Source organism: Elusimicrobiota bacterium (assembly GCA_041660925.1).
Lineage (GTDB): Bacteria > Elusimicrobiota > Elusimicrobia > UBA1565 > UBA1565 > JBAZUV01.
Map to the genome: position 1 here is coordinate 226,147 of JBAZVI010000003.1, position 55,600 is coordinate 281,746.

53 protein-coding genes (2 of these 53 running past the window's edge) are annotated in these 55,600 nt (G+C 70.8%); 19 read left to right on the plus strand and 34 right to left on the minus strand.

Translation table 11 applies throughout. The annotated features are described in order from the left end of the window. From WC969_06120 to WC969_06150, 7 genes are all read right to left on the minus strand, one after another. A protein-coding gene (locus WC969_06120; GenBank protein MFA6029407.1) for an LOG family protein crosses the window boundary here: on the minus strand, positions 1-3,914 show its 5' portion. It extends 916 nt beyond the left edge of the window; the window shows 3,914 of its 4,830 coding nt (coding positions 1-3,914); its start codon is at positions 3,912-3,914; its stop codon lies beyond the left edge, outside the window. Between the two features lie 141 nt (positions 3,915-4,055). Beyond that, entirely contained in the window at positions 4,056-4,466 is a 411-nt protein-coding gene (locus WC969_06125; protein MFA6029408.1) for a response regulator, read from the minus strand. After that, positions 4,466-6,403, minus strand: a complete 1,938-nt coding sequence (locus tag WC969_06130) for an oligopeptide transporter, OPT family (GenBank protein ID MFA6029409.1) — start codon at positions 6,401-6,403, stop codon at positions 4,466-4,468. The genes WC969_06125 and WC969_06130 overlap by 1 nt, the downstream gene beginning before the upstream one ends. 121 nt (positions 6,404-6,524) lie before the next feature. Beyond that, positions 6,525-6,929, minus strand: coding sequence for a response regulator (locus tag WC969_06135; protein ID MFA6029410.1), 405 nt, complete (start codon positions 6,927-6,929; stop codon positions 6,525-6,527). Continuing rightward, positions 6,926-8,713 (minus strand): radical SAM protein, encoded by a 1,788-nt coding sequence (locus tag WC969_06140; protein MFA6029411.1) that lies wholly within the window; start codon positions 8,711-8,713, stop codon positions 6,926-6,928. The genes WC969_06135 and WC969_06140 overlap by 4 nt, the downstream gene beginning before the upstream one ends. A 1,254-nt stretch (positions 8,714-9,967) precedes the next feature. Further along, the gene (locus tag WC969_06145) at positions 9,968-12,085 is read right to left on the minus strand and encodes a glutamine synthetase III (GenBank protein MFA6029412.1); all 2,118 of its coding nucleotides are present in this window, start codon (positions 12,083-12,085) and stop codon (positions 9,968-9,970) included. Between the two features lie 236 nt (positions 12,086-12,321). Continuing rightward, positions 12,322-13,137, minus strand: a complete 816-nt coding sequence (locus WC969_06150; protein ID MFA6029413.1) for a hypothetical protein — start codon at positions 13,135-13,137, stop codon at positions 12,322-12,324. A gap of 209 nt (positions 13,138-13,346) precedes the next feature. Here WC969_06150 and WC969_06155 point away from each other — a divergent pair, with 209 nt between their 5' ends. The 3 genes from WC969_06155 to WC969_06165 are packed head-to-tail and all read left to right on the plus strand — an operon-like array spanning position 13,347 to position 18,374. Next, entirely contained in the window at positions 13,347-14,729 is a 1,383-nt protein-coding gene (locus tag WC969_06155; protein ID MFA6029414.1) for a methyltransferase domain-containing protein, read from the plus strand. Then, positions 14,726-17,434, plus strand: coding sequence for an apolipoprotein N-acyltransferase (lnt, locus tag WC969_06160; protein ID MFA6029415.1), 2,709 nt, complete (start codon positions 14,726-14,728; stop codon positions 17,432-17,434). The genes WC969_06155 and lnt overlap by 4 nt, the downstream gene beginning before the upstream one ends. Before the next feature lie 34 nt (positions 17,435-17,468). Next, entirely contained in the window at positions 17,469-18,374 is a 906-nt protein-coding gene (locus tag WC969_06165) for a hypothetical protein (protein ID MFA6029416.1), read from the plus strand. A gap of 22 nt (positions 18,375-18,396) precedes the next feature. Here the strand turns inward: WC969_06165 and WC969_06170 are convergent, their stop codons facing one another. The 3 genes from WC969_06170 to WC969_06180 form a co-directional block, all read right to left on the minus strand. After that, positions 18,397-18,690 carry a hypothetical protein gene (locus tag WC969_06170; GenBank protein ID MFA6029417.1) on the minus strand — a complete coding sequence of 98 codons (294 nt, stop codon included), beginning with the start codon at positions 18,688-18,690 and terminating at the stop codon, positions 18,397-18,399. A gap of 115 nt (positions 18,691-18,805) precedes the next feature. After that, positions 18,806-19,624, minus strand: a complete 819-nt coding sequence (locus WC969_06175; protein ID MFA6029418.1) for a hypothetical protein — start codon at positions 19,622-19,624, stop codon at positions 18,806-18,808. After that, a complete protein-coding gene (locus WC969_06180; protein MFA6029419.1) occupies positions 19,621-20,403 on the minus strand; it encodes a prolipoprotein diacylglyceryl transferase family protein in 783 nt (260 codons plus the stop codon). Before WC969_06180 ends, WC969_06175 begins: the two co-directional genes overlap by 4 nt. Before the next feature lie 112 nt (positions 20,404-20,515). Here WC969_06180 and WC969_06185 point away from each other — a divergent pair, with 112 nt between their 5' ends. The 12 genes from WC969_06185 (at position 20,516) to WC969_06240 (ending at position 30,391) form a co-directional block, all read left to right on the plus strand. Continuing rightward, complete coding sequence (locus tag WC969_06185) at positions 20,516-21,067, plus strand: RNA polymerase sigma factor (GenBank protein MFA6029420.1); 552 nt, start codon at positions 20,516-20,518, stop codon at positions 21,065-21,067. Then, positions 21,064-21,531, plus strand: a complete 468-nt coding sequence (locus WC969_06190; protein ID MFA6029421.1) for a zf-HC2 domain-containing protein — start codon at positions 21,064-21,066, stop codon at positions 21,529-21,531. Before WC969_06185 ends, WC969_06190 begins: the two co-directional genes overlap by 4 nt. Beyond that, positions 21,524-22,585: a sigma-E factor regulatory protein RseB domain-containing protein gene (locus WC969_06195; protein ID MFA6029422.1), complete on the plus strand. Its 1,062-nt coding sequence runs from the start codon at positions 21,524-21,526 to the stop codon at positions 22,583-22,585. Before WC969_06190 ends, WC969_06195 begins: the two co-directional genes overlap by 8 nt. After that, entirely contained in the window at positions 22,582-22,953 is a 372-nt protein-coding gene (locus tag WC969_06200; GenBank protein MFA6029423.1) for a hypothetical protein, read from the plus strand. Before WC969_06195 ends, WC969_06200 begins: the two co-directional genes overlap by 4 nt. After that, a complete protein-coding gene (gene radC, locus WC969_06205) occupies positions 22,950-23,636 on the plus strand; it encodes a DNA repair protein RadC (protein ID MFA6029424.1) in 687 nt (228 codons plus the stop codon). The genes WC969_06200 and radC overlap by 4 nt, the downstream gene beginning before the upstream one ends. Positions 23,637-23,773: 137 nt before the next feature. After that, positions 23,774-24,538 (plus strand): hypothetical protein, encoded by a 765-nt coding sequence (locus WC969_06210; GenBank protein ID MFA6029425.1) that lies wholly within the window; start codon positions 23,774-23,776, stop codon positions 24,536-24,538. A gap of 58 nt (positions 24,539-24,596) precedes the next feature. Further along, complete coding sequence (locus WC969_06215; protein ID MFA6029426.1) at positions 24,597-25,871, plus strand: PD-(D/E)XK nuclease family protein; 1,275 nt, start codon at positions 24,597-24,599, stop codon at positions 25,869-25,871. 3 nt (positions 25,872-25,874) lie between these two features. Beyond that, on the plus strand, positions 25,875-26,453 hold the full coding sequence (locus WC969_06220; protein ID MFA6029427.1) for a GNAT family N-acetyltransferase: 579 nt from the start codon (positions 25,875-25,877) through the stop codon (positions 26,451-26,453). Positions 26,454-26,463: 10 nt separating this feature from the next. Then, a complete protein-coding gene (locus WC969_06225) occupies positions 26,464-26,874 on the plus strand; it encodes a secondary thiamine-phosphate synthase enzyme YjbQ (GenBank protein MFA6029428.1) in 411 nt (136 codons plus the stop codon). After that, positions 26,864-28,003 carry a lysophospholipid acyltransferase family protein gene (locus WC969_06230; protein ID MFA6029429.1) on the plus strand — a complete coding sequence of 380 codons (1,140 nt, stop codon included), beginning with the start codon at positions 26,864-26,866 and terminating at the stop codon, positions 28,001-28,003. Before WC969_06225 ends, WC969_06230 begins: the two co-directional genes overlap by 11 nt. Positions 28,004-28,005: 2 nt before the next feature. After that, a complete protein-coding gene (locus WC969_06235; protein MFA6029430.1) occupies positions 28,006-29,490 on the plus strand; it encodes an FGGY family carbohydrate kinase in 1,485 nt (494 codons plus the stop codon). Between the two features lie 121 nt (positions 29,491-29,611). Beyond that, positions 29,612-30,391 (plus strand): phytochelatin synthase family protein, encoded by a 780-nt coding sequence (locus WC969_06240; protein MFA6029431.1) that lies wholly within the window; start codon positions 29,612-29,614, stop codon positions 30,389-30,391. An 85-nt stretch (positions 30,392-30,476) separates the two neighbouring features. Here the strand turns inward: WC969_06240 and WC969_06245 are convergent, their stop codons facing one another. Together WC969_06245 and trxB are read right to left on the minus strand one after the other, a co-directional pair. Further along, positions 30,477-31,298 (minus strand): hypothetical protein, encoded by an 822-nt coding sequence (locus WC969_06245; protein MFA6029432.1) that lies wholly within the window; start codon positions 31,296-31,298, stop codon positions 30,477-30,479. A gap of 35 nt (positions 31,299-31,333) precedes the next feature. Continuing rightward, entirely contained in the window at positions 31,334-32,269 is a 936-nt protein-coding gene (gene trxB, locus WC969_06250; protein MFA6029433.1) for a thioredoxin-disulfide reductase, read from the minus strand. A 76-nt stretch (positions 32,270-32,345) separates the two neighbouring features. On the opposite strand from trxB, the gene WC969_06255 reads away from it, so the two are divergent. Further along, a complete protein-coding gene (locus WC969_06255; protein MFA6029434.1) occupies positions 32,346-33,608 on the plus strand; it encodes a family 1 glycosylhydrolase in 1,263 nt (420 codons plus the stop codon). A gap of 57 nt (positions 33,609-33,665) precedes the next feature. Here the strand turns inward: WC969_06255 and WC969_06260 are convergent, their stop codons facing one another. The 10 genes from WC969_06260 to cutA are packed head-to-tail and all read right to left on the minus strand — an operon-like array spanning position 33,666 to position 42,679. Continuing rightward, entirely contained in the window at positions 33,666-34,067 is a 402-nt protein-coding gene (locus tag WC969_06260; GenBank protein ID MFA6029435.1) for a 6-carboxytetrahydropterin synthase, read from the minus strand. 17 nt (positions 34,068-34,084) lie between these two features. Then, positions 34,085-35,656, minus strand: a complete 1,572-nt coding sequence (locus WC969_06265) for a glycoside hydrolase family 15 protein (GenBank protein ID MFA6029436.1) — start codon at positions 35,654-35,656, stop codon at positions 34,085-34,087. Next, positions 35,653-36,384: an SDR family oxidoreductase gene (locus tag WC969_06270; protein ID MFA6029437.1), complete on the minus strand. Its 732-nt coding sequence runs from the start codon at positions 36,382-36,384 to the stop codon at positions 35,653-35,655. Before WC969_06270 ends, WC969_06265 begins: the two co-directional genes overlap by 4 nt. Then, entirely contained in the window at positions 36,375-37,025 is a 651-nt protein-coding gene (gene lipB, locus WC969_06275) for a lipoyl(octanoyl) transferase LipB (GenBank protein MFA6029438.1), read from the minus strand. The genes WC969_06270 and lipB overlap by 10 nt, the downstream gene beginning before the upstream one ends. Then, positions 37,022-38,422, minus strand: coding sequence for a dihydrolipoyl dehydrogenase (gene lpdA / locus WC969_06280; GenBank protein ID MFA6029439.1), 1,401 nt, complete (start codon positions 38,420-38,422; stop codon positions 37,022-37,024). Before lpdA ends, lipB begins: the two co-directional genes overlap by 4 nt. Next, positions 38,419-39,342 (minus strand): lipoyl synthase, encoded by a 924-nt coding sequence (gene lipA, locus WC969_06285; GenBank protein MFA6029440.1) that lies wholly within the window; start codon positions 39,340-39,342, stop codon positions 38,419-38,421. The genes lpdA and lipA overlap by 4 nt, the downstream gene beginning before the upstream one ends. Further along, the gene (locus WC969_06290; GenBank protein MFA6029441.1) at positions 39,339-40,523 is read right to left on the minus strand and encodes a Yip1 family protein; all 1,185 of its coding nucleotides are present in this window, start codon (positions 40,521-40,523) and stop codon (positions 39,339-39,341) included. The genes lipA and WC969_06290 overlap by 4 nt, the downstream gene beginning before the upstream one ends. A 1-nt stretch (position 40,524) precedes the next feature. Beyond that, positions 40,525-41,763, minus strand: a complete 1,239-nt coding sequence (locus tag WC969_06295; protein MFA6029442.1) for a HAMP domain-containing sensor histidine kinase — start codon at positions 41,761-41,763, stop codon at positions 40,525-40,527. Then, the gene (locus WC969_06300) at positions 41,760-42,353 is read right to left on the minus strand and encodes a nucleoside triphosphate pyrophosphatase (protein ID MFA6029443.1); all 594 of its coding nucleotides are present in this window, start codon (positions 42,351-42,353) and stop codon (positions 41,760-41,762) included. The genes WC969_06295 and WC969_06300 overlap by 4 nt, the downstream gene beginning before the upstream one ends. Then, positions 42,350-42,679, minus strand: a complete 330-nt coding sequence (gene cutA / locus WC969_06305) for a divalent-cation tolerance protein CutA (protein MFA6029444.1) — start codon at positions 42,677-42,679, stop codon at positions 42,350-42,352. Before cutA ends, WC969_06300 begins: the two co-directional genes overlap by 4 nt. Before the next feature lie 79 nt (positions 42,680-42,758). On the opposite strand from cutA, the gene WC969_06310 reads away from it, so the two are divergent. Continuing rightward, positions 42,759-43,355 (plus strand): hypothetical protein, encoded by a 597-nt coding sequence (locus tag WC969_06310; protein MFA6029445.1) that lies wholly within the window; start codon positions 42,759-42,761, stop codon positions 43,353-43,355. Between the two features lie 184 nt (positions 43,356-43,539). Here WC969_06310 and mtnA read toward each other — a convergent pair whose 3' ends face one another. The 7 genes from mtnA to WC969_06345 all read right to left on the minus strand — a co-directional run bounded on the left by mtnA (position 43,540) and on the right by WC969_06345 (position 49,927). Continuing rightward, entirely contained in the window at positions 43,540-44,559 is a 1,020-nt protein-coding gene (gene mtnA, locus WC969_06315; GenBank protein MFA6029446.1) for an S-methyl-5-thioribose-1-phosphate isomerase, read from the minus strand. Positions 44,560-44,623: 64 nt separating this feature from the next. Further along, entirely contained in the window at positions 44,624-44,887 is a 264-nt protein-coding gene (locus WC969_06320; protein MFA6029447.1) for a DUF167 domain-containing protein, read from the minus strand. Between the two features lie 50 nt (positions 44,888-44,937). Then, positions 44,938-45,621 (minus strand): YggS family pyridoxal phosphate-dependent enzyme, encoded by a 684-nt coding sequence (locus tag WC969_06325; GenBank protein ID MFA6029448.1) that lies wholly within the window; start codon positions 45,619-45,621, stop codon positions 44,938-44,940. 124 nt (positions 45,622-45,745) lie between these two features. Continuing rightward, positions 45,746-46,762 carry a hypothetical protein gene (locus WC969_06330; protein ID MFA6029449.1) on the minus strand — a complete coding sequence of 339 codons (1,017 nt, stop codon included), beginning with the start codon at positions 46,760-46,762 and terminating at the stop codon, positions 45,746-45,748. Continuing rightward, positions 46,759-47,775, minus strand: a complete 1,017-nt coding sequence (locus WC969_06335; protein ID MFA6029450.1) for a hypothetical protein — start codon at positions 47,773-47,775, stop codon at positions 46,759-46,761. Before WC969_06335 ends, WC969_06330 begins: the two co-directional genes overlap by 4 nt. Before the next feature lie 32 nt (positions 47,776-47,807). Next, a complete protein-coding gene (locus WC969_06340; protein MFA6029451.1) occupies positions 47,808-48,524 on the minus strand; it encodes a tetratricopeptide repeat protein in 717 nt (238 codons plus the stop codon). After that, positions 48,521-49,927 (minus strand): hypothetical protein, encoded by a 1,407-nt coding sequence (locus tag WC969_06345; GenBank protein ID MFA6029452.1) that lies wholly within the window; start codon positions 49,925-49,927, stop codon positions 48,521-48,523. Before WC969_06345 ends, WC969_06340 begins: the two co-directional genes overlap by 4 nt. Positions 49,928-50,080: 153 nt before the next feature. Between WC969_06345 and WC969_06350 the strand changes: the two genes are divergently transcribed. Continuing rightward, positions 50,081-51,370 (plus strand): clostripain-related cysteine peptidase, encoded by a 1,290-nt coding sequence (locus WC969_06350; protein MFA6029453.1) that lies wholly within the window; start codon positions 50,081-50,083, stop codon positions 51,368-51,370. A gap of 58 nt (positions 51,371-51,428) precedes the next feature. On the opposite strand, the gene WC969_06355 is transcribed toward WC969_06350, so the two are convergent. The 4 genes from WC969_06355 to WC969_06370 all read right to left on the minus strand — a co-directional run bounded on the left by WC969_06355 (position 51,429) and on the right by WC969_06370 (position 52,614). After that, positions 51,429-51,650, minus strand: coding sequence for a hypothetical protein (locus WC969_06355; GenBank protein MFA6029454.1), 222 nt, complete (start codon positions 51,648-51,650; stop codon positions 51,429-51,431). Further along, positions 51,637-51,807, minus strand: coding sequence for a hypothetical protein (locus WC969_06360; protein MFA6029455.1), 171 nt, complete (start codon positions 51,805-51,807; stop codon positions 51,637-51,639). The genes WC969_06355 and WC969_06360 overlap by 14 nt, the downstream gene beginning before the upstream one ends. Next, positions 51,804-51,977, minus strand: coding sequence for a hypothetical protein (locus WC969_06365; GenBank protein ID MFA6029456.1), 174 nt, complete (start codon positions 51,975-51,977; stop codon positions 51,804-51,806). The genes WC969_06360 and WC969_06365 overlap by 4 nt, the downstream gene beginning before the upstream one ends. A 100-nt stretch (positions 51,978-52,077) precedes the next feature. Next, entirely contained in the window at positions 52,078-52,614 is a 537-nt protein-coding gene (locus WC969_06370; GenBank protein MFA6029457.1) for a hypothetical protein, read from the minus strand. Between the two features lie 338 nt (positions 52,615-52,952). Between WC969_06370 and WC969_06375 the strand changes: the two genes are divergently transcribed. Next, positions 52,953-55,394, plus strand: a complete 2,442-nt coding sequence (locus WC969_06375) for a S8 family serine peptidase (GenBank protein MFA6029458.1) — start codon at positions 52,953-52,955, stop codon at positions 55,392-55,394. A gap of 84 nt (positions 55,395-55,478) precedes the next feature. On the opposite strand, the gene WC969_06380 is transcribed toward WC969_06375, so the two are convergent. Continuing rightward, positions 55,479-55,600, minus strand: partial view of a hypothetical protein gene (locus WC969_06380; protein MFA6029459.1) — the end only. It continues 250 nt past the right edge of the window; the window shows 122 of its 372 coding nt (coding positions 251-372); the start codon falls outside the window, past its right edge; the stop codon is at positions 55,479-55,481.

The window sequence follows — 55,600 nt, forward strand, 5'->3', positions numbered from 1 at the left end:
CTCCAGGCGCCGGTCTTCCAGGCGGCCTTCACGCGGTCGGCGGCGGCCCACCACGCGTCGAGCGATTCCCAGCGGCCGGTCTTCGCGTCTTTCTCGACGGGGACCGAGAGGGTCTCCACGGCGAAGCGCGGGTCTGCGAGCGAGCCGCCCAGCTCGGCCAGGTCCCAGACGAGCTCCTTCTCTCGGATGCGGTCCCAAGCCCGCCAGCCGGTCCAGATGTAGGCGCGGTTCTCCATCACGCGCAGGTATTCGTCCGTGTCCGCCGGGCGGCCGAGGATGTCCTTCGGGCGCTTCGCGATGAGCGCTTTGTTCAGCGGCAGGCGCATCTTCACGAGGGTCAGCGTGCGCGGGGTGGCCCAGGAGATCTGGCGGGTGAGGTAGCTGAGGGCCGTCTTGGGGTCGAGCGTCGTGAAGATATGGGAGCCGAAGCGGCCCGCTTCGTCGGGCTCGGCGTAGTCGTCGTAGTGCATGTCGCCCATCGTGCCCGAGGCCTTGGCCGAGTTCAGGCCGCCGCGCAGGCCGCGATAGACCGTCACGTAGGGTTCGCCGTCGACGTATTCGATGCGGGTCGGGGAGAAGGGGAGGAGGAAGCGGAGGGAGGGGCCGGCGGGCGTCTTGAGAGCGGCCTGTTCGGGCGGCGCGGGTCCGGATCTCGACGCGCCCTTGCGCATCAGAAGGCCGATCGTGAGCGCGGCGAGCGCGCTGACCGCGACGTTGACGCCGAAGAGGATGGCCGGCATCGTGAGCACGGCGCCCACGGCAGGGAAGAGGCGCGAGGCGCTCACGGCCATGAAGATGGGCAGCATCGCGGCGATGCTCGCCGTCATCATCCACTTCGAGAGGTTGCGGTACTTGTCCTGGGGGAGCTTCTCGGAGTAGTAGGTCATCCACTTGTTCGAGTTGATGGTGATGAGCCCGCCCAGGAGCCCCGCCAGCGCGAAGGTGAGCATCGGCAGTTGGAGGAAGGTGGACCAGACGAAGGCGGTCGCCGCGAGCGCGCCGAGCACGGTCCAGCCCTTGCGGCCCAGCGCCTTCTCGGGCAGGAAGGCGAGGGTGGCGAGCAGGCCCGCGAGCCAGCTCCCCCCGTCGTAGAGTCCGATCATCGTCCCGGCGGCCGAGGGCGCCGAGAACACGCTCAGCGCCAGCACCGTCGCGAGCACGCCGTAGACCATGAAGTGCATGAAGCGGAAGAAGGCGTAGGGCAGGTACTCCCCCCAGGAGAGCCGGGAGCCTTCCTGCGCCGAAGGCTTCGACTCGGCCCCCTCCTTGGGCGCGGGAGCGGGCTTCGTCCAGGGCTCCTTGAACTTGAGGGAGGCGTAAAGAGCCGTCGAGAGGCCGATGCCGATGCTCGAGACCACCATCATCGCCGGTCCGCCCAGGAGGTTGAGCAGCGGCACCGCGGCGAAGAGGGCCATGACGATGCAGGCGACCTCGACCCACTGGTAGGCGTAGTTGAGGCCGAGCTCGAGCTTCGCGGGGTTCTGGTTGCCGATGATCATGCGCGGAAGGAGGTTCTCGGCGACGCCGCGGTTGACGCCGTAGACGAGGCCGCCGACGATGGAGTTGGCGAGGAAGAGCCCGAACATCACGGCGTTCGTCGCTCCGAGCGCCGCGGCGATGGGGATGGGGAGGCCGGAGACGGCGAGCGCGAGGATGGCGGCGACGTTGACCCACTTCGGGTTGAAGCGGGCCATGAAGGCCGAGCCCATCCAGGCGCCGGCGACGCGCATGACGTAGCCGATGCCCGCGATCATGAGCGCGGCGGGCAGGCCGAAGAGCGATGCGGTGAACAGCGGCAGGGCCACCGCCTGCACCTCCTGCGCCATCGCGTTGACGGTCCAGGCCGGGACGAACCCGAGGTGGAAGGAGCGCGGCAGCATGCGCAGGCGGCCGAGGGCGCCCGCGCGCTGGAAGTCGATGCGGTCGACCCAGTCCTCGGCGAGGGTGCGGCCCTCGCTCGAATCGTGGCCGTAGAGTCCGTCCTGGACGACGATCCGGCCGTTCTCCGTATCGATCTCGAAGCGCACGCCCTTGAGGAGCTCGTAGAGGCGGTCGCGCGCGGAGGCCTCGTCCTTGCCGCGGACGGTGATGTTGCCGAGGAGGTCGCCCTCGCCGACCTTGGCGCCCGGCTGGAGGAAGAGCTCGGAGAGGAAGACGGCTCCCCCCTCCTTCGGGAGGCCCTGCACGCTCTTGAGCGTGCCGGCGGCCTTCGCGATGAAGAAGCGGTGCTGGAGGAGGACCGGCTCGCCGCGCGGCTCGGGGCGGCTCTCGAGCGAGAAGGCCGCGAGCAGGCCCTCGCGCATGACGTCCACCCCGTAGGATTCCTTGAGGCTCGCCCAGATGTCGGCGCCGCCCATGCGGGCGTTGATCTCGACGATGGGCGCGGCGAGCTTCCCGCCCACCAGCGTGAGGATGGCCTCGACGTGCGCGTTGCCGGTCTTGAGGCCGACGGCGTCGAGGGACTTGAGGGCCTGGGCGCGGGCGAGCTCTTCCATCTCCTTCGGCAGCCGCAGGCCGTAGGTCGTGCCGCGCTCCTGGTTCCCGAGGGCGGGCGGGTTGTAGCTCACGGAGGTGAAGACGGCCTTGCCTTCGCGCACGACGACCTCGACATCGGTCATGAGCCCGTCGGGGATCTGCGCCTCGAAGAGCACCGGGGGCTTCTCGTCGACCTGCTTGCTGCGGGCCTTGCGCGGGTCCGTGCGGGCGAGCTCGTCGATCTTCCCCTCGATGTCGCGGAAGGCGGCCTCGGCGGCCTCCGGGCTGTCGATGTCCAGCGTCACGCCCCAGCCGCCGCCGCCCGAGTCGGGCTTGGCCACGGCCTTCTCGAAGCCGGCGGCCTTGATCTTCTTGAAGGCCTCGCGGGCCTCGGCCGCGCTGTGCGCCTGGAAGGCGGGCAGGTGGAGGCTCGGGTCGCCGTAGGCGTTCATGAGTTCGCGGGCCCGGATCTTCGAATGCGCGGCGCTCACGGCCTCCGGCGAGAAGCCGGGGACCCCGAGCCCCTCGGCCAGTTCGGCCTCGAGCTGGGCGTAGGCGTTGAGGTAGGTCTTCACCGCGTCGATGCGGCGGGTCTTCGCGATGCCCTTCGCCTGCTCCACGATCGCGCGCAGGTTGTCGGCGGAGTGGCCGCCGACGTCGGCGGAGTAGTAGTTGCCGGGGAGGATCCCCTTCGAGACGGCGAAGTCCTTCTGGTCCGGGTAGCCGAGGACGAGGAGCTCGAAGCCGAGCTCTTTCGAGAGCGCCGCCATGTGCTCGTAGAGGTAGTCGCGGCCGCCGACCTTGGAGACGACGTAGAGCAAGGATTTCCCCGCGAGCGGCTTGTCCGCGGGCAAGGCCGGGGACAGCGAGGAGCGCTTCCGCCCGTTCGTGCCCGAGACATCGAGGACAGGCTCTTCGGTGGAGCCTGTCCTTCCGCGGCCTTCGAAGAGAAGTCCGGTCGCCGCGCGGGTCTTCTCCGTCCCCGCGCCGGGCTCGGCGAGGGTCTCGGAGACCTCGGTCTGGCCGGTCTTCGTCGTTTCAAGGACGGAGACCGGAGCCTTCTTGTCGGAGGAGGCCTTGGCGGGAAGGATCGCGTCCTTCGCCGGGAGCGGGAGGGACTTCGATGCTTCGGCTGCCGGGATGATCGCGGCGTTCGCGGCCGGGGTCTTGAGGGTCGCAGCGGCCGCGGCGCTCTGGACCGTCGGCTGGACGGAGGGCGGGGTCGGGAGGGCGAGCCCGTTGGTGAGCGGCGCGATGTTCGGAGCCGCGAGCGGTGCGAGCTGGACCGACGGCGCGACCGCGGTCGGTACGACGGGGGTCCCCGCGGTCGTCGCCGATTGGGCGGAGCTGGCCGCGGCCTGACAGAACGCCTCCCCTGATAAGGAAAGGACCAGGCAGGCCGAGAGGAGCGCGGCGAAGCCCTTCTTCAGTTCACGCACGATATGAAGGATAGCCCCCCGCCCGGATTCCAGCAAGGGGTCGAAGGGGCAGGGAGCATGGGCCATAGGGTCTATGCATAAACGTTCCCATTGTGCCTGTTCCCCGCAGCGAAACGTGAAAGGTGTGGGGCAGCCCCCTCTTCAGGGGGTCGCGGGCGGCGGCGGCAGGACCTTCGCGATCTTGGCGAGCACGGCCTTCATCTCGAAGGGCTTCACGATGTAGTCGCGCGCGCCGAGCGAGAGGCACTGCTCGACGGTGTCGAAGCGGTCCTGGGCGGAGCACATGATGATGGGGACGTCCTTGAGGCGCGGATCCTTGCGGATGTTCGCGATGCACTCGGGCCCGGTGAGCTGCGGCATGTTGACGTCGAGGAGGATGAGGTCGGGGACCTCGGAGGCCGCGATGCGGACCGCCTGCGCGCCGTCGGCCGCCTCGACGACCCGCCAGCCCTGGGACTCGAGCAGGTTCCCGAGCAGGCCGCGGATGACCACGTCGTCGTCGGCGACGAGGACGGTCCGCTGCCCCTTCTTCTTCCCGAAGAACCAGCCCATCAGCGATGGAGCGGCTTCGCGGCGGCGCGGTAGAGCAGGGCGCCCATGAACAGGAAGCAGGCCACCGAGATGAGGTCGGCGCGCGCTCCGAAGCGCGCGATGGTGTCGAACTTCGTCCCGAGGTCGAGGATCCTCGCGAAGCGGCCGTCCTGCACCCCGGCCACGACCGCGATGGCGATGCCGGCCAGCGAGCCGCCGGCCACCAGGCCCGTCGAGTAGAGCATGCCCGAGCTGAGCTCGCTCTCGGTCTCGGTCTTCTTCCTGGTCGCCCAGCCGACGAAGGCGTGGATGACGCCTCCGGCGAAGATCGGCGCGGTCGTCGAGAGCGGCAGGTACACGCCGACGGCCACCGGCAGCGAGCGCACGCCGAGCAGCTCGACGAAGGTCGAGATGAACATGCCCACGAAGACGAGGCCCCAGGGCAGCTCGCGCGCGAGCAGGCCCTTGATGAGGGTCGCCATGAGCGTCGCCTGCGGCGCCGAGAGCTTCTCGGAGCCGATGGGTCCGTAGGGCGACTTGTGCAGGAGGAAGAGCGTCATGCCGATGACCAGCACCGAAGCGAGCACGCCGATGAGGAGGCCGAGCTGCTGCTTCCAGGGCGTCGCGCCGATGAGGTAGCCGGTCTTGAGGTCCTGGCTCGTGGCGCCGGCGTTGGCCGCGGCGATGCAGACGACCGCGCCGACGAAGAGGGCGATGGCCTGGTAGGCCTCGCCGGTCCAGCCCAGGGCGACGAAGATGAGGCAGGTCGCCATGAGCGTGCCGATGGTCATCCCCGAGATGGGGTTCGAGGAGGAGCCGATGATGCCCACGATGCGGCTCGAGACGGTGACGAAGAAGAAGCCGAAGACGAGCACGAGCAGGGACATGATGAGCGTCGACGGGAAGGTCCCGGGGAACTGCGGCAGCACCGACATGGCGAGCGCCAGGCCGACGGAGCCGTAGAGCACGTAGCTCATCGGGATGTCGCGCTCCGTGCGCTTGAGCGCCGGGCCGCCCTTCGTGCCGCGCAGGTCCTTGAAGCTCCCCGCCGCCGAGGAGACGATGGTGGGGATGGTGCGGACCAGCGTGAAGAGGCCGCCCGCCGCGACCGCGCCGGCGCCGATGTAGCGCACGTAGCCGCGGTAGACCTCCATCGGGGACATCTGCGAGATGAGCATGCCCTTCCAGCCGGGCAGGAGCACGGACTGCAGGCCGTCGCCGAAGAGGGTGATGAGCGGGATGAGCACCATCCAGGAGAGCACGCCGCCGGCGACGATCTGGGCCGAGCCCAGCGGGCCGATGATGTAGCCCACGCCGAGATACTCGGGGGTGATCTCCGAGGAGACCATCATGTTGGGGAGCTGGCTCGTGCGCGCGCTGATCCAGGTCGGAGTGTCCTTCCAGAGGCCGAAGACGCTCATGAGGAGCTTGTAGGCGATGGAGGTCCACAGGCCGGAGAAGACGCGGCTGGCGAGGTTCCCTCCCTTCTCGCCGGCGATGAGCACCTCGGCGCAGGCCGTCCCTTCGGGGTAGGGCAGGGCGCCGTGCTCCTTGACGATGAGGGCGCGGCGCAGCGGGATCATGAAGAGGACTCCGAGGATGCCGCCGACGAGCGCGAGGGTCAGGATCTGGAAGTACTGGAAGTACTGCTCGCCGTTGCTCAGGAAGATGAGGGCCGGCACGGTGAAGACCACTCCGGCGGCGATGGATTCGCCGGCCGAGCCGATGGTCTGCACGATGTTGTTCTCGAGGATGGTGGACTTGCCCGCCTTCTTGAAGACCGCGATGGCGAGCACGGCGATCGGGATGGAGGCCGAGACGGTCAGTCCCGCGCGCAGGGCGAGGTAGACGGTGGACGCTCCGAAGACGACCCCGAAGAAGGCCCCGAGCAGCACGGCCTTCAGCGAGAATTCGGCGATCTCGGAGGCGTCGTCGATGTAGGGCTTGAAGTCCGCCATGTCGGTCTCCCCGTCGGGAATCCTTGACGGGGATTCCCGACCTGTCTACAAAAGTTGTTTCCGGCGCCTGGAATGACTTGCTGAAACCGTCCTGCGAAACGCCGCTGCGTTTCGCAGGCTATTATACACCGTCTCCCTTCCTCTCCGGCGGCGCCGTGAGCAGCTCGCGGATGCGGCCGAGGAGCTGCTCGGGCGTGAAGGGCTTGGAGATCCACGCGTCCCCGCCCGCGCTGACGCTCTCCTTGAAGGACTCCTCGGGGTTCATGGCGGTCATGAAGAGCACCGGGGTCGTCCGCGTCTCCGCGCGCTCGCGCAGTTGCCGGCAGACCTCGAAGCCGCTGATGCCGGGCAGGAGGATGTCGAGGAGGATGAGGGCCGGGCGCAGCGCGACGGCGCGCTCGAGGGTGTCCTCCCCGTAGGCGAGGGGCTGGACGCGGTAGTCGTTCTTCAGGGTCCCCGCGAGGGCCTCGCGGATCCCCAGGTCGTCGTCGATGACGAGGATGAGGGGGCGGATGTCGTCGTTCATGCGGCCTCCTTCCCCGCGCGGACGCGGGGTCTGAGCACGCGCCGGTAGCGCGTTTTGACGGCGTTGGACGGCGAGAGGAACTGGTCGGAGCCGAAGGGCTTGAAGCGGCGGGTCGCCAGGCGCACGAGGCGCGAGATGACGCCCTTGCGCGCGTGGCCGAAGACGGAGTAGAGGAACATCAGGAGCTCGATGTGGACGCTGTCCACCTCGAGGGTCGGCTGGATGCGCTCGAGCGTCTCGGTGACCGCGCGCGTCGAGTCCATGATCTGGCGGTCCTTCGCCTCCCAGGAGAGCCCCCCCACCTCGTCGAAGCGCTCGGAGTAGGCGCTGACGAACTCGTCGGCGGAGAACGGGTCGAGGGCGCCGGCCGGCGCCGGACGCAGGGACACGCCGAAGCGCCCCGGGGTGCGGTAGAGCGGCGAGCCGGGGTAGAGGTAGAAAGGGTTGAGAGAGTGCACGTCGATGCAGTCGCGGTGCTCCTCGAGGAAGCGCACGGTGTCCGCGACGTCCGCGGGGGTCTCCGTGGGCAGGCCGCCGATGATCTCGATGTGGTTCCAGATCCCCAGCGCGTGGGAGCGGCGCAGGAAGCGCGAGGCGCGCTCGGGGGTCGTCCCCTTGCGGATGTAGCGCAGCAGGCGCGCGCTGCCCGTCTCGAGCCCGAAGGTCAGCTTCACCGCGCCCGATTCCCGCATCTTCTCGAGGAGGCGTTCGTCGAGCTGGCGGAAGTTCACGCAGTCGCACCACTGCAGGCCGAGCCGCGCGCGGACCATGCGCCCGCAGAGCTCGAGGGCGAAGTCGTAGTGGTTGTTGAAGTTCGCGTTGATGAAGTAGACGCCGGTGGCGCCCTGGTCCTTGAGCGCGCGCAGGTGCTCGACGACCTCGGCCGGGGTGCGGCGGTCGCTGCGGGTCTGGCTCGAGCAGAAGATGCACTGCCCCGCGCAGTGGGACTCGAAGCGGCTCATGAGCACGAGCTGCTCCCTGCCCCCGTGCTCGGCGAGGAGGCGGCGGAAGGCGGGGCCGGAGGCGTTGTAGCTCGCCAGGATGCGCCGCCCCGTGCGCCGGTAGAGCTCGAGCGGGTAGCCGCGGTAGTCGGGGAAGGTCAGCGGCGGATAGTGGCCCTGCATGACGCCCTTGAGGACGCGGCCCGAGGACGTACGGCGGTAGACGTTGAAGGGCAGGCGGCGCTCGCGCTCGACGACGGCGTGCGCGAGCTGCTCGAGCTCGCGCTCTCCCTGGATGACGACGGCGTAGTCGAAGCAGGGATAGTCGCGCAGGATCTCGTAGTAGAGCTGCTTGGAGACGTCCTTGTGCCCGATGACGACCGGCTTGCCCGTGCGCCGGCGGATCTCGTCGGCGAGGAGCGCGGCCGCGTTGAGCAGGAACGGCGTCTTGAGGTCGGCCAGGGTGAGGCCGTAGAGGTCGGCCTCGGGAAGGGCGTCGCAGAGCGGCGCGAGGGCCGCGGCGGCCGCCTCGAGGGAACGGGCGCCCTTTCCCTTGAGCTTCCCGGAGAGCCACCGGGCGACCGCGTGCGGGTCGCGCAGCAGCGAGAAGTCGGTCCAGGGGTGCGCCGGCTTCACCTTGAGATGGAAGGGCACGTCGAAGTCGTGGAGCGTCGTGTCGATGCGCTTGCGGCGCAGGTGGGCCGCCAGCGTCGGGATCGAGATGTTCGGGACGGGGAAGCACTCGTTGTTGCGCGTCTCGGCCGGCGGGACGATGAGCGCGACTCTCGCCCTGCGCGGGCGGTCCGCGGACGCTTTCTCCCGCGCCGGGCGACCGTGTGCCATGGGCCAGATGATAGCAAACGCCCCGCCCCGCCCGAGGGCCCGCCCGATTCTCCCTCCCTCTTCGAGAGTTCGCGCTATCGGTTCCCTTACGGCGCGATCGCGGCACTATCAGCGTCTGGGTGTCGCCGAGGGTTAGGGGTGGGTAGAACGGATGGCTGTTTCGGCTGGGGTCAGCCGCCGCTGCGCGTTGCGGTGGGCGGGTGGGCGGTGGAGCCTCAAGGGTTCATGCAAGGCTAATGAGTATAGAAATGAGATTCGGATCCCTCTCCTAACACACAGCCGACGCCCACATACCTCTTGCGTGCCAATTCAATTGGAGAAGTTTGCAGAGCAACATTATCTCGAGAGATGCCTCCCAGGAGCAGTGTCGCCTCATTAATCATGTTGGCGGGAATCGTGAATGTCAGGTCAAACCGAGTCCAGGGCTCGACGACAGTTGACGACACATTGAGGATGTATGTCCCATCGTTCGATGGGGAGCAATCGGCGTTCACCCCGACAGAAGAGCCATCACCGAAGCAGGAAGCTTTGACGGATGCAGGCGCTAGAAGTCGTTCCCTGTTGATCCGTAGACGTATCTCCTGTGGCCGCACTTTGAATTGGACGAGCGGTTTGTTTTTCCAGTAAGGCCAGTTGGTCTGCCGGAAGTCTAATGATACTTGCAGGTGTTCGTCAGAAATATCCCAATTCTTTCGATTCTTGATTGCCGAGTAGATTCCCAGGGGGTTTGGTATCAGGGCAAGCGGAAGCATGATGCATGGCCCGACGGATAGGATACTCTCGGTCACGCGTGGGTTCGCATAGACATAGAGCGGCGGATCTGTGAGCCTGACAAGAGGGCCCCATTCCTTCGGCTGGCCCTCCTTGTTTATGTGGGAGGGGTCTGCAACCACCAAACCCTTTGAATAAGTCACATAGGCGCACGAGTTGAGGCACAAGCATGCGGCCGCGACGAGCACTGCTGACGATTTCTTGTGGATTAGCATGTAAGGTAGCAGCAATTTTGACAAATTTTGCCTGCGAAGCTATGTGCATGGTCGTATCATAAGTTCTAAAGGTTTGGGGGCAGGTTCGCATGCTGCGAACCTGCCCCCAGCGTCCCCGCCCCCCACCCGCCGCACCGCTTCCCGGCAGTTATAGCGGTCCCAGAAATGTCCGAGGGCGGGCTCGCATCATCGCGAGCCCGCCCTCGTATTAAGAACTCCTCTGCCGGGAACAGCTTATCTTCCCGAGCAGAATCCCGAAGGGATTCTGCTACAGGAGGTTGAGCATGTCCCGGTACTTGGGCAGCGGCCAGTAGCGGTGCTCGACGGCCTGCTCGGTGCGGTCGCAGGCCGAGCGCATCTCCGAGAGGGTCTCGACGCCCGCGCCGGCGAAGACCTTCGCGCGCTGGACCATGTCGGTCTCGGCGCCGGCCTTCTCGAGGACCTTCTCCGCGCCGTCGGCGCCCGCGTAGAGCTCGGCGAGCAGCCCGCCGAACTCCGCGAGCTTCGCCTTGAGCTCCTTGCCGCCCTTCGCGGACTCCAGGCGCCCGGCCGCCGAGCCGTAGAGGTCGATCTGGCGCACGAGCGCGGGCGCGATGTCGGTGACGATGAGCTCGCGGAGCTGGCGCAGCTCGATCTCCTTGAGCTTCACGTAGGCCTCGAGCTTGATCTCGTGCTTAGCCTCGAGCTCGTGCTTCGAGAGGACCTTGTAGCGCTCGTAGAGCTCGACGACGGCCTTCTCGACGAAGGTCTCGAGCGCGTCCGGGGTGTTCTTGGCGTTGGGCAGGCCGCGGCGCGCCGCCTCCCTGTGCCACTCCTCGGAGTAGCCGTTGCCCTCGAAGCGGATGCGCTTGGTCTCCTTGACCAGCTCGCGCACGACGTCGAGCGCGCGCTTCGTGAAGTCCTCGTCGCCGGCGTGCTTCTCGAGCTTCTCCAGCACGCGGTCGAGACCGTCGGCGACCGCCAGGCAGAGGGCCGTGGCCGGCTCCGCGATGCTCTGCGAGGAGCCGACGGCGCGGAACTCGAACTTGTTGCCGGTGAAGGCCAGCGGCGAGGTGCGGTTGCGGTCGGAGTTGTCGAGCACGATGCTCGGCAGGCTCTTGAGGCCGTGCCCGATGGCCTCGCGCGAGGCGTCCTTGGACAGAGAGCCCTTCTCGATGTCGGTGAGGAGGCGGTCGAGGTACTCTCCGAGGTAGACGGACATGATGGCCGGCGGAGCCTCGTTGGCCCCGAGCCGGTGGTCGTTGCCCGCGTCGGCGACGGCCGCGCGCAGGAGCCCCCCGTACTTGTTCACGCCGGCGAGGAAGGCGGCCAGGTAGACGAGGAACTGGATGTTCTTCTTGGGGGCCGCGCCGGGCTCGAGGAGGTTCTGCCCCTCGCTATCCGCCATCGACCAGTTCAGGTGCTTGCCGCTGCCGTTGATGCCCGAGAAGGGCTTCTCGTGTAGGAGCAGGGCGAAGCCGTGGTCGTCGGCCGTCTTGCGCATGATCTCCATGAGCTGGAGGTTGTGGTCGATGGCCAGGTTCGCGGTCTCGAAGATCGGCGCGAGCTCGAACTGGTTGGGCGCGACCTCGTTGTGGCGCGTCTTGGCCGGGATGCCGCGCTCGAAGAGCGCGCGGTCGAGGTCCGTCATGAACTCGAGGACCTTGGGCTGGATGGAGCCGAAGTAGTGGTCCTCGAGCTGCTGCTGCTTGGCGGAGGCGGCGCCGAAGAGCGTGCGGCCCGCGTAGACGAGGTCCGGGCGCCGGCGGTAGAACTCCTTGCGCACGAGGAAGTACTCCTGCTCGGGTCCGATGGTCACGCGCACGTTGCGCGCGGTGCGGTTGCCGAAGAGCTTGAGGAGCTTGAAGGCGCGCTCCTCGACGACGCGCACGGCGCGCAGGAGCGGGGTCTTCATGTCGAGCGTCTCTCCGGTCCAGGAGAGATAGACCGAGGGGATGACGAGGGTCGCGCCCTTCCCGTCGCTGTTCTTAAGGAGGAAGGCCGGGGAGGTCGGGTCCCACGCGGTGTAGCCGCGGGCCTCGAAGGTCGAGCGCATGCCGCCCGAGGGGAAGGAGGAGGCGTCGGGCTCGCTCTGGATGAGCTGGCGGCCGGAGAAGCGGTCGATGGGCTGGCCGGTCTCGTCGAAGCTCAGGAAGGAGTCGTGCTTCTCGGCGGTGACGCCCCGCTGCGGCTGGAACCAGTGGCAGAAATGGGTCGCGCCCTGTGAGATGGCCCACTCCTTCATGGCGTGGGCGACCTCGTCGGCGATCTCGACCTCGAGCTTCTCGTCGTTCTCGATGACGTCGAGGATCTGCTGATAGGTGGCCTTGCTCAGGTTCCGGGCCATCGCCTTCTTGTCGAAGGTCAGGGCGCCGTAGTCCGCGAAGAGGCCTTTCGATTCTTTCACCAGGTTGACTCCGTTTTGCGAGATTTGCGCGCTCGGCATTGTAAAAATAGCAGAAAATGCCGAATTTCGCAATACCTAAGTCTTGTTTAGCGGAAAAATCACATGAAGAAGCTACAAATATCGATTTAAAGCCATAAAAAATCGGGCCCCCCTTGCGGGAGGCCCGGTTTTCCCTTCCCCCCTCTCCCGCCCCGCCGGGAGAGGGGTTGGGGGTGAGGGGACTGAGCGCGGAGCGCTCAGTCCCAGCGGATGTCGCTCTGCAGCGCCGCCATCGGCTTCTTGAGGTCCTCGCGGAAGCTGATCTTCGACTGCTGGAGTTCCTTGAAGAGCCCGTCGCCCTGGACGAAGTAGCGGCTCGTGCCCTCGGTGTACTTCACCGCGGTCTCGATCTTCCAGGAGAGCTTCACGGTCATGCCGGCGATGGGGTCCTCGGGCTGCGCGACGTTGATGATGCTCGTCGGCGGCACCTCGGCCTTCATGGAGAACTTGTACGCCCACAGGACGTTCACCTGGAGCGGCTCGATGGTGACGTTGGTGAGGTACTTGCCCTTCCCCTTGTAGTTCCCGCCGTAGCAGCGCGTCACCTCGAAGCGCACGTCGATGGTGTTGGCGCCGTACATGTTCTTGGCGGTGAGCTGGTAGACCCGCCCTTCCGGCGGGCGCCAGCCGCCGAGCTGCGCCCAGTGGGTGATCCCGTCGGGGACGGCCGCCGCGTAGGTCGTCTGCACGTCGACGACCGGCTTGTTGTTCTCGATGATCTGCCAGATCTGCTGTCCGATGTTGATGATCTGGCCGATGTCGATGTCGCCGCCGATGGGCGGGACGCCGCCGCCCACGGGGGGCAGGTCGCCGGGCCCGTCGGGCATCCCGCCGTGGGGATGGATGCTCGGGCCCTCATCCTTGAGGACGATGGAATTGGGGTCGATGGTATACGCCAAGGGGTCCAGTTTCGCGGCCTGGACTTCCAGGGGAGAGAACGACGGCTTCTGTGGGGTCTGCTGCGCCTGGGCGTTGACGCCGACGGCGAGCACGAATGCGAGCAGTGCCTGCATACCACCTCCGTTCGGACCTCCGTCCCTTCTCGGGGTGCGAAGCGATCGGGCATCGGGCCGAAGGTCCTTATCATGTTAGCACAAGGACCTATGTTCAGGAAGGGTAAGGCGGCCCATCCATTTCTGAGCCCTAGGGCCTAGGTTGTTGAGTCCTCCCACTGCGGGGTGCTTGACCCGGGGCGACAGGAACCCTATCCTTGGGTGCGCGCATGATCCGGGAAGCGGACCTCCTTCAGCTCGTCCTCGCGGCCTCCGCCCTCCGGGCAGGGCTGCTGGCGTTCGCCCGGCCGCGCTTCGCCCCCAGCGCCTCTCCCCACGGCGCGCTGGCGGCCTGCGAGGAGGAACTCTTCACGCTCCGCCGGGCCTCCTCGGCGCTGTGGGCCTTCGTCCTCCTCGACTCCCTGCTGCGCACCTACGTCGCATACTGGGCGCTGCGCCCTCCGGTCTCCTGGGGGCTGCTGGCGTGGACGGCGGGCAGCGACGTCGTCCTCGCCTTCGCGGCCGCCGGGCTCCGTCGACCCGGGCGCTGCCTCGCGGCGCCGCTCCTGCATCCTCTGAGGCTCCTGGCTGCCGCGCTCTCCGGCGGGTCGGCCTTCCACGACGACGGCCGGAGCCTGCTCCTCCCTCGCGGAGGGCCTCTGCCGAGCGTCCTCCCCGCGCCGCTCGCCGACAACGGGACCTGCGCGGCGTGGCTCTCCGAGCTGACGGGCGCGGCTCCGAGCGACGTCCTCCGCGGCCTGCGCGACGAGGAGCTCTGGCCGGGCTCGCGCGTGCGCGAAGCCCTCGCGCGGCTCGGCGTCCGGCCGCACGAGCGGAGCGCGGAGCTCGAGCGCTATTGCGCGGAGACCGGAGACTTCCTTTATGAGCTCGTGCTTTGGAACCGCTGCCGCTTCAAGCTCGGGATGCGGGCGCGGATCATGGCGGCCCTCGGGACCGCGGGCCCGAAGCCGCTGCGGGTCCTCTGCTTCGGCGACGGTCTGGGAGCCGACGCCGCATGCCTGAGCGCGCTCGGGCACGCGGTGGAGCACTGGGAGCCTGCGCCGGCGTGCCGCGCCTTCGCCCGGAGGCTCTTCGCGGCCGAGGGCCGCGCGGTCCGCGTGCTGGAGCGCGAGCCCGCAGAGACGGGCGCCTACGACGCCGTCGTCTGTCTCGACGTCCTCGAGCACGTCCCCGACCCTCCGGCGCTCGCCGCGCGCTTGAGCGCGCTGTTGAGGCCCGGCGGCCGGCTCTTCGTCCACGCGCCCTTCGGCATCCTCACTCCGGAGGCGGGCACGCACCTGCGCTCCAACCGCGTCTACTTCGGGCGTCCCGAGCGCGTGTTCCCCCCGGAGCTGCGCCTCGCGGGCGGGGAGCCGCTCTTCTGGGCGCCGGTCGTCTTCGAGAAGAGTCCCGGGGCGGCCGCCCTCCCTCCCGCCTTCCGCGCGAGCGCGCTTCTCATGCGCTGCGGCGTCTACGCTTTCGCGTGGAGGATGCTCGTCGAGGTCCCCGTCCGCTGGGCCAACCTCATCTCCCTGAGCGCGTTGCGCCGTACCTTCTTCGAGGCCTCGCGGCTGGCGCCGTTTTGCTCCTCGGACGGGGAGGTCCGTCCGTGAGCGCGTTCGGCTCCCCGCAGACGCTCGCGGCCGCGCTCGCGCTCGCCGCGGCTCAGCTCACGGCGCTCGGGCTCTTCCTGCGGCGGCTGCGCACACGCGCCGCGCCGGGTGCGGGGGCGCCGCCGTCGGCGGCCGTCATCGTCCCCTGCGCCGGACCGGTCGCGGACCTCGAGGGAGCCGTGCGCTCCTACCTCGCGCAGGACTATCCCGGTCGCGTGGAGTTCCTCTTCGTGACCCCGTCGGCCTCCGACCCGTCCCACGCGGCGCTCGAGCGCCTCCTCGCGGGGGAGCCGCGGGCGCGGCTCCTCGCCTCCGAGGTCTTCCCGACGCGCTGCAGCGGCAAGTGCGCCGACCTCGCGTTCGCGGTGCGCTCGGCGGGCTCCTGCGAGCTCCTCGTCTTCGCGGACGCCGACCAGCGGGTCCCGCGCGGCTGGTTGCGCGCGCTGACGGCCCCGCTCGCCGACGCGTCGGTCGCCGCGGCCACGAGCGCCGCGCTCCCCGTGCCGCGCGCCGCGGCCCCGGCCTCCTGGCTCCACGCGGCGTGGCAGGGCTTCGGGCTCCCGTACCTCGCGCTCTCGGGGAGCGTCTGCGGGCAGTCGCTCGCGCTGCGGCGCGCGGACTTCGAGTCCTGGGGCGTCGCGGAGCTCTGGGAGCGCAGCTTCTCCGACGACCTGTCTCTGAGCGTCCTTCTCGCGCGCAGGGGCGCGCGTGTCCGCTTCGTCGGCGAGGCCATGCCCGAGGGCGGCTCGCCGTCGTCGCTCGCGGGGGTCTTCGCGCTGACCTCGCGCTGGTTCTTCACCTTCCGCGTCTATCGTCCGGGCGTCTGGGGAATGGGGCTCGCGCTCGTCTTCGCGAAGCTCTGGCTGCTCGCCTGGGCGCTCGGCGCCCCGGTCTCCTGGGGCCTGCTGTCGCTGCTCTGCGCCTCCGACGCGGTCGCGGCGCTGTTCCTGGCCGCACCGGTCGGGAAGGGCTCCGCCGCTCGGGCCGCGCTCGCGCTCCTGTCCGCGGCGGCGGCGGTCCCCCTCATCCTGCTCCAGGCGGCGGGGCTCGCGTCCTCCGCGCTGCGCGTCGAGGTCCGCTGGGGGACGCGCCGCTATCGCGTACTGGGTCCCGCCGACGTCTGCGTGCTCGAGGGGCCTCCCTTCGTCTCCCCGGAGCTCCGTGCCGTCCTCGGGGGCGCCGCCGCCGCGGCGTCCTATCTCTTCCCCGCCCTCGGCGTTCTGGGCTTCTTCTGCTACGTCCCGCTGCTCGCCTTCGCGCGCGAGGGTCCGCCGCGGCGGGCGTTCCTCCTCGGCTGGCTCTACGGGCTCTCCATGTGGGGGTTCGGGCTGCTCTGGTTCGTCGAGACGCTCCGGCGCTTCCTCTCGATGGGCGCGTTCGAAGCCGCGCTCCTTCTGCTCCCCTGCGCCCTCTATCACGGCCTCCTGCCCGCCCTCGTCTGCGCACTGCTCGCGTCCCAGCCGCTCCGGCTTCGCGCGCGCGCGGCCCTCTTCGTCCCCGCCGCTGCGGCGCTCTGGGCCTGCGCGGAGGCGCTCTTCCCGACCCTCTTCCCTTATTCCGTGGGCGCGAGCGCGGCCTCGCACCTCCCGTTCGCGCAGGCGCTGGAGTTCGTCGGCCTCGGGGGCCTCTGCGCGGCCGTGCTCCTCGTCAACGGGCTCGTCCTGTCGGGGCTCGAGGCCTTCGGCCGGCGCGAACGGCGAGCCGCCGCCGCGGCCCTTTGCGTCGCGCTGACGCTCGCCGCCGCGCTCGAGGCGTCGGGCCGCGCCCGGATGGCGCGCATCGACGCGCGCGTCTTTGCCGCGCTCGCGCGCGGCGAGGGCTTGCGGGTCGTCGCCGTCCAGGGCGCGTTCCCGGGCGGGTGGCGGCTGCGCGACGGGCGCCGCTCCCCCGAGCGATTCGAGGCCTATCGGGACTCGACCGCGGGGCTGCGCGGACGCGGCGGCGCCGACCTCGTCGTCTGGCCGGAGTATTCCTACCCGGGCGTCGTCTCCTACGCGTCGCCGGCGGACCCTTCGGGCGCGAGGCTCGACGGCCCGGAGGCGGCCGCGCTGATGAGCCTCCTGCCGCGGGGCGCCGACCTTCTGCTCAGCAGCGAGGCGCGCCGCGCAGGGAGCCGCGGCGTCGCCGCGTTCCTCCTCGGACCTTCCGGGAGCGTGCTCGGCGTCTCCGAGAAGTCCCGGCTCGTCCCCTTCGGAGAGTATCTCCCGGTCCCGGGTCTCGACGCCCTGATGGCGCGCCTGAGCCCCCGCACCGAGCGCATGTCGGTCGGGCGGCCCGGGCTGCTGCGCACGCGCGCCGGAGTCCGCGTAGGCACGCTCATCTGCTACGAGGACCTCTCCCCGCCGGCGGCGCGGGAGCTCGCCGCGGCCGGGGCCGAGCTCTTCGCCAGCGTCGGCAGCGACGCGTGGTTCGTCCCCGCGGCGGCGCGCCTGCATCTGCGGCAGTCCGTCCTGCGCGCGGTGGAGAACCGGCGCTTCCTCGTGCGTGCGCTCGACGACGGCTGCAGCGCCGTCGTGGATCCCGTCGGGCGGGTCCTGGTCGGGTTCTCTCCGGAGGAGGCCGGCGCGCTCGGGCGGGAGGTCGCGCGTTCGAGCGGGGCGACGTGGTACGCCCGCGCCGCCGGCGCGTTCGGCCGGCGGCCGGCCGTCCTGGTCGTGCTCCTCTTCGTCCTGGCCGTTCTGGCTCCGCGCCGCCCGGAGCATTGACACCGATGGACGGCGCTGGTAAACTTCAACTGCGATGAACGAGGATCCGACGCGCGAGCCGCCGCCGGAGGAGCGCCGGCAGAGCAGCTTCCTCATGTGGCTGATGCTGCTCCCGCTCGTCGGGACGCTCGGCGTCGGCGTGTGGCTCGTCAGCCGGCCCGGGCCCGAAGGACAGGGCGACAGCTTCAACGCCTTCAACCTCTCCGAAGTCCCGAAGGACTCCCAGCCGAAGGTCCCGACCGGCGGCCCTTTCTCCGCACCGATGCCTTCGCCGAAAGACGCCGCCCCCGCCGCTCCCGGCGGACCGGGACTCTCCGGCTTCGTGCCCGAGTCCGATCCGCTCTTCACGGCCAAGGGCGGGGCGAAGGGCCCGCAGACGACCTCGCAGCGCGAGCAGGATTTCCTGAAGAAGAACGACGCAGCCCTGCGCGACTACCAGAACCGCGTCCTCGGCCCCCTCGCCGCCAGATACTTCAAAAAGTCCGCCGTCGTGCGCGAGGTGGACGCGGCGTTCGGCAAGCTCGGCCGCTACATGGACGCCTGCGCCCAGTATCAGAAGGACCGGGATCCCTACAAGTGGGCGCGCAGCGTCGCGGGGATGCCCGAGGTGCGTCAGACCGTGGTCAAATATGCCCTGCGTCCGGACGTGTGGAAGGTCGCGGTCGGCATGAGCATGGAGGCCATGAAGAGCCCTCCGCCGAAGGCCATCAACGACGAGTTCACGCGCTTCCTGAGCTCGGATAAGGCGGTCGGCAGCGCCCTCTCGGAGGTCACCCAGCAGATCATGCCGAACATGACGGCCCTCATGAAGCAGGGCATCCCGCCCGGCCTCGACATCAGCCCCCTGACGAAGCTCACGGGCGCCATCGTCCCCGGTGGAGCTCCTCCCCAAACGCAGACGAGCCCCGCCCCTCCTCGCGGAGGGACGGGGCGTCGTTGAGCGGCGCTTCCGGCTCGAGCGCCTAGTTGCTGCTGCCGCTGCCGCCGCAGCACCCGCTCGACTTGCTGGCGTTGTCGGCTTCGTTCTGCAGCTGCTGCTTCTCGGACGAGAAGTTGTTCTGGGCCTGCTTGTAGCCGGCCTGATAGCCGCTGTCGTAGCTGTTCTGCGACGTCGCGCTGTTCGACGCGGTGGCGGCGGTCGCCTTGCTCGCCGTCGGCGTGTCCTGCGCGCCGGTGCGCGAGACGGCCAGCGCTCCGAGGGTCGCCAGGGTGAGGGCGGCCACGGCGATCTTGATCTTCAGGATTCTCGCGTTCATATCATCCTCTCTCGTGGGCGGCTACTTGCCGCGCCGATACCCGATTATAGCCGAAAACGTCTCGCTCATGCATAGGGTAAGGACTTAGGACCCCCTTCCACAAGGGACTAAAGTCCTATTTTTTCTGGGCCCCCCCTTCGGGGAGGGCTCCGGCGGGGACGCTCGGGAGTCCCGTCATGGACGGCAGGCGCACGCCCTTCAGGCAGAGGGTCACGACGGCGGCGTCGAAGAACATCCCGAAGAGGATCCCGGTGGCCAGGCCGTCGGGGGAGGAGCGCTGGGTGTAGTAGCTCCAGCAGCCGTTGGTCGTCCCCCAGAGGTCGGCGAAGAACACCAGGACGAGACCGGTCGCGAGCGTCCAGAAGTCCTCCGCGGAGCTCCGCGCCAGGAGCGCCCAGGCCAGCAGGGCGAGCAACAGCGCGTCGGCGGGGTCGGCCGAGACCGAGAAGACGAAGATCCCGAAGACGAGGAGGAAGAGTCCCGAGAGGATGCGGTAGCCGCGGTGCTGGGCCTCCTCGGAGAGGAACCTTCCCAGGCGCCCGCGCGCGGCCCGCGCGAGCCGGTCGATCACCAGCGTCCCCGCCGTCCAGGCGGGCACGATCCAGAGCGGCGGGGTCTCGCGCGTGTAGTAGACCCAGAGCCCGCCGCGCGTCCCCCAGGTCTCGGCCAGATAGCCGGCCAGCGTGGCGGCCAGCGCGGCCGGGAGGTCGCGCCGCGGCTCGAAGTCCGCGGCGAGCGCGCGCAGCACGAGGGCGAAGATCCCTGCGAGCAGGGCGATCTCGGCGAGGACTTTGGTCCGCGCGGCTCCGCCCTTTCCAAGCTGGACGAGCGTCACGCGGGCGGCCTCGGCGACGAGGTCGTGGCGCCAGAGGGCGATGAGGAGGATGAGCGCGGCGAAGGCGGCTGCGAGGGCCCGCTCGCGCGTGAGCTTCACCGTGCGGACTTCCAGCGGCGCGCGAGGAGCGCGGCGGCCGCGAGCGTCGCCAGCGAGGACCACTGCGAGGTGGTCAGGCCGGATGCGTCGAGGATCCCTCCCTCCCCCCCGCGCGTGAAGTCGAGCACGAAGCGCAGGACCGCGTAGAGCGCGGCGCTCGCGCAGAAGAGGGCGCCCGGGAAGAGGGTTCCGCGACGGAGCGCCGGCGTCAGGCGCAGGTGCAGGAAGAGGAATATCCCCAGCGCGCCCGCCGCCTCGTAGAGCTGGCTCGGGTGCAGCGGGACGCCGAGCAGGCGGTCGGGCACCGCGCAGCGCGGGTCGTGGAAGACGAGGGCCCAGGGCAGGTCCGTCGGTCGGCCGTGGCAGCAGCCGTTGAGGGTGCAGCCCAGGCGCATCAGCGCGAGCCCGAGCGGGGCGGCGGTCCCGAACATGTCGGCGACGCCGCGGAAGTCGACGCGTCGGCGCAGGCAGTAGAGCCCGGCGAGCGCGAAGGCGCCCCAGAAGCTGCCGTAGAAGGCCCCGCCCGGGAAGGCCCGGCGGCGGGTCATGAAGCGGAGGTTGTGCTCGAGGCCCCCGCCATAGAGGAAGAGGTAGGCGAGCGCCGCGCCGAGCATCGTGCCCAGCGCCAGGCGGAGGATGAGCCCCCAGAAATCCTCCTCGGAGAGGGCCGCGGGGCGGTTGCGCGCGCAGTAGAAGTAGGCGAGCAGGCCGCTCAAGCCCGCGAAGACGGGGGCGGAGAGGACCTGCCAGCCGCCGAAGGCGAGGAGGATCGGTCGCATGCGGGCCTATTCTACAACAAGGCGCCTCTCCCGACGCCTCAAAACATGCGACAATCCCCCCGTGGATGGAACTTTTTCGCCCCCTCGCCCGTAACCGGGGGGCGGAGGGCGAGTGGATCAGGCTGGGTGCGAGCGCTACGAGCAGTTCGTCCGGAGCCACGGCGAGAGGGCGTTCCGCTTCGCCTACCGGCTCGCGGGCGACGCGGAGGAGGCGAAGGAGGTCGTGCAGGACGCCTTCTTCCGTCTGTTCCGCACCTGGGAGTGCTACGACCCCTCCCAGCCGCTCGAGGCCTGGTTCACGGTCATCCTGCGCAACGTTTTTCTCGACGGCCGCCGGCGCTACGAGCGGCGGCACACCGTCCCGCTCGACGAGGGACCGCGGGACGGGGAGGAGGAGGGCCGGACGCGGGCCCTCGGGGACGGGGAGCCGCCGCTGCTCGAGGTCCTCGAGCGCGAGGAGGTCTCCGCCCGGGTGCGAGCGGCGCTCGAGCGGCTGGAGTACGACCACCGAACGGTGCTCACGCTCTGCGACATGGAAGGGTGCAGCTATGAGGAGATCTCGCGGGTCGTGGACGTCCCGGTGGGCACGGTGCGCTCGCGGCTCAGCCGCGCCCGCGAAGCCCTGCGCCGCGAGCTGCTCTCGGAGGAGGGAGTGACGGCATGAACTGCATCGAGCGTGAAGTCCTCTCGGCGTACGCGGACGGGGAGTGCGTCTCCTCCGAGCGCGAGACCGTCGAGAAGCACCTCCCCGCCTGCGCGGACTGCCGCGCCCGGCTCGCCGAGCTGCGCGCGCTGAAGGGCGCCGTGGCCTCCGCGTTCCCCTCGCCCTCCCTCTCTCCCGCGCTCGCCCGCGCGCTCCTCGAGCCGGGAGCGCGCCGCCGCGGCTGGGGCGAGGCCCTCCGCGCGCTGCGCGAGAGCCTCCTGCGGCCCGCGGCCGGCTTCGCCTTCGCGGCGGCGGCGCTCGCGCTCGGCGTATGGTTCACCCGCGTCGACGAGCCTCTCGGGGCGCCCGAGCTCCCCGTGGAGCTGCTGCTCTGCGCGCATGAGGATTACGCCCGCACCCTCCCCCTCGCCGCGCGCGAGGCCGCTCCGCTCTCCGCGGACGACGACGAGGCGGCCGATGATTAGGACCCGCGTCCTTCTTTCCGCGCTCCTCGCCGCCGCTCCGACGGCGGCGCTCGCCGGGCCGCGCGCCGCGGCCGCGGCGAAGCCCGAGGCCGCCGCCGAGACGCTTCTGCGCGCGACCCTCGCACCGCCGCGGCGGGCCTGGGACGGCGAGCTCGTCGTCGAGAACCGCGCCGGAGGCGTCGTGGAGCGTCGGACGGTGAAGGCCCTCTTCTCCCCTCCGGACCTGCGGCGGCGCGAGGCGCTCTACCCGGACGGCCGCGTGCGCCTGCTCATCGTCTCCGACGGCCGGGTGGAGTGGGTCTACGACGCCGCGCGCGGGCTCGCGCTCAAGGGCGAGCCCGCCGACCCTGACGTCAAGCTCCTCGACCCCGACGAGGAGCTCGAGCTCCTGCTGCGCAGCCACGAGCTCCGGGAAGGGGACGGAGAGCGCGTCGCCGGACGCGAAGCGCGCGTCCTCGAGCTCTTCCGCCGCGCCGACGGGAAGCTCTCCCTGCGCCTGTGGGTGGACGCGCGCGAGGGTCTCGTGCTCAAGCGCGAGGCCTACGGCGCGGACGGCGAGCCGCCGCTCGTCTCCGAGTTCCGCGCGGTCGTCTTCTCCAGCGCCATCGCCCCGGCGGCCTTCTCCTTCGTCCCCCCCCGGGGGGTGCGCGCGCGCGAACGCCGCTGGCGCGGCGATTTCCTCGACCTCGAGGAGGCTGAGGCTCAGGCCGGGATGCCGCTCATGCTTCCGCGGCGTCTGCCGGAAGGTTTCGTCCTGGAGAGCGTGAACGTCCTCCCCTACAAGGGAGCTTCGATCCTCCATGCCCGCTTCACCGACGGGGTCGGCCTGCTCTCTCTCTTCCAATACCCGCGCACGGCGCGCCTGCGCCTCGGCTGGGGGAAGCTCGGCCGTCCGAAGAGCGTGCGCGTAGGGGTCTCCCCCGGGCGCATGGCGGCGACCGGGGACGGGAAGATCCTCGACTGGAAGGGGGCGCGCTTCCGCTTCGTGCTCATCGGCCCGGGCTCGGCCGAGGCCCTGCGCCGGGTCGCCGAGTCGATCGAGGAGGTCCCATGAAGGCCGCGCTCGCGCTCATCCTCCTTCTTGTCCCGGTCATGAGCCGCGCCGAGAGCTTCGTCGGGGTCTCCGCGTCGACCGTCCCCGCCGCCGCTCGGCCATCCGCTCTCGACTCCGCATCGGATCCGCGGATCGCGAAGGTGAAGGCCGAGATCCGGGAGACCTTGCTCGAGGTGCGCCGCGCGCGCTATGCTCTGCGCAAGGCGGAGGGCGCGCGCGACCCCGCGGCGGTCGAGGCGGCACGCGCGCGGCTCGACGAGGCGAAAGCGGGGCTCAAAGCGCTCCGCACGAAGCTGCGCGAGCTGCTCGCGCCCGGCGGCGCGGGGAAGGCGAAGAAGAGTCGGAAGGCGGGAGGCGCCTCGCGATGACCCGCATCGCGGACCTGCATCCCTGCGAGCGGCCCCGCGAGCGCCTGGCGGCGCGGGGCGCGGCGGCCCTCGGCGACGACGAGCTTCTGGCCCTGGCCCTGCGCACGGGCAACGCCGGCCGCGGCGTCCTGGACCTCGCTCGGGACCTGCTGGCCGCGCATCCGGACGGCGCGCTCGGACGACTGGGCTACGAGCGGCTCGCGGAGCTCGAGGGCCTCGGCACAGGGAGGGCGGCCGCGCTCGCCGCCTCCTTCGAGCTGGCCCGGCGCTGGCGGACCCCGGAGGAGCGCGCGCTCCCCCGCGTGGATTCCCCGGCGCGGGTGTGGGAGCGCCTGGAGCCGCTGCGCGCGCAGCGCAAGGAGCATTTCGTGGGACTCTATCTCGACGCCTGCAACGGCCTCCTCTACCAGGAGACCGTCTCCATCGGCACGCTCACGGCGAGTCTCGTGCATCCGCGCGAGGTCTTCGTGCCGGCCGTGGAGCGCTCGGCGGCCGGGGTCATCGTCGCGCACAACCACCCTTCCGGCGACCTGCGGCCCTCCCATGAGGACCGGGAGACGACGCGGCGCCTCTCTTCCGCCGGGCGCATCCTCGGCATCCCTCTCCTCGATCACGTCCTGGTCACCGCGGGCGGCTGGCTGAGCTTCCGGGAGCAGGGTCTCCTCGGGGGGAGCCCGGCATGAAGGTCTTCCGGGCTCCCCCCCCTCACCTCTCTCCCCCGTCCCCTCTCCCCTCTCCCGCGTGGCGGGCGAGAGGAGAGGGGTGTTCTGCGTTCTGGATCCTGCTGATCTCTCTGTTCGGTCTTTGCGGTTGTGGGAAGTTGGACCTTCGGCAGGCGCGCCACCTCGAGAAGGCCGGAGACTATTCGCGCGCGCTGAAGGTCTACGAGCGCTGCGCGGAGCGCCTCTCCGGAGAGCGGCAGGCCGAGGCCCTCGAGCGCGCAGGCGCGATCTACGCCGGCGTCTTCGGCCGCTGCGACCGCGCGGTCCCCCTCTTCGAGCGCGCCGCGCGTCTGGGTCCCTTCCCGGACGCGAAGAACGACTGGCCCGCCGAGGCGCGCGCCGCTCTGCTCGAGTGTCCCGACCTCTTCCCGCTGCGCCCCGGCTCGCGTTGGACCTACGTCGACAGCGCCAGCGGCGGCGCGAACATGCGCCTCGAAGTCTCGGTTTCCACCGAGGGGTCGCGCGTGAGCGGCGCCTACTTCGCCGGCAAGCAGCGCTTCCGCGGCTACGACCGCTCCTACGACAAGGCCGACTGGGCGCTCTGGGAGACCGAGGGCCGCGAGCGGCGGCCCATCCTGCGCTATCCCTTCCGCGCCGGGCGGAGCTGGAGCGGCGCCTCCTCCGGCCGCAAGCTCGAGTACACGATCGAAGCCGACGGCGTTCTCGTGCGCGTGAAGGCCGGCGCCTTCAAGGACTGCATCAAGGTCCGTGCGCGTCCCGTCGGGGAGCCGGCCTGGGTCTACGAGTACTTCTGTCCCGGCGTCGGCCGTGCGAAGACCACGATCGGCACCTCCGAGGGCGAGAACCCCAACACGGAGCTCTCCTTCTGGGAGCCCGCCGCCCGGCCCTCCGCGCCGCGCTGAGCGGCCGCTTCCGTCGCCGCGTCCCCGTACGCGCGCGCAAAACTGTATAATCCCGGCGATGCGACCCCTCTCGCACTCCGCGGTGACGACCTATCTGGACTGTCCGCAGAGATGGAAGCTCAAGTACGTCGACAAGCTTCCCGAGAAGCCGCGCCACTTCTTCTCCTTCGGCAAGACCCTCCACTCGGCCCTCGAGTTCCTCTACGGCGTGCCCACCCCGCCGCCCCCCTCCCTCGCGGACCTGCTCGAGTACTACCGCAAGAACTGGCTCACCGAGGGCTACACGAGCCCCGACCAGGAGGCCAAGTACCGCGCCGAGGGGCGGAGCATCCTCGAGGCGTACTACGCGAAGAACGTGCCGGGCTTCCGCGTCCCCTTCTTCGTCGAGTACAAGTTCGAGACCCAGGTCGAGATCCCGGGGCAGAAGACCTTCGTCCTCCCGATCGGCGGGCGGCCGCAGGAAATCTCCCTGGAGCCCGAGTTCCTGACCCCGGTCCCCCTGCTCGGCTACGTGGACCGCATCGACAAGACCGAGGATGGACGCCTCGAGATCGTCGACTACAAGACCGGCAAGGCCTTCGACCTCGACCGCGTGCGCGAGGATCCGCAGCTCTCCCTCTATCAGATGGTCTGCGAGGAGAAGCTGGGGATGAAGGTCGCGGGCCTCACGCTCTACCACCTCCCCTCCCAGACCCCCTTCACCGTCGACCGCCGCGGCGAGGCGCTGGTCCGCGCCGTGCGCGAGCGCGTCGTCGGCGTCGGCGGTCTCGTGCGCCGCGGCCTCCAGAAGCTCGACGAGGCGTCGGACGTCCTTCCCGCCGAGTTCGAGCCCAAGCCCGAGGAGCGCAAGTGCTCCTGGTGCGACTTCAAGCCCTTCTGCCCCGCGTGGCGGCAGGCCTACGCGAAGCCCGTCCCGGCCGCCGACGAGGCGCCCGTGCTCAAGAGCGACCGGCAGATCGAGAAGCTCGTCGACCGCTACGGCCAGCTCCACGATCGGATGGCGGCCCTCGAAGAGGAGTCCGAGGCCCTCAAGAAGGACATCGTCGCCCAGCTCAAGAGCCACGGCTACGTCCGCGCCTTCGGGGTCGGCTACGAGGTCGCGATGCACAGCGAGGAGAAGTGGGAGATCCAGGACAAGGACAAGCAGAAGATCCGCGACGCGATCCAGCGCGCCGGCTTCTGGGACCGCATCATCGCCCCCTCCGCCCCGCTCGTCCAGAAGCTCATGAACGACCCTGCGCTCCCGCTCGACCTGCAGGAGCGGCTGCGCAAGCTCGCGAAGAAGGTCGAGCACCATACCCTGCGTCTCAAGAAGATCGCAGAAACGGAGTGACCCATGGATGAATTGAAGCTCGTGCGTCTCGACCGCCGTCACCTCGGGGAGTTCGAACGCCTGCTCTCCGGCCGCGAGTTCGGCGGCTGCTTCTGCTCGCACTGGCTCGTCCCCTTCACCGAATGGGACGCCCGCTATCGCGAGCGCAAGGCGGAGAGTTTCGAGGACGTCCGCCGGCGCGTCCAGGAGGGCGGCCACGTGGGCTACCTCGTGCTGCGCGAGAACGACGGGGCCGTCGTGGGCTGGACGGGCGCGGGCCCCAAGACCGCGTTCCCCGCGATGAAGGAGCGCCCCGGCAGCCGCCTGGGCCCCTGCGAGGACTCCATCTGGGCCGTGGGCTGCATGGCGATCGCCTTCGCCTACCGGGGACTGGGCTACGCGCCCGAGATCGTCCGCCTCGTCGTCGTAGAGGCGCGCAAGGCCGGCGCGAAGGCCGTCGAGGCCACCCCGCTCGAGGCCAACGAGGACGGCGGCGCGTTCCGCCTCGGCAAGGCGCTCTACGAGCGCCATGGCTTCGCGCAGACCGGGCGCGAGGAAGTCGACGGGCGCGCGGTGCTGCGCATGGAGAAGGTCCTTTCCTGAGAGGGACGCGATGAAGTCCCAGACCGAGTACCTCTGGTTCGAGACGAAGACGCGGCGCGAGCTCGTGAACATCACGGACACCATCGCCGGCATCGTCGCGAAGAGCGGCGTACGCGAGGGCTTCTGCCTCGTGAGCGCCATGCACATCACGGCCGGCGTGTGGGTCAACGACGAGGAGCCGGGCCTGAAGATGGACCTCATGGAGTGGCTCGACAAGCTCGCCCCTCACGCCGACTACGAGCACCACCGCACGGGCGAGGACAACGGCGACGCCCACCTCAAGCGCACGCTCCTCAACCACCAGACTCTCATCCCCGTCACCGCCGGCAAGCTCGACCTCGGCCCCTGGGAGCAGGTCTTCTACGCGGAGTTCGACGGCCGGCGCCGCAAGCGCGTGGTCGTCAAGGTCCTTGGCGAGTAAGCGGGAACCCCTCGCGGGATTCCCGGCTGTCGGCGGAACCCTTCGAACAGACCTCCGCGCTTGCGGCGACGGAAGCGCCCCGGCCTTCCACGCGCCGCTGCGCTTCGCGGCGCGCTGGCTCTTCACCGCCTACCACGACATCCGGGTCAAGGGCGCCGAGAACGTCCCCGCCGAGGGGCCGGTCATCATCGCCTCCAACCATCCCACCTACCTCGACGCGGCGTTCCTCATGGTCGGGCTCCGCCGTTCCGTGCGCTTCATGGCGTGGGAGAAGCACTACCGCGTGCCGCTGCTCGGGGCGCTCATGCGCGCCTACGGCGTCATCCCCGTCGACATCCGCAAGCCCGGCCGCGCCTCCTTCGAGGCGGCGGTCCGCGTCCTGCGCGGCGGCGAGGCCTTCGGCATCTTCCCCGAGGGCGGGCGCACGAAGAGTCTGGCGCCCATGAACCCCTTCAAGTCCGGCGTCGCGCGCCTGGCCCTCATCACCGGCGCGCCCATCGTCCCCGCCACGATCACCGGCGGCCTGCGCGTCTGGCGCCGCGGCGACTGGCTGCCCAAGCCCGGCCGCATCGAGGTCGTCTTCCATCCTCCTCTGCGCGTCCCCCCCGAGAGCCGCACGCTCTGGCGGCGCGATAAGACCCTCGAGCACGCGCTCATCGAGCGCATCATCGACACGATCCATCGAAGCCTCCTGCCCTACCTGCGCAAGGAGCGGCGCCTGCGCCGGCTCCTCGAGGGGCCGCCCCAGCCCCCCCACCTCTTCGTCGAGGGGCTCCCCTTCTTCTTCCTGGCCCTCGGCTTCTTCGAGCTGCCGCCCGCGCTGCGCGCCGAGCGCGCCGCCTCCGTGGCGTCCTGGCTCTCGGCCTACGGACTCGCGCTCGTCGCCGAGCTCGCGCTCGAGGCGCGCGGCGCCTGGGCGAAGGTCCTGCGTCAGACCCTCCCCTGGGTCCTGCTCGGCGGCCTGCTCTGGCAGGAGGGCCTTCGCGCCCACGCCTGGGCCGCGGCCGGGGCCGCGGCGGCGCTGCTCATCCTCTGGCTCCAGATCCTGCGCTTCTCCCTTTACCGGCGCCTGCGCACGCCGATGCTCGCCATCGGCTACAGTCTCTGGCTTTACATGCTCCTGAGGTGAACATGGACCACGTCCTCGCTCTCGATCAAGGTTCCTCCTCGACCCGCGTCGTCGCCTTCGACGAGAGCGGCTCGTCGACGGCCCTCTCCCAGCGTCCGCTGCGCACCCTCCGCCCGGCTCCCGGCTTCGTCGAGCACGACCCCGAGGAGCTCGCCCGCGGCGCCGAGGAGGCGCTCGACACGGTGCTCACGACCTTTCCGGCCGCCGCGGGCGTCGCCGCGCTCGGCCTCAGCGCCCAGCGCTCGACCGTCGTGTTCTGGGACGCGCGCACCGGGAAGGCGGCGGGCCGTGCCCCCTCTTGGCAGGACGGGCGGGCCGCCGACATGCTGGTTCCCCTGCAGGACCGCCAGCGCGAGACCCACGAGCGCACCGGCCTCTACCTGACCCCCTACTACTCGGCCTCGAAGATCCGCTGGATGCTCGACAACGACCCGGACGTCCGGCGCCTGGCCGAGGCGGGGACCCTCCGGATCGGCCCGGTCACGAGCTGGCTGCTCTGGCGCCTCTCGGGCGGGACGGTCTTCGCCGCCGACCCGACGACGGCGCAGCGCACCCTCCTCCTCGACCTGCGCACGATGGACTGGGACCCCGAGCTCCTGAAGCTCTTCGGCGTGCCCCGCGAGTTCCTCCCCGCCGTGCGTCCGACCACGGGCGAGCTCTGCGTCCTCGAGCGCGGCGGCCGCCGCATCCCCGTGCTCGCCGCCCTCGGCGACCAGCAGGCCGCCGCGGTCGGGCAGGGAGCCTCCGCGGAGGGCGCCGGCGTCCTCAACTACGGCACGGGCGCCTTCTTCCTGCTTCACACGGGCGCGAAGGCCCATCGCGTGCCGGGCATCCTGACCTCGGTCGCGCTCCAGAAGAAGAGCGGGGCCCCGCAGTTCTTCCTCGAAGGGACCGTCCATGCGGCCGGCACGGCCTATGAGTGGCTCAAGCGCAACTTCGGGCTCCTCTCCGACGTGCGCGAGGCCGACCGCCTCTGCCGCGAATCCACCGAGCGGATCTGGTCGCTGCAGGCCATCGGCGGGCTCGGCGCTCCGCGCTGGGACTACAAGACCCCGACGGTCCTGCTGGGCCTGAGCGCGCGCACGAAGCCCGCCGACGTCGTCCGCGGCGCCACCGAGGCCATCGCCTTCCTCATCGCCGACTGCGTCGCGGCGGTGCGGGCGGCCGGTCTGGAGCCGCGCACGCTCAACGCCTCCGGCGGCGTCGCGCGCAACGACTACCTCCTGCAGTTCCAGGCCGACATCCTTCAGAAGCCCGTCTCCCGCCTCAAGGAGGGCGAGGCGACCGCGCTCGGCGCCGCCTATCTCGCCGCCGAGGAGGCCGGCCTGCCGTGGGCGGGGAAGCTGCTCGAGTCGGGCGTGGACCGCGAGTTCAAGCCCCGCATGAGCGCCGACGACGCGAAGCGTCTTTCTCAGGCCTGGACGCTTTTCGTCGAGACCCAGCAGAAGCTCGGCGAGGACCTCCGCCGACTCGGCGTTCTCTCCTAGCACCCTACCCCCGAACTTCAAGCGCCGGTGGGAGGACCGATACGCGGCGCGAGCGGACTGCACGGGGATGCGCGCCGCGGCTGTCCATATCCACGGTCGAATAGATATCATCGGTAGAGATATGAAGACCATTTCCCGCGCGTGTCTCGTGGCCATTACCGGAACATCCCTTCTGCTGGCGGGGGCGCTCTCGGCCGCGGCCGAGCCCAAGTACGGTCCCGCCGGGGACCCGGTCGCGGCCCCGCTCTCCCGCGAGCACGCTTATCTCAGCTCGTCGAGCGGCGTCTCCTCGGACTACTGGCGGCTCAGCCCCTTCTATGTCCCGCAATACAACGAATACTCCTGCTCGGCGGCGGCGGCCGTCGCGGCCTTCAACGCGCTCCTGTCGCAGGGGCGAGAGCGCGGCGACTCCGACCGCAATCTGACGCAGGCGGCGCTCCTGGCCGACCCCGTCAACGCCGACTGGCGCGACCTGCTCTCTCCCGCGGGCCTCAAGGGCCGTCACGGGGTGACGCTCGAGCAGCTCGAGGCCTTCCTGAAGAGGAACCTCAAGCCGCGCGGCTGCCGCGGCTGCACGGTCGAGCGACGAGAGGTCTCCGAGACCGGCGAGGAGACCCGCGAGGCCTTCCGCAAGGCGCTCGCCGCCGGCGAGAACGACCCCCATGACGTGCTCCTCGTCCACTTCGTTCAGGACGAGCTGACGAAGGCCCCGGGCGGGCCCTTCGCGCACGTCTCTCCGGTCGGCGGCTACGACGCCGCCACGCGGCGAGTGCTCATCCTGGACGTCGACAGGGATTGGTATGAACCGTACTGGGTGCCGGAGAGGCGTCTGGTCGAGGCGATGGCCCGCCGCACGAGGGAATTCGGCTGCGGCGGCTGGATCCGGCTCCGCGCTCCCTGACGCCCGGTTTTCACCCGTAAAATGAAAACCGCCGGGGGAGACCCCGGCGGTTTTCGTCGGACCCTTCGGATCCGGGACTCGCCGCTCACTTCAGGACGTTCTCTCCGTAGCGCAGCTCGGTGCGGTAGGCGGCCGCTTTCGTGTCCTTGAGGCATCGGACCCAGATGTCCCAGGTGTCGCGGCTGCGATCCTCGGCCGCGAGCTTCGCGGCTTCCATCTGGTTCGCGGGCGGGGCCTGGAACTTCTTGCTGTTCTGGGCCAGCGCCATCATCCCCGCGATGTCGCCCTGCGCCTTCAATTCCTTCATCTTCCGCTTGAGCTCCTTCGCCTCGGCCTTGTCGTCGGCGGAGACCTTGTTGTGCCGCCCGGCCGCCTTCAGCTTGTCCTGGTCGGGGTGGGCTTCCTTTCCCGCGCGCTCGGCGATCTCTTTGTATTCGTTCCCGCGGTAATACGCGCTGTCGATGTCCCCGTACTCCTTGAGCATCTTCTGTAATTCGGCGTCCTTATGCCGGCCGGACTGGACCTGCGCGGACAATTCGCCGAACGCCGTGTGCAGGGGGCGCTTCTCGGTCCGGGCGGCCGCGCTCACTTCGAAGGCGGTCAGCTCCTTGCGGCCGATCTTCCGGGCGTAGACGACCTTGAAGCCGGTTTCGCCGCCCTTGCTGAAAGTCTCGATCCGGTCGCCGGGCTTCAGACGCGACTCGAAGTATCTCTTCACCGCGCCCAGGTCGTCCTTGCTCAGGCGGCGCTGTTCGTCGGAGTCTTTGGCGGCCACGCTGCCCGGGTAGAGCGGCATCGGGTGCGCGACGATGAATTCCACGTCGCCGTCCGCGAAAAGCTGCCCCGGCGGGAAGGCTTGGACCGTGAGGCACAGGAGCGCCGACAGGAACCAGGTGTTCTTCGTCATCGTGTCATCCTCGGGAGTGCGGCGAATTTCGCGGGTCAGTCCTCTTGTCCTGCGAGGAAGCGCTCGGCTTCGAGCGCGGCCATGCAGCCCGTCCCGGCGGCTACGACGGCCTGCCGGTAGCGGGGGTCCATGCAGTCTCCGGCGGCGAAGACGCCTTTCACGCTCGTGCGCGCGCGCGCGTCGGTCTTGATGTAGCCGCTCTCCTCGAGCTCGAGCTGGCCCTTGAAGATCCCGGTGTTGGGCTGATGCCCGATGGCCATGAAGACTCCCTGGCACGCGAGGTCCGTCGACTTCCCCGTCTTCACGTTCTTGAGGCGGATCCCCGTGACCTTCTCGGTCCCGAGGATGTCGTCGACGACGCTGTCCCAGGCGACCGCGCATTTGGGGTGCTCGAGCACGCGCTTCTGCATGATCTTCGAGGCGCGGAAGGCGTCGCGGCGGTGGACGAGGGTGACCTTCGAGGCGAAGTGGGTGAGGAAGTGGGCCTCCTCCATCGCGGTGTCTCCGCCGCCCACGACCGCGATCTCCTTGCCCTTGAAGAAGAAGCCGTCGCAGGTCGCGCAGGCGGAGACGCCCTTGCCGCGCAGGCGCGTCTCCGAGGGGATGCCCAGCCACTTGGCCTCGGCGCCCGTGCCGATGACGACGGTCTCGGCGAGGACGACGCGGCCCTCGGTGGATTCCAGCCGGAAGGGGCGCTTCGAGAAGTCGACCTTCGCGACGAGTTCCTGCACGATGGGGACGCCGAGGCGCTGGACCTGCTTCATCATCCGTTCCATGAGCTCGGGTCCGGCGACGGGTTCGGGGAAGCCCGGGAAGTTCTCGACGTCGGAGGTGATCATGAGCTGGCCGCCCATGCTCACGCCGCCGAAGATGAGGGGAGCGAGGTTGGCCCGGGCGGCGTAGATGGCGGCGGTGTAGCCGGCCGAGCCGGAGCCGATGACGACGACCTTGCGCGTTTCCGTGTTTTCCATGTGCCGATTATATAACTTCGCGCTGGAGGGACGGATATTGCGAATCAATCGAGGATTATGTTTGATATGTTTCAAGATGGAACGCTTCCCGCACGGCTTCCTCTGGGGCGCCTCGACCGCCGCCTATCAGGTCGAGGGCGACAACGAGCGCTCCGCCTTCACGGCCTGGGAGCGCTCAGAGGGCTGGGAGCCCTGCGGCCGCGCGGCGGACTCCTGGCGGCTCTGGCCCGAGGACCTGCGCTGCCTGCGCGCTCTCAACCTGGGCGCCTACCGCTTCTCCGTCGAATGGTCGCGCGTCATGCCCGCGCCCGGCGTCTTCGACGACGCGGTCCTCGCGCGCTACGCGAGGATGGCCGAGGACTGCGTCCGCGCCGGCGTGCGTCCCATCGTCTGCCTCCACCACTTCTCCGAGCCGGGCTGGCTCTTCAGAGAGGTCCCCGAAGGGTGGCGCTCTCCGCGGGTCCTCGAGCACTTCCTCCCCTTCGTCGAGCGCACGGTCCGGGCCCTCGGGCCTTCCGTCCGGGATTGGCTCACCTTCAACGAGCCGATGGTCGGTCTGCTGGCGGGCTACGCGATGGGCCGCTTCCCCCCAGGACGCCGCCGGTATCTCGGGCTCTCCTCGCTCTTCGAACGCGAGCTCCTCCCCAACGTCGCCCGAGCCCACCGCGAGGCGCGCGCGCTCATCGCCGGTCTCGCGCCGCTCGCGCGCGTCGGGCTGGCGCAGAACGTGGCCGACGTCGAGCCGGCGACGCCCTCGCCCGGCGACGTCGAGGCCGCGCGCGTCTTCGACCGCTTCATGCACACCGATCTGCTCGCGCGCGTGCGCGGCGAGCTCGACTTCATCGGCGTGAACTACTACACGCGCATCCTCGTCTCGAAGGCGCGCCTGCCGTTCTTCCCTTTGGGCGTCGTCCCGGGCTACGCGGAGCTCGAGTCGGCGCTGGGTCCCGGGCTCTTCCGCCTGCTCGGCGGACGGCGCGGCACCCGGCCTCGCACCGACATGGGCTGGGAGATCGCCCCGGAGGGTCTCGGGCGCGTCGTCTCCCGGCTCTGGCGGGAGTTCCGGCTCCCGCTCATCGTCACGGAGAACGGGGTCGCCGACGCCTCCGGCGTCGCGCGCAAGGACTACATCCACCGCCACCTCGAGTCCCTGCTCGGGGCCATCGGCGACGGCGCGAAGGTGGAGGGCTACCTCCACTGGTCCCTGATGGACAACTACGAGTGGGGCTCCTACGCGCCGAAGTTCGGCCTCTACCGCGTGGACCGCACGAACTTCGCCCGCACGCTCGCCCCGGGCGCCGAGTACTACGCCCGCGTCGCGCGCAGTAATTCCCTCTGAAGCCCTGAAAAGACGGCGCCCTCCTTCGTCCGGGAAGGAGGGCGCCCTCTTCCCCGATTATGGACGGTAGGAGGCGCAGCAGCTCGGCGTCTCCCAGAACTTGACGGAAGCGACGGGGAGGCCGCGGCTGCGGGCGTACTCGTGGATATGCTTGGCCAGCGCCTCGGCGGTGGGGTTCCCGGGGAACGCCACGACGGCCTGGTCGTGCTGCTTGAGCACGGGAAGGAGCGGGTCCTGGGCGCTGAGGATCATGCGGTGGTCGAGCTCCGCGTCGATCCAGAGCTTCAGCACGGCCTTGATGTCCTCGAAGTCCACCGCCATCCCGCGCGAGTCCAGCGAGGGCTTCTCGAGCGTCACCTCGACGACCGCGTTGTGCCCGTGCAGGTTCCGGCACTTGCCCTGGTAGTCGAGCAGGCGGTGGCCGTAGCAGAAGTGGATGAGCTTGGTGACGGCGAACATGGGTCTAGTCTATAAAATCAGCGGAGCTGCGGGAGGAGGACCTTCATCGCCTCTCTGCGGGCCTCGACGGCCGACAGGAACGAGGACTGGCTCCAGGAGAGGTCGCGGCTCGATGCGGCCTCCCCCGAGGTCTGATCGATCTGTTCGGCGAGCGCACCCGAGGGCGGGGTCACCCGTCGGACCGCGCGCAGAAGGTCGTCGCCGCGCAGGAGCAGCCCGGTCAGAAGCGCGCGGCGCTCGGCGGAGTGCGCGAGCACGTCGCGGCCCGCCGTGAGCGGCCGGACCCGGCCCGCGCGCCGCAGGGCCCGTTCCAGGAAAGGACGGCTCCGCTCCGTCGCGGAGTAGCCGTAGCGGTCGGCGAGGAGGCGCGCGAGGCGGTAGTGGAGCTCGGCGTAGCCGAGGGTGATGAAGACGAAGGCGTTGCCTCCGAAGTACTCGTCGCCCTGGTAGCGGCCCAGGGCGACGCCCTCGTCGGGGGCGCGGCGGGCGTTCATCGTGTAGATGGAAGCGAAGAGGTCCTCCGCGGCCGTCGCCGTCGCGAGGACGCGGTCGTCGAGGATCGAGTGGCGCCCCTCGGGCCGGCGCCCGTGCAGGGCGGCGAGGAGGACGGCCGAGTCGAGGTTCTCCCCCGGCTTCTCCCTCGTACGGCCGTCCCAGTAGACGCGCGGGCCGAGCGCGAAGCCGTAGTGGCCCTTCTCGGGGAGCCAGTGCTCGTCCAGGGAGTCCGTGATCATGGCGGCGGCGTCGGCGTAGGTCTTCGCGCGCTCGGGGTCTTTCGCGGCGAGGGCCCGTCGGGCTCCCTCGGCGAGCGCCGCGCCCTGCACCGAGCGGGCGTAGTAGTCGCGCCCCTTGTACTCCTCCCAGAGGTCGAAGCCGGGGTCGCGCCAGTGCTCCGCGATGAAGTCGAGGTCGGTGCGGATCGTCTCGCGCAGCGCCTCGGCGAGCTCCGGGGGCGGCGGCGCACGGCGCAGCCGCTCGTAGCGCATCAGCGCCAGCGCGCGCAGCGCCGGGCCGTCGTATTGCGGACGCGACCACTTCAGGAAGTCCGGCGTCCCGTCGGCGTTGCAGCGGACCTCCCCGAGCCCTTCCGGCGACGGCGCGAGCTGCAGCTCGCGGCTGAAGCGTACGAACTCGTCGATTCTCGTCGAGACGCCCGCGTCCTCCGGCTGCGCGCCGGCGGCCTGGAGCTCGGCGAGGCCGTACATGACGACCGCGGAGTCGCGGACCCAGTGGAAGAAGTAGTCCGGCTCGGGAGGGTTCCCCGCGGGAGCCGCCGCGACGGCGCCGGGCTTGGGCAGGATGCTCTGGCGCAGTCGTCCCCCCTCGAGCCGGATGCGCCCTTCCGGCGCGCGTGCGGCCGCCTTCACCCCGTCCCAGCGGTCCGGCGCGACGTGGACGGTGTCGAAGACCTTGTCGACGCGGCCCTTCGGCGAGACGTTGCGCAGCAGGCGCTCGAGCGAGAGCTCCCGCTGGGCCTCGATCCACGCCTCGAGCTTCTCGTCGGGGAAGGGCTTGAGCTTCGGCTGGAGCAGGGAGCAGCCCGAGAGCAGAAGGGGAGCGAGCAGGAGCGCGGGGAGCGCGGCCTTCATGCGGCGAGTCGTCCGCCGTCGACGGGGAGGGCCGTCCCCGTGACGAAGTCCGCCTCGAGGAGATAGAGCACGGCGCGCGCCACGTCGTCGGGGTCTCCCATGCGCTTGAGGAGCGTCGCCGCGAGCACCTTCTCGCGTCGACGGGGGCGCGAACCCGCGGGCATGAGCACGGGGCCCGGGAGCACCGCGTTGACCTGGACTTCCGGGGCCAGGGCCTTCGCGAGCGCCGCGTTCAGCGCGAGCAGCCCCGCCTTCGAGACGCAGTAGGGCATGAACCCGGCGTTGGGCCGCAGCCCGGAACCGTCGGCGATGTTCACGATCTTTCCCCCGCCGAGACGCTTCATGCGCGGCCCCAGCGCCTGTGCGAGGAGGAAGGGCGCGCGCAGGTTCACCGCCTGGTAGGCGTCCCATTCGGCCGGGCGGGTCTTCCCGAAGCGGCTCGGCGCGTAGATCGAGGCGCTGTTGACCAGGACGTCCACGCGTCCGAAGCGGCGCACCGCGGTCCGAGCCAGGCGCTCGCAGTCGGCGGGGCGGGCGAGGTCGGCGCGCAGGGCCTCGGCGTCGACTCCGAGGGCGCGGAGCTCGCGGGCGAGGGCCTCGGCATCGCGGCGCGAGGAGCGGTAATGGACGGCGACGTCGGCGCCGTGCTCGGCCAGGCGCAGGGCGATCCTGCGGCCGACGCGGCGGCCGGCGCCGGTCACGAGCGCGACGGCGCCCCTCAGCTCCACGGTCCGGCTCCGTAGACGTCGCAGAAGGCCGCGCGCACGGCCGCGCGGGCGGCCTCCATCGTCGCGTCCGGCCGCAGGGCGTGCAGGGAGGTCATCGTCTCCGGCTCGAGGCGGCAGGGGTGGACGGCCCGGAAGGGCGCCATCTCCGTGCGCACGTTGAGCGCGAAGCCGTGGTAGGCGACCCAGGCGCGCGCGCCGACGCCGATGGAGGCGATCTTCTTCTCGCCGACCCAGACGCCGGTGAAGCCGGGCAGGGCGCGGGCTTCGGCGCCCATGCGGGCGAGGGCCCGCACGAGGGTCTCCTCGAGCATGCGCAGGTGGCGGCCGATGGTGAGTCCGCGCTCCTTGAGGTGGACGACGGCGTAGCCGACGAGCTGTCCGGGGCCGTGGTAGGTGATGTCCCCGCCCCGCTGGACGTCGTGGAGCGGATGGGGCAGCTCGGGAGCGCTCTGTCCGCGGGCGGTCGTTCCCCGCGTGTAGACGGGAGGGTGCTCGAGCAGGAAGAGCGTGTCGGGCCGCTCCCCGGCGGCGCGTTCGCGCAGGGCGCTCTTCTGGAGCTCGAGCGCCGAGAGGTAGTCCACGGTCCCGAGCTCTCGGATCTCGAGGGCGCGGCGCAGCGCGGGGAGCGCGGAGGTCTTCATCGCCGGACGGGGAGCATGTGCACGGCGTGCCCGAGGGCGGCCTCGGCGGCCTCCCCGAGCGCTTCCGAGAGGGACGGGTGCGGGTGCACCGTGTTGGCCAGGTCCGCGACGGCGGCTTTCAGGCGCAGCGCGAGCGCCGCCTCGCCGATGAGGTCGCTCGCGTCGGGTCCGACGATGCCGACGCCGAGCAGGCGTCCGTCGGCGCGGTCGCCGAGCACCTTCACGAAGCCCTCGGCCTCGCGCATCGTCTGCGCCCGGCCGTTGGCGGAGAACGGGAAGCGGCCGATCAGGAGCTCGACGCCGCGCGCCTTCGCCGCGGCCTCGGTCTCTCCGACGTAAGCGACCTCGGGGTCGGTGTAGACCGCCCACGGGATGTGCCCCTTCGCCTCGACCTCCTTGCCCGCGAGGGCGTGCGCGGCGAGGATGCCCTCGCGCGACGCCTTGTGCGCGAGGTAGGGCGCGCCGATGACGTCCCCGGCCGCGTAGATGTGCTCCGCGCTCGTGCGCATGCGCTCGTCGACCTGGATGAAGCCCTTCGCGTCGGTCTTCACGCCGGCGTTCTCGAGGCCGATGCCGTCGCTGTTGGGGCGGCGGCCGACGCTGAGGAGGATCTTCTCGGCCGAGACGGTCTTCTCCCCCTCGGGGGTCTGCACCGTCAGCTCGAGGACGCCGTCCTTCTCGAGCCAGCTCAGGGCTTTGCTCTTCAGGTGGACCGCGCAGCCGAGCTTCTGGAGGGAGCGCGCGACGGGGGCGCTCAGGTCCGCCTCGATGCCCGGCAGGAGCCCGTCCATGAACTCGACGACCGTCACCTTCGTCCCGAGCTTCGCGAAGACCGTGCCGATCTCGAGCCCGATGACGCCGCCGCCGATGACCGCCAGGCTCGCCGGCGGAGCCTGCAGCGCCAGGGCTTCCGTGGAGCCGATCACGCAGGAGCCGTCGAAGTCGAAGCCGGGCAGGGAGAGCGGGCGCGAGCCGGTGAGGACGACGGCCTGCTCGAACTTCAGGTCCTCCTTCGCGGGGCCCCCGGTGACCTCGGCGGTGTGCGGACCGGTGAAGCGGGCGGTGCCCTCGACGAGCTCGACGCCGTTGGCCTTGAGCAGGGCCCCGATGCCGCGCGTGAGGCCTCCGACGACCGCGTTCTTCCAGGCCACGGTCTTTCCCCAGTCGACGGTGAGCTCCGAGGCGCCGATCCCGAGCGCGCCGCCGCGGCGCAGCTTGTGCACGAGGCCGGCGCCGTGGATGAGGGCCTTCGAGGGGATGCAGCCGACGTTGAGGCAGACGCCGCCGACCTTCTCTTTCTCGGCGAGGACCACCTTCTTCCCGAGCTGCGCGAGGCGGATGGCGCAGACGTAGCCGCCGGGGCCGGCTCCGATGACGAGGACCTGGGTCTCCTTCATGAGGATGCCTCCGAAGAGCGGGTTCCTGCGGCCTTCTCCATGAAGAGCTCGGCGGCGCGGTACGAGCTGCGCACGAACGGGGCCGAGGCGACGTGGAGGAAGCCCATCGCGCGGGCGCGCGCGCCGAGCTCCTCGAAGCGCGCGGGCGGGACGAACTCGACGACGGGAAGGTGGCGCGGCTCGCGCGTCGGGCGCAGGTACTGCCCGAGGGTGAGGACCCGGACCCCGGCCGCAAGGAGGTCCGCGAAGGCCTGCAGAAGCTCCTCCTCGGTCTCGCCGAGACCGAGCATGAGGGAGGACTTCGTCCAGACCCCCGGCCGCAGTCGCCGGGCGGCGCGCAGGACGGCGAGGGAGAGCGCGTAGCCCGCGCGCCGGTCGCGCACCGACGGGGTCAGGCGCTCCACGGTCTCGAGGTTGTGGGAGAGCACGTCCGGCCCCTCGGCGAGGACGCGGGCGAGGAGCGCTTCGTCGCCGCGGAAGTCCTGGGCGAGGAACTCGAGGCGCGTGTCCGGGCAGCGCGTGCGCACGGCGCGCAGGCAGGCCGCGGCGTGCGCGGCGCCCTGGTCGGGGAGGTCGTCGCGGCAGACGGTGGTGACCACCGCGTAGCGCAGACCCAGGGCGGCGACGCTCTCCGCGAGACCGCGCGGTTCCTCGGGGTCGGGCGGCGCGGGGCGGGCGGCCGCGGCCACCGAGCAGAAGCGGCAGGTGCGGGTGCAGGAGTCGCCGAGGATCATGAAGGTCGCGGTCCCGGAGGACCAGCACTCGCCGGCGTTCGGGCAGCGGGCCTCGGAGCAGACGGTGTGCAGGCCCCGGGCGGACGAGAGTCCCTTCACCGTGCGGAACGCGTCTCCGGAGCCGAGTCGCACCCGCATCCAGGGCGGTAATTTCGCCAGCGGGACCTGCGCCGGTGCCGGGCTCAACGCGCCTCCGTCTCCGGAGGGGTCGCCGTGCCGGGCTCGGGGACGCGGATCTTCTTGCGCCGCGGCCCCTGCTGCTGAGGCGCGCTCCCCTGGAGGTTGCCGAGCATCTGCATCGCCTGCTGCATCATGCGCTGGCGGTCGGCGGGGGTCAAGTTCGGGTCGCGCATGCCCGTGCGCATCTGGTCCATGAGCTGGGTGACCTGCTTGAGCTGCTCCGCCTGCTCGGGAGGCACGTTCTTCATCATGGCGGGGTCATGGAGCTTCTGGCTGACGTTGTCGAGCATGTTGAGCCCCGTCTCGCGCATCTGCTGGACGTCCTGCGCCGTGAGCTGTCGGCCCGGCTGCACCAGCGGCAGGCCGGAGTTCTGTCCTTCGCTCATGCCCTGGACCATGTCGACGCTCGAGCTCCCGGTGAGCGGGGTCAGCGGCGAGTCGGGGGTCGCCGCGCCGACGAGGTCGGGGACCGGCTGCACCGGAGTGCCCGTCGCGCCGGGCTCCCCGCCCGCGGGGCCTGCGGCCTGCTGCAGGGCGCTCATCCCGGAGGCGAGACCGGAGGCCGTCGAGTAGAGGTTGGCCGCCAGCTCGGCCTGGCGCTGCGCCCGCTCGAAGGCGGGGCGCATGAGGATCTGTCCCGCGAGGAGCACCACGGTCAGGGCCCCGACGACGATGGTCGACTGGACGCCGGGGGCCTCGTGGAGCTCGCTGAGTCCCCGGGCGAAGAGGAAGGCGCCGAGCAGGGTGGGCACCAGCGAGAGGTAGGGGACGGGGACCCAAAGGGCCGCGGAGGCGACCGCGAGCAGCGGGGAGAGGAGCGCGAGGAGCTGGTAGCTCCGCTCGTAACCGCCCTTCCCGCCCGAGAGGGCCGAGAGCGCGAGGATGACGCCGGCTCCGGCGAAGCCGAGGACGAGGGCGAGCAGGAGTCCTCCGAGCAGGGCCAGAGAGGCGGGGAGCGGACCGATCGCCGCCGTCGCGGGCAGGGTCATGAGGGCCATGAGCAGCTGCACGAGGAGGGCGGCCGCGGCCCAGACCAGGACGACGCCCGTCATCGCGCCGAAGCCGGGCGGGGGCGCGAAGCGGTGCGCCTCGAAGACGGCGCCCGGCGCGAAGAGCACGCGCAGGGAGTCCTCGAGCAGGGCGAGGAGTCCGGGGGCTTCGACGGGGGCGGCTTCTTCTTCGCTCATCTCATCCTCCGGCGCGGCGGGAGGCCCAGGTCGAGTCTCCGGTGCGGACGTTCGGCAGGGCGGGTCGGACGGGGAAAAGGACGCGCACGAGGGTCTTCCCCCCCGCGCTCTCGAGGGCGAGGGTCCCGCCGGTGCCCTCGACCATGCGCCGGGCCATCGAGAGGCCCAGACCGAGACCCCCGCGGTCGGACTTCGAGGTCGAGAGCGGCTCGAAGACCCGGGCGATGCGGTCGGGGGCGACCCCGCCGGCGTCGTCCTCGATGACGACCTCGGCGCAGGGCTCTCCGGGCTTGAGCTCCACGCGGACCGTCCCCGCGCCGTCGGCCGGGAAGGCCTCGAAGGCGTTGTCGAGCACGCTGGCGAGAACGCAGAAGGCGAGACGGCGGTTGCCCTGCAGGGCCAGGGAGGAGGATGCGAGCTTCAGGCGCACCCGCGGCCGGGGGACCGAGGCGCGCGCCGACTCCGCGGCCTCGGCGAGGACGGTGCCGAGGTCGAAGTCGACGGCCATCGGCGCCGTGCGCCGCGTCGTCGTCTGCACGGCGTCCACGGTCCGGACGATCTTGGCGTTGAGCTCCGCGACCATGCGCCGCAGCTTCTGGGCGATGTCCTTGCCCGCTTGGTCGTGCGCGGAGAGGGCGATGTGCTCGGCGACGGTGGTGATGGAGGTGAGGTAGTCGCGCAGCTGGAAGAAGAGGTGCGTGACGTACTCCGTCACCTGGAGCTGGCGCTGCAGGGACACGGATTCGCGGACGGTCCGCGCGCGGCGGGCGAGGAGGAGCGCGGAGACGACCGCGCAGGCGGCGGGCGCGAGCGCGAGGGCGCTCAGGCGCACGATGAACAGCGGGTCGGTCCAGGCCAGGCCTGCGCGCAGGAGCAGGAAGGCCGTGCAGGCGGCGGCGGCGGCCCAGACCAGGACGGCCAGGAGCCCGGGCAGCAGGAGCGCCGCGAGGGTCAGGGGCACGAAGAAGCCGGGGAGGAGGTCGGCGGAGGCCGGCTGCGCGTACAGGCTCGCGATCCCGACGGCGAGCGCGTCGAGCGACAGGAGCGCCGCGATCGCCGCCGGCGGCGGCTCGCGCAGGAGGAAGGCCGCGACGGCCGAGACCCAGACCGCGGCGGAGAGGATCGCGAGCGGGAACTCCGTCGAGATGAGCAGGCCGCCCTTCTTCAGGAGGAAGATCCAGGCGATGACGGCGAGGAGGTTCGCGGCGCGCAGGATCGTCGCGGCGCGGAAGAGGCTCATCGGGCCGTCTTCCTCCGGCGCGCGCAGAGGGCCCGGCGCAGCAGCGAGCGCACGCTCGCGAGCGGCAGGCCGACGACGTTGTCGAACGGGCCCACGATGCGCTCGATGAAGGGGTCCCCGTGGTCCTGCACGGCATAGGCGCCGGCCTTGTCCATGTGGCGGCCCACGAAGCGCTCGAGCTCCTCGGCCGTTAGGCGGCGGGCCTTGACCCGGGTCACGGCCGCCTCGCGCCACCAGCGGCCCGACTCGGAGTCGACGAGCGCGACCCCGGTGTAGACGCGGTGCCAGCGGCCGTTGAGCGAGCGGAGGATGCGGCGGCCGTCCTCGCGGTCGATCGGCTTGTTGAGGACCTCTCCGCGGCAGACGACGATGGTGTCCGCCCCGAGGACGAGCGCGCGCTTTCGCCGCCCGGCCACGGCCCGCGCCTTGCGCAGGGCGAGCTCGAGCACGAGCCGGCGCGGCGTGCAGGGAGCGACCTCCTCGCTGACGTGCGAGGGGGCGATGCGGAAAGGGAGCTTGAGGGCGCGCAGGAGCTCGCGCCGGCGCGGGGACGCCGAGGCCAGGACCAGCGTGCGCGCAAGGGCGCTCATCGGGGCCTCGCGTCCGCGGCGGCGTCGAGCCAGGAGAGATAGGAGGGACTTCCCCCCGCCACGGGCAGCGCGAGGACCTCGGGCACGGAACAGGGGTGAAGCGCCTTCACGCGGCGCTGGAGGCGCGGGAGCAGGGCCGCGCGGGTCTTGGCGAGGAGCAGGACTTCGGAGGCCTCCTCGACCTTCCCCTTCCAGCGGTAGACGGAGCGCAGGCTTCCGACGAGGTTCACGCACGCCGCCAGGCGCTCGGCGACCAGGGCGCGGGCCAGGCGCAGGCCGGTCCGGCGGTCGGGGGCGGTGACGAGGACCACGCAGCGTTTCGGCATCGGCGCATGATACCAATTCCTGCGTGGTCGGGAATCCCCGTTGGGGATTCCCGATGAACTTGGTAACATTACGCGCGTAATGGGAGAGGAGCTCGAGTCCCTGCGGAAGGAAGACCTGGTGTCGGCGTTGAACTCCACCCAGCAGCGGGTGCGAGAGCTCGAAGACGCGCTCGGCCGCTTCAAGGACGAGGTGCGCTGGCTCGAGGACTGCCTGAAGAAGCGCACGCGCGAGCTCAACGAGCGGGTCAAAGAGCTCGACTGCCTCTTCGGCGTAGCCCGGCTCGTCGAGAAGCCCGGTGCGACGCTCGACGAGATCCTCTCCGAGGTCGTCGCGATGCTCCCCCGCGCCTGGCAGTACCCCGACGCCGCCTGCGCGCGCGTACGCCTGCGGGGGCGCGAGCACCGCTCTCCCGGCTTCCAGAAGACTTCCTGGGTGCAGACCTCCGAGTTCCGCGTCCAGGGCCGAGCCGTCTGCGCGGTCGACGTGTTCTATACCCGCGTCCTGCCGAAGGCGGACGAAGGTCCGTTCCTGCTGGAGGAGCGCAAGCTCCTCGACGAGGTCGCGCGCCGCGTCGGAGAGATCGTCGCGATCAAGGACGCCGAGGACGACATCTCCGGCTTCCTGCGCCAGGTCTCCCGCCTGCGCTCTCCGAAGCCCCCCCCTTCCGGCTCATGACCCCCGAGGGGGCGCTCGCCGCCTGGGGTCCCTGGGCGGTGTTCCTCATCACCTTGTCTATCGCTTCATCTACGGCTCGCGGGCCTTCGCGCCGCTCGCCCTCGGCCTCGGAGGGATGGAGGGGCGCCGCGGCGAGCTGTCGGCGCTCGAAGTCGACGCCGACGACGAGCCCTGAAAGAACCGTCTATATCGAGAGGACCCGCTTCAGGTTCGCGCCGGAGGCGGGCTTCACCACGCCCTTCTCCGTGACGATGGCCGTGATGAGGGCGTGCGGGGTCACGTCGAAGCCGGGATGCCGGGCGACCGCGCCCTTGGGCGCGATGGACTTCCCGTGGACCTCGACGACTTCCCGGACGCTGCGCTCCTCGATGGGGATGCGGCTCCCGTCGCTCAGGGAGAGGTCGACGGTGGTCGAGGGCGCGACGACGTAGAAGGGGATCCCGTGATGGCGGGCGAGGATGGCGAGCCCGTAGGTCCCGATCTTGTTGGCCGCGTCGGCGTTCGCCGCGATGCGGTCGGCGCCGACGAGGACCGCATCCACCTTCTCGGTCGCCATGATGTGGGCGGCCATGTTGTCCGTGATGAGGGTCGAGGGGATCCCCTCGGTCATGAGCTCCCAGAGCGTCAAGCGGCTCCCCTGGAGGTAGGGGCGCGTCTCGCAGGCGAAGGCGCGGCGGACCTTCCCCAGGCGGTAGGCGCGGCGGATGACGCCGAGCGCCGTTCCGATGCCGGCGGTCGCGAGCGCTCCCGCGTTGCAATGGGTCATCACGGTCGAGCCGCGCTTGAGCAGGCGCGCGCCGAAGTCGGCCATGCGGCGGTTGGCGTCGAGGTCCTCTTCGAAGACGGCGTGGGCCTCGCGCAGCAGGGGGCCGCGCGGATCGCCGGTCCCGCGGAGCGCGCGGGTCCGTTCCTGCATGCGGCGCACGGCCCAGGCGAGGTTGACGGCGGTCGGCCGGGAGGCGAGCAGGGTCTTCGCCGCGCGGTCGAGGTCGAGCCCCTCGCGGGCGGCGAAGGCGTAGCCGTAGGCGGCCGCGACGCCGATGAGCGGGGCGCCGCGCAGCAGCATGCTGGAGATCGCGTCGACGACCTGCGCGCAGGTGGAGAGGCGGACGTAGACCTTGCGGCGCGGCAGCAGGCGCTGGTCGAGCGCGTACAGGGCGCCGGCGCGGAAGCGGACGGGGCGGACGGAGTCGAAGTCTTTCATGTTTTCGAGCAGAAAAATCCCCGGGCGATGGGGCTGCCCGGGGGATCTTTCTATGTGGATATCGTCAGGGGATGGATTCCATCACGCGGCGCAGCGACTCCTCGGGCTGCCCGGTGATCTCGACGGTCTTCTCGCGGCCTTTCGCCCCGCGGATGATGTTGACGGCGCGGGGCGCCACTTCGAAGAACTCTGCGAGGTAGCCGCGCAGCGCGTTGTTGGCTTCCTCGTTGACTTCTCCGGCGGTGACCTTGACCCTCAGGACGCTGCCGATGCGGCTGACGACCTCGTTCTCGGGGGCATTGGGGATGACGCGCACTTTGACGATCATTCTGTCTTCTCCCTTCCTCGATGCGGAGTTCCGTCTCTACCGCGGGACCGCTAGGCGTTGAACAGCGCGGTCCCGATGCGTACGAGCGTCGCTCCTTCTTCCACGGCGACTTCGAAATCCTGGCTCATCCCCATCGAGAGCTCCCGGTCCGGCACGGTCCCCGCGGGGAAGTGGCGGTCGAGCAGCTCCTTCATGCGCCGGAAGTGCGGGCGGGTCTCCTCGACCCGTTCCGTCAGCGGCGCGATGGCCATCAGGCCTTGCGCCTTCAGGCGCGGGAAGCCCCGGAGCTTCTCCAGGAACTCCCCCAGGGCCTCGGGATCCACGCCCGACTGCGCGTCCCGGCCGGTCAGCTTGACCTGCACCAGCACGGGCAGCGTGTTCCCGGCCTCTGCGGCGAGGGCGTCGAGCGAGGCCGCCAGCTTCAGCGACTCCAGCGAATCCAGGCGCTCGAAGAGCCCCGCGGCGGCGACGGCCTTGTTCGTCTGGAGGTGGCCGACGAACCTCCAGCGCACCCGGGCGGCGTCCGGGCCCAGCTCCTCCCGGCGGCGCGCGGCATCCTGCACGCGGCTCTCCCCGAACCAGCGGACCCGGCCCGAAGCGGCGAGGGCGCGTAGGTCCATGGTCGGGGCCTTCTTGACGACGGCGATGACGTCCACGGCCGACGCGTCCCGGTCGCCGCGAGCCGCGGCCGCCTCGATGCGTCGTCGAATCCCGTCGAGTCTTTCAAGGACCATGATCCGGCGTGGACTCCGGTCCGGCTGACCTTCTGTAACCATTATACCAAATAGACGCCCATAAGCATAGGACCTCCTAGGACCATTGGCCCCTTGCTGGTCGGTTCCTAAAATGGTCGGCGCGTCAGTGCTTCGTTTCGGGGGGGTCGTCTTTGGAGGAGATGTTCTCGAAGGCCTTCTTGAGGAGGGTGCGCCAGGGCCGCGGGACGGGACGGACCTCCCCTTCCGGGGGAAGGTGGGATTCCGGGACGGGGTCCGATTCGAGGACGGTCCGCGGATCCCCTTCCGGGGGCGCGGGGGTCTCCGGGGGCGCCTCGGCCGGCGGCGCATCCGGGGCGGCGGCTTCCTCGGGGGCGCCGAGCGCCTCCTCGGCGGGAAGGCTCAGGTCGGGGACCTCGCGGGAGATCCCCGCGGTCGCGGAGGGCACGATGTCGCAGAGGGTCTGCTCGAGGCGGCGGACGATCCCGTAGGCCTTCGCCAGCGAGAGCTCCTTCTCCGCGAGCTGGGCCGAGAGCTCCTCGGCCACCTTCTCGTGCCGGGAGGCCGCGCTCTCCGCGCCCTCAGCGCGCCGGAGCGCCTCCTCGAGCTGGAGGCGGGCCTTCGCGAGCTCCTCGCGCAGGGCGATGAGCTCCGCTCCGCGCTCGCGCAGCTCGGAGCGGGCGCGGGCGATCTCCGCCTGCAGCATCCGCTCGCGGTCCTCGAAGCCGGGGAGGAGCGCGGCGCGCTCGTCGAGGCGGGCGATGCGCTCGCGTGCGGCGAGCAGTTCCCCGCGCAGCTCGGCGACCTGGCGCTGGAGGGCCTGGGTGAGCGCGCGCTCCTCGCGCCGGTTCTCGAGCTCGCGCATGAGGTCGGCGACGTGCAGGAAGATCTTCGATGAGGCGTCGTTGAGCACGTCGTCGACGCTCAGCGGGCGGACGGCTTCCGGCGCCGGGTCGACGGCGGCCGGGCGCTCGGCGAGACGGCGGGACTGCATCGCGTCGAGGATGTCGCTGAACTCTCCCGCGCGGCGCCAGTTGCGCGCCTCGGTCGGCCCCTCGACGGGGCAGACCATCGAGGTCTGGGCGAAGCCGGGCAGGGCCGCGAGCTCCGCGGGGGCGTAGGAGCCGGGGACCTCTCCGTCCAGGTAGACCCAGTACTTCATCGCGCGTCCTCATCCGAGAGCAGGCGTCCGAGGGCGTCGAGCAGGCCGCGGACCTCTTCGTAGTGGGAGGAGGCGTCGCGCTCCACTTCGAGGAGCTTCGCCTCGAGGAAGCGCGCGGTCTCGCGCACCTGCTTGTCCCCCTCCACCCGCTGTTCGGCGAAGCCGCGGCGGAGCTGCTCGGCGACGCCGCTGCGGGCCTCCTCGGCGGCCGCGAGGGCCTGTTCGAGGGTGCGGCGGCGCTCGGCGAGATCGGCTTCGAGCGTCTCGCGTCCCCGCAGGATCCGTTCCTGGAGGGCGCCGGCCTGGACGCGGAGTTCGCGCAGCGAGCCTTCGAGGGAGGCCTTATCGACGCCGACCTGGGAGAGCTCGCGCTGGAGGCCGTCGACGCGGGTCTTGAGCTCGGTGTTCTCGTGCTCGAGGACCTGCGCCTTCGCGCGGGCCTCGTCGAGCGAGGCCTCGTGGTCGCGCACGCGGTCGGCGTTGCGCGCGAGCTGCCCCTCGAGGAACTGCTTGTCGCGGGAGAGTTCGGTGCCGCGGTCTCCGAGGAGCCGGATCTGCTGCTCGAGGCGGAGGATCGCCGCCTCGTAGCCTTCCTGCGCCCGGTAGGCCTTCGCCTGGGCGTCGGAGACCTGCGCGTGCAGGTCGGAGAGCTGGCGCTTGAGCTCGTCGTTCTCCGCGTGCAGGCGCTCCGTCTGCGTCCGCAGAGCGGCGCGCTCCGCCTCGCCCGCCGCGGCCTTCGCTCCGGCTCCGTGGGCGCTGAGGCCGGTCTTGACCGCCTCGAGCTCTCCTCGGGCGCGCTCGAGCTCCCGGCGCAGCGCGTCGAGGCGTCCGTCGTCGGCGGACGCCTCGGCCTCGGTCGAGGCCGGGACCTCGCGGCTCCACCAGTGTTCGAATTCCTCGAGGGCGCGGCGCATCGCCGGCAGGGGGTCGGCGCCGGGAGCCGGCTGGCTCCGGAGCGTTCGCTCGACCTCGCGGCCGTATTCGTCCGCGTACTCCCGATAGGGGTCGGCCATCGTCCTAAGAGTACCTTCTCCTTATTGCGTAATCATTTCAGCTGGCCCTTCTCGCGCAGGAAGGCGCGCAGCCGCTCGTCCGAGGGGTCGAGCGCCAGCGCCTTGCGCCAGGCGGAACCCGCCTCGTCGGCCTGTCCGAGCGCGTACTGCGCCGAGCCGAGGCGCTGCCAGGCCTTGGCGGAATCCGGGTCCAGCAGGAGCGCTCGTCGGGAGTGCTGAGCGCTGGCGCCGTAGCGCTGTTCGAAGAAGGCCGTCTCGGAGAGGCGCAGCTCGTGCTGGAGCAGCGCCGGCAGCGGCAGCAGGCCCTGGGGGTCGGGCTCGATCCCGCTGCGCTTGAGGAGCGCGGCGAGCAGGGACCGGCGCGTCTCGTTGCCCGGGTCGTCGCCCACGGCGGCCTGCGCGAAGAGCACCGCGCGGAGGTCGTCGCGGCGCAGGTAGGCGTCGAGCGCGGCGCGGACCCAGGCTCCCCCCCGCGTCTCGTCCTTGAAGAGCTCCTCCTCCCGCGCGGGGTCGCGCTCTCCGAGTCCGAGCTCTGCGAGCAGGCGGCTCAGGCGCTGGAGCTCGAGGGAGGGTGTCGGCGGCTCCGGGGAGGGCGGCTCCGCGGGCGACGATTCCGGGGAGGGCGGCAGGGAGGGGTCGGGGGCGAAGGCGTCCGCGAACGCCGCGTCCTCGGCCGCGGCCGGCTCCGGGGGCGGCAGGGTGCGGCAGGCGGCCGCGAGCAGGAGCGTCAACGGGAGGAGGCGCTTCACGGGGCGGCCGCCGGAGGGACGCGGCCTTCGAGGGAGAGGCGGCGCCAGCGCGCGAGGAGCTCCCCCCGCAGGGAGAGCGTCCTCTCTCCTCCGGGGTCGACGGCGACCTCCTCTTCGCCGACCGTCGCGGCGACGGCGTCCGGCAGGGACGCGAGCAGGCGCTCGCGCGTCGCCTCCTGCGCGCCGTGGAGGGCGCCCGCGAGCTCGGCGCTCGAGAAGCGGCAGAGCAGGACGCGCAGGGCCGCGGGCTCCGCCGCGGCGAGGTCGTCGAGGTCCGGCAGGCCGCGCAGGCTCCGCGCGCGCGCGGGGCTCACGGTCTCGACGGCGGCCGCGAGCTCGTCCTGTTCCCCGCGGTCGAGGCGCAGGAAGAGCTCGTCGAGGAACGCTTCGCGCTCCTCCTCTCCGAGGCGGCGCGCGAGCCGGCGTCCGACCGGCTCCGGCGGCGGCGGGGATTTCGTCCAGGGCCAGCGTCGGCCCGCGGGCGCCGGGGGCGCCGACGCGGGCTGCTCCCGCGCTCGCGCGAGTTCGGCCGCGGCGGCCCTGCGGGCCGGGGCGCTCATGCGCCGCAGGACGAGCGCGGCCGTGCGCGCTCCGAAGACCCTCAGCGCGGCCGCGGCCGCCGCCGACGGCTCGCCGGAGAGGAATTCCGCGGCGGCGCCGGCCTCTCCGGGCTTCAGTCGGGGCAGGTCCGCTCCGTCGGGATCGGGCAGGAGGCGCGCGAGCGCCGCCGAGCCGGCCAGCCGCCGCCGCAGCGCGGTGCGCCGCGCTGAGCGGGACCGGGAGCCGCCCGGGAGCGGGACGATCATGCGCAGGGCCGCCAGCGCCGCGACGAGCAGGACGGCGGTGGCGAGCAGGGACTGCAGGCCGGCGAGCGCGCGTTCGGACAGTCCGCCCCAGGCGCGTCCGGACGCCGTCGCCTGCGGGGCGATGTTCTCGCGGACGAGGCGCAGAGAATCCCCCCGCTCGGCGTCGAGGTTGAGCACCCGCTCCGTGAGGTCCATCGCTCGCTGGACGCCCTCTTGCGGGACGCCCCGGTCGAGCACGAGCGTCGCCTCCAGGACCGTCGGGCCCGGCGCGGGAGCGGCGTACGCGCGCAGGATCTCGTCCTTGAGCGTGCGCGGGAGCGCGAAGCCGGGCAGCACCGGCGGGGCTTCGTCGAGGCTCCGTTGGACCCGGTCGAAGAGCGCGGCGTCCGGACCTTCCGCGGGCGCGGAGGCCTGCGCGCGCGCGCGCAGGAACACGCGTGCGCGTCCCGGGCCGAGCGCGTCGCTCAGGAGGAGTTCCGCGCGCTCCTCCTGGGAGCGCAGCGCCAGCCAGTCGGGCGGAGCGGCCGCGCGCGCCCTTCCCGCCGCCCACGACAGCAGGAGGGCGGCCGTGAGGACGGCCGCTCGGATCGGGCTCATACGCTCGTAAAGTAGCAGGCGCATGTTACGCTTTCAAGTCGCGGCCCCCGGCAAGAGGGGTGTTGACAATGTCGGGGGCCTATGGTACAAAGGGCCTATTCCGGGGGTGGGCCCTGTGGTCCTCTCTTGGATTTCGGACACACGGGGGTGTGTATGTTCAGAAAGGTGTTGCTGTCCGCGCTCGCGGCGCTCGTCTGCTGCGGCGTGTGGTCCGCGGCCGCCGATGTCGACTTCGACCAGGGCCGCGCCGACGTCAAAGAGTTCCTCCAGCTGCCGGACAAGCCCGCGATCGACGCCCAGGCGCTCTCCTCCGACAAGGGTTGGTGGTGGTGGTCGACCAAGAAGGAGTGGACCGTCATGGTCTACATCAACGGCAAGAACAACCTCGAGACCTACGGGCTCGGGGACGTCAACGAGATGGAGAAGGTCGGCTCCAACGACAAGATGAACGTCGTCGTCGAGCTCGGCCGCATCGACGGCTCGGGCGGACCGGACGCCGACTGGAAGGGTATCCGGCGCTACCTCGTCCAGAAGGACGATGACCCGAACAAGATCACCTCGCCGGTCGTCCAGCAGTTCACGGCCGACATGGGGAGCTCGCAGCACCTCTACGACTTCGCCAAGTGGGCCATGGAGAAGTACCCCGCCAAGCACTACATGGTGATCGTCTGGAACCACGGCAGCGGCTGGGCCAAGGAGCAGGGCTTCAAGGCCTGGACGAAGGGCATCTCCTACGACGACGAGACCGGCAACCACATCACGACCCAGCAGCTCGGCGCGACGCTCGCGCAGCTCGGCCACATCGACGTCTACGCGAGCGACGCCTGCCTCATGCAGATGGCGAGCGTGGGCTATGAGATGAAGGACACGGTCGACGTCATCGTCGGCTCCGAGGAGACCGAGCCCGGCGACGGCTACGACTACACGGGCTTCCTGCAGCGCCTCGCGGCGCGGCCGGCGGCCGGCGCCGAGGACGTCGGGCGCTTCGTCGTCGAGAGCTACCGCGACTTCTACGCGAAGAAGAACCAGGCGACGACGCAGTCGGCGCTGCGCGCGCGGGCCTTCCCGGGCCTCGTGAGCATCCTGAACCAGTGGGTGACGCTGGCATTGGACCCGGCCGAGGCGGCGAACGTGAAGGCCGCGAAGTCCGACGCCGTGCACTTCGCCGACTGGGACTCCCGCGACCTTCATCACCTGGTCCGGCTCATCACGGAGAAGACGGCGAACCCGGCGCTCAAGCAGAAGGGCGGGGAGCTGCTCTCTTACATCGAGACGAGCCTCGTCGTCGCCAACGGCCTCAGCGGCGACAAGTTCAAGGACGCCCGCGGCCTGGCGATCTACACGCCGAGCTACGGCTACAACAACGACTACGACAAGCTGAAGTGGGCGCGGGACACGAAGTGGCCCGCGTTCATCAAGTCGGCTCCTCAGTCTCTGAACTGAGTCCTGAGCCGCACGCAAGCGGAGGGCCCGTACCGCGAGGTACGGGCCCTTCCTGCTTCTACAGGAAAGCCGGCATGACGGAGAGAAGGTCCAGGGCGGCGTCCGTCGGGATCACCATCTCGAGGTCGTCCTCGAGCGCGGCGAGCACGTCGCGCGAAAGGTCCGGCTCCTCCGAGCGCAGCGCAAGGACCGGCGGGACGGCCAGCGCGCGCGCATGATGCCGGCGCGGCGCGCCTCGCCTGCGGCCGTGCGGTCTTCCCCCCCGCTCAGAGGCCCCCATCGCGGCCCCCATAAAGGTCCATCCTCACCGCGAGCAGGTTCCAGCGGTGTCCCGCGGGCAGGTTGTCGATGCAGAGCCCGTTCGAGCCGTCCACGGCGGGATGTCCGATCCGCCGATGGTTCCACACGTAGACCACGTCCTTCAGCGCCTGGATCATCGCTTCACCCCCTGAACGCGCCGCTCCAGGTATTCCCTGATCGCTTTGCGCGTCAGCGACGACAGACTGCGGTCCTCGGCGCGGGCCCGCTCGATGAGCCGCGCCCAGAGAGCTTCCTCGAGGATGAGGTTGCGCCGCTTGGGCCGGACCAGGATGCGTACTCGCGCCATAGGTGTGTAATTTATACACACCAAACCCAAAACTGTCAAGACCCAATTCCGCGGCATTTTCGTTCAGCGTTCTTCAGGCCGCGGCGGGCGGCGGCGCGCGTCAGTGCGGCTTCGGAAGCTGGATGGAGACGAGGCTCACGCGTGCGCCGGCGGTCTCGCCCGAGACTTCCTCGTAGACGTAGCCCACGCCGGGCGCGTAGTAGCGGATGGCGGAGCCCGCGTCTCCCCCCGCGAGGTAGGTGTTGACGCGCAGGCAGCCGCGGAACTTCCCGGCGGGTACGGCGATGGTCTCGTCGATGGAGGCGATGCGGTGCCGGTCCGGGGAGGTGTCCCACTCCTTTCCCGGCAGGGCGGGGAGCGGGTATTCGAGGCGGGCGCAGCCCAGCACCCCGGAAGCGCTGAAAACCTCTCGGGCGCTCTTGCGGACCTCGTACTCCTTCGTCACCGAGCCGCCCATGCGCGTGCGGGTCAGGACCGCCTTCGCCAGGCAGTCGTCGCGAAAGGCGCGGATGTCGGTGAAGAGGATCTCCGCCGTCTCGACCTCCTCGAACTCGGTCGAGGTGTGGTGATAGGTGAGCCGGAGCCCCTCCAGCAGAGGGAACCAGTCGGGGTCGCGGCGGATTCTGATGGTGTCCACTGGAACGATTCTATAAAAAAACGGGTTTCCCTATTGCCTCCCCCCACGGGGGAGGGTGGGGAGAGGGGCATTTGGGTTTAGGAGGAGGATAGCGGGCCGCAAGGCGCCATGATTCGCCCCCCCCACCCTGCCCTCCCCCCGCAGGGGAGGAAATAGGGAAACTGCGAACGCTAACAATCTAGGCCCTAGTACCCACACGCCATAGGGACCACCGGAACTTGCTCATGGGTCTTTCGGGACTATCCTAGGGATAGGACTCAGGACCCAGAGACGGTGGGCCTGGACGACGCAAGACGGAGACGGGAGACCCGGTCGAGACGGACAGGGAGGTGGAGAAGATGAAGAAGGCTGCGGCGCTCTTCATACTGGCGATCCAGCTGCACTCGGCGGCCTTCGCGGCGGGCGTCCCCGCCACGCTCGCGGCCGGCGAGTCCCTCCCCCCCCATGCCGAGAGCTTCGGACTCGGAGCCGCCAACGACGGGAGCATCCTCCGCCAGCGCCAGGACGATGCCTCGGGCGCGGTCGAGATCGAGAAGGTCGAACGCGAGGCGTTCCGCCGCATCGCCGCCTTCCTTCTTAGGCTCCCCCTCTCCGACCCCCAGGGCGGCATGGCCCTGGCCCTCAAGAGCTACCTCGCGCCCCGCATGGACCCCCGGGAGGTCGACAACAACATCTTCCTCAAGCGGACCGCGGGCGGCCAGCTTCGCTTGACGAAGCTCGGCTATCAGGCCCTTTTCGACATCATCACGGCTCGCGACGGCGCCCTCATCGAGCCGATCGTCGAGCTCAAGCCGTCGGTCCCGACGACCCAGGCCTCCGCCGGCGGCTCCGCCGCCTGGGCCGAGCCGGGAGCCCTCGCCGCCTTCGACGCCGCCGAATTCGCGGGGGCCTCCCCGGCCCGGGCTTTCGACGGCGCCCGCCACAGCGTGGGCTCCTTCGACTGGAACGGCCTCGAAACCGCGGTGACCGCCGCCGGCGGCCTGACCTCCGCGGGCTCCGCCGCCCCCGCCGCCCCCGCCATGCTCGAGGGCTACGCGGTGGACCGGGAGCGCAACACGGTCCGCGTCATCGTCGCCGCCAGCCGCACGGTGGCCTCCGACCGCTTCAAGATGCGCGCCGAGGACGGCGCCGAGGTGCTCCGCGAGGCCGGTCTCGACGCGCAGCTCTTCGAGCGCAGCGGCGCGAAGGTCGTCCGCGCCGTCGACAACCTCGTCACTGTGGACGTCCCCCTCCCGCAGGCGGCCGCCCTCGGCCTGTCCCTCGAGGCGCGCGGCGTCGAGAGCCGCCCCGCGCGCGTCTTCCGCGCCGCCGCCGAGGCCCTCGCGGGCCCGGCGGGCTCCCTGCTCGGCGCACAGTTCCTCCCGGTCCCCTCCGCGCCGCTCGTCGGCGCCGTCTCCGACGCCGCGCGCAAGGCGGCCGAGGCGAAGATGGTCGACGCTCTCTCGACCCTGCGCGCCGGCGAGCTCTGGGACGCCGGGATGAAGGGCCGCGGGACGCTCGTGGGCGTCATCGACTCGGGAATCGACCCGACGCACCCGGACTTCAAGGACAAGAGCGGGAACAGCCGCATCGAGGAGTACCTGGACTTCACCGAGGAGGGCAAGGACGACGTCGTCGGGCACGGTACCCACGTCTCCGGCACCATCGGCGGCACCGGCGCGGCCTCTGAGGGCCGCTTCGCCGGCCTCGCGCCCGAGACCCGCTTCAAGGTCGCGAAGGTCTTCGGGGTCAAGGGCGAGACCGACGAGTCGGTCATCCTCGCGGCGATGAAGTGGATGGCCGACGCCGGCAAGGACGGCAAGGCCAAGGTCGACGTGCTCAACATGAGCCTCGGCGGCCCCGGCGAGCCCAACAAGGACCCGCTCGGCTCGATGGCCAACCATCTCGTCGTGGACAAGAACATCCTGGTCGTCGCCGCGGCCGGCAACGAGGGCGCCGCGGGCATGCGCACCGTCGGCACCCCGGGCAACGCGCGCTACGCCCTCACCGTCTCCGGGGTCAACAAGGACGGGGAGTTCCCCTTCTTCGTCTCGAAGGGCCCTGCCGCCGGCGAGGACGGCGACCTCTACAACAAGCCCGACGTCAGCGCCATCGCCGGCGACGTGGACCTGAGCAAGCTCGAGCAGTCCCTGCTCCAGACCCAGCTCCGCAAGGACGAGCAGGCCGAGCCCCCGACGACCACCGCCGCGGCGAAGCCCGAGGGGATGACCGCGGTCGCCGGCCCCGCTCTCAACGCCGTCGGCTGCGTCTACGCGCCGGGAGGCGTCATCGCTCCGCGCAGCTCCAAGGACCCCGACGGCGTCTGCGGCGTCGACGGCGCCCCGGCCTACCGCTACATGTCGGGCACCTCGATGGCGACCCCGATGGTGGCCGGGATGTCCGCCGACGTCATCGGCTACCTCAAGGACAAGGGCGTCCGCTACGACGCCTTCCAGGTCCGCGCCCTCGTCATGGAGACCGCCCGCGACCTCGGCAAGGGGCGCGAGCAGCAGGGGACCGGCCTCGTCGACGGCAAGCGCCTCGCCCAGACCGTTGCCGACCGCGTCTCCCGCGGCCTGCCGGTCGGCAACGTGGCCTTCGCCCTCTCGACGCGCATGACCGTCGAGGATCAGGGGCGCATCAAGGACCAGACCCGCTACGCCATGACCCCGCTGGGCCTGCTCGACACGCGGACCGGGCGCCTCATCAACAACGAAAAAGACTTCAAGCGCGCCGTCGAGGAGATCCACCGCACGCCCAAGCTGCTGATGGTCAACAGCAACGCCATCCGGCAAGCGTAAAGCCGTCCGTCGGGCGAAGACGAGGCCCCGCCGAGAGGCGGGGCCTCGTCTTTCGGTGCGCGGCGGACGGCCGCCGCTTCAGGGTCAGCGCACGGCGTCGCCGACGTCGAAGCGGCAGGCCTCGTCCCAGCCGAGCGTGAACGGCAGTCCCGCGTGCGCCACCAGGACGCGCCGGCCGGGCGCGATGGTCGCGCTCGCCGGGACGG

Excerpts from the sequence above, each read along its gene's own strand:
- WC969_06125 (MFA6029408.1), bottom strand. The coding sequence starts at position 4,466 with ATGGGCTGGTTCTTCGGGAAGAAGAAGGGGCAGCGGACCGTCCTCGTC.
- WC969_06130 (MFA6029409.1), bottom strand. The coding sequence starts at position 6,403 with ATGGCGGACTTCAAGCCCTACATCGACGACGCCTCCGAGATCGCCGAA.
- WC969_06135 (MFA6029410.1), bottom strand. The coding sequence starts at position 6,929 with ATGAACGACGACATCCGCCCCCTCATCCTCGTCATCGACGACGACCTG.
- WC969_06140 (MFA6029411.1), bottom strand. The coding sequence starts at position 8,713 with ATGGCACACGGTCGCCCGGCGCGGGAGAAAGCGTCCGCGGACCGCCCG.
- WC969_06150 (MFA6029413.1), bottom strand. The coding sequence starts at position 13,137 with ATGCAGGCACTGCTCGCATTCGTGCTCGCCGTCGGCGTCAACGCCCAG.
- WC969_06155 (MFA6029414.1), top strand. The coding sequence starts at position 13,347 with ATGATCCGGGAAGCGGACCTCCTTCAGCTCGTCCTCGCGGCCTCCGCC.
- WC969_06165 (MFA6029416.1), top strand. The coding sequence starts at position 17,469 with ATGAACGAGGATCCGACGCGCGAGCCGCCGCCGGAGGAGCGCCGGCAG.
- WC969_06170 (MFA6029417.1), bottom strand. The coding sequence starts at position 18,690 with ATGAACGCGAGAATCCTGAAGATCAAGATCGCCGTGGCCGCCCTCACC.
- WC969_06180 (MFA6029419.1), bottom strand. The coding sequence starts at position 20,403 with ATGCGACCGATCCTCCTCGCCTTCGGCGGCTGGCAGGTCCTCTCCGCC.
- WC969_06190 (MFA6029421.1), top strand. The coding sequence starts at position 21,064 with ATGAACTGCATCGAGCGTGAAGTCCTCTCGGCGTACGCGGACGGGGAG.
- WC969_06195 (MFA6029422.1), top strand. The coding sequence starts at position 21,524 with ATGATTAGGACCCGCGTCCTTCTTTCCGCGCTCCTCGCCGCCGCTCCG.
- WC969_06200 (MFA6029423.1), top strand. The coding sequence starts at position 22,582 with ATGAAGGCCGCGCTCGCGCTCATCCTCCTTCTTGTCCCGGTCATGAGC.
- radC (MFA6029424.1), top strand. The coding sequence starts at position 22,950 with ATGACCCGCATCGCGGACCTGCATCCCTGCGAGCGGCCCCGCGAGCGC.
- WC969_06215 (MFA6029426.1), top strand. The coding sequence starts at position 24,597 with ATGCGACCCCTCTCGCACTCCGCGGTGACGACCTATCTGGACTGTCCG.
- WC969_06220 (MFA6029427.1), top strand. The coding sequence starts at position 25,875 with ATGGATGAATTGAAGCTCGTGCGTCTCGACCGCCGTCACCTCGGGGAG.
- WC969_06225 (MFA6029428.1), top strand. The coding sequence starts at position 26,464 with ATGAAGTCCCAGACCGAGTACCTCTGGTTCGAGACGAAGACGCGGCGC.
- WC969_06235 (MFA6029430.1), top strand. The coding sequence starts at position 28,006 with ATGGACCACGTCCTCGCTCTCGATCAAGGTTCCTCCTCGACCCGCGTC.
- WC969_06240 (MFA6029431.1), top strand. The coding sequence starts at position 29,612 with ATGAAGACCATTTCCCGCGCGTGTCTCGTGGCCATTACCGGAACATCC.
- WC969_06245 (MFA6029432.1), bottom strand. The coding sequence starts at position 31,298 with ATGACGAAGAACACCTGGTTCCTGTCGGCGCTCCTGTGCCTCACGGTC.
- trxB (MFA6029433.1), bottom strand. The coding sequence starts at position 32,269 with ATGGAAAACACGGAAACGCGCAAGGTCGTCGTCATCGGCTCCGGCTCG.
- WC969_06255 (MFA6029434.1), top strand. The coding sequence starts at position 32,346 with ATGGAACGCTTCCCGCACGGCTTCCTCTGGGGCGCCTCGACCGCCGCC.
- WC969_06260 (MFA6029435.1), bottom strand. The coding sequence starts at position 34,067 with ATGTTCGCCGTCACCAAGCTCATCCACTTCTGCTACGGCCACCGCCTG.
- WC969_06265 (MFA6029436.1), bottom strand. The coding sequence starts at position 35,656 with ATGAAGGCCGCGCTCCCCGCGCTCCTGCTCGCTCCCCTTCTGCTCTCG.
- lipB (MFA6029438.1), bottom strand. The coding sequence starts at position 37,025 with ATGAAGACCTCCGCGCTCCCCGCGCTGCGCCGCGCCCTCGAGATCCGA.
- lpdA (MFA6029439.1), bottom strand. The coding sequence starts at position 38,422 with ATGAAGGAGACCCAGGTCCTCGTCATCGGAGCCGGCCCCGGCGGCTAC.
- WC969_06290 (MFA6029441.1), bottom strand. The coding sequence starts at position 40,523 with ATGAGCGAAGAAGAAGCCGCCCCCGTCGAAGCCCCCGGACTCCTCGCC.
- WC969_06295 (MFA6029442.1), bottom strand. The coding sequence starts at position 41,763 with ATGAGCCTCTTCCGCGCCGCGACGATCCTGCGCGCCGCGAACCTCCTC.
- WC969_06300 (MFA6029443.1), bottom strand. The coding sequence starts at position 42,353 with ATGAGCGCCCTTGCGCGCACGCTGGTCCTGGCCTCGGCGTCCCCGCGC.
- cutA (MFA6029444.1), bottom strand. The coding sequence starts at position 42,679 with ATGCCGAAACGCTGCGTGGTCCTCGTCACCGCCCCCGACCGCCGGACC.
- WC969_06310 (MFA6029445.1), top strand. The coding sequence starts at position 42,759 with ATGGGAGAGGAGCTCGAGTCCCTGCGGAAGGAAGACCTGGTGTCGGCG.
- mtnA (MFA6029446.1), bottom strand. The coding sequence starts at position 44,559 with ATGAAAGACTTCGACTCCGTCCGCCCCGTCCGCTTCCGCGCCGGCGCC.
- WC969_06320 (MFA6029447.1), bottom strand. The coding sequence starts at position 44,887 with ATGATCGTCAAAGTGCGCGTCATCCCCAATGCCCCCGAGAACGAGGTC.
- WC969_06325 (MFA6029448.1), bottom strand. The coding sequence starts at position 45,621 with ATGGTCCTTGAAAGACTCGACGGGATTCGACGACGCATCGAGGCGGCC.
- WC969_06330 (MFA6029449.1), bottom strand. The coding sequence starts at position 46,762 with ATGAAGTACTGGGTCTACCTGGACGGAGAGGTCCCCGGCTCCTACGCC.
- WC969_06335 (MFA6029450.1), bottom strand. The coding sequence starts at position 47,775 with ATGGCCGACCCCTATCGGGAGTACGCGGACGAATACGGCCGCGAGGTC.
- WC969_06345 (MFA6029452.1), bottom strand. The coding sequence starts at position 49,927 with ATGAGCCCGATCCGAGCGGCCGTCCTCACGGCCGCCCTCCTGCTGTCG.
- WC969_06350 (MFA6029453.1), top strand. The coding sequence starts at position 50,081 with ATGTTCAGAAAGGTGTTGCTGTCCGCGCTCGCGGCGCTCGTCTGCTGC.
- WC969_06355 (MFA6029454.1), bottom strand. The coding sequence starts at position 51,650 with ATGGGGGCCTCTGAGCGGGGGGGAAGACCGCACGGCCGCAGGCGAGGC.
- WC969_06360 (MFA6029455.1), bottom strand. The coding sequence starts at position 51,807 with ATGATCCAGGCGCTGAAGGACGTGGTCTACGTGTGGAACCATCGGCGG.
- WC969_06365 (MFA6029456.1), bottom strand. The coding sequence starts at position 51,977 with ATGGCGCGAGTACGCATCCTGGTCCGGCCCAAGCGGCGCAACCTCATC.
- WC969_06375 (MFA6029458.1), top strand. The coding sequence starts at position 52,953 with ATGAAGAAGGCTGCGGCGCTCTTCATACTGGCGATCCAGCTGCACTCG.